50 protein-coding genes and 1 tRNA gene (1 of these 51 cut by a window edge) are annotated in these 57,208 nt (G+C 65.8%); 27 read left to right on the top strand and 24 right to left on the bottom strand.

Annotation, left to right across the window (positions count from 1 at the left end; genetic code table 11):
* The 4 genes in view from ACR9ZH_RS03845 to pilV are tightly spaced (at most 19 nt apart) and all read right to left on the bottom strand, a layout consistent with a single transcriptional unit that may run on beyond the window.
* A protein-coding gene (locus ACR9ZH_RS03845; protein WP_481289431.1) for a pilus assembly protein crosses the window boundary here: on the bottom strand, positions 1-2,686 show its 5' portion. 2,843 nt of this gene lie to the left of the window's left edge; only the first 2,686 of its 5,529 coding nucleotides appear in the window; the start codon lies at positions 2,684-2,686; the stop codon falls past the left edge of the window.
* A 19-nt stretch (positions 2,687-2,705) separates the two neighbouring features.
* Positions 2,706-3,389 carry a pilus assembly PilX family protein gene (locus ACR9ZH_RS03840; RefSeq protein ID WP_481289430.1) on the bottom strand — a complete coding sequence of 228 codons (684 nt, stop codon included), beginning with the start codon at positions 3,387-3,389 and terminating at the stop codon, positions 2,706-2,708.
* A gap of 2 nt (positions 3,390-3,391) precedes the next feature.
* Positions 3,392-4,519 (bottom strand): PilW family protein, encoded by a 1,128-nt coding sequence (locus ACR9ZH_RS03835; RefSeq protein WP_481289429.1) that lies wholly within the window; start codon positions 4,517-4,519, stop codon positions 3,392-3,394.
* An 11-nt stretch (positions 4,520-4,530) separates the two neighbouring features.
* Positions 4,531-5,034 carry a type IV pilus modification protein PilV gene (gene pilV / locus ACR9ZH_RS03830; RefSeq protein ID WP_481289428.1) on the bottom strand — a complete coding sequence of 168 codons (504 nt, stop codon included), beginning with the start codon at positions 5,032-5,034 and terminating at the stop codon, positions 4,531-4,533.
* A 183-nt stretch (positions 5,035-5,217) separates the two neighbouring features.
* On the opposite strand from pilV, the gene ACR9ZH_RS03825 reads away from it, so the two are divergent.
* A complete protein-coding gene (locus ACR9ZH_RS03825) occupies positions 5,218-5,400 on the top strand; it encodes a hypothetical protein (RefSeq protein ID WP_481289483.1) in 183 nt (60 codons plus the stop codon).
* Positions 5,401-5,518: 118 nt separating this feature from the next.
* On the top strand, positions 5,519-5,779 hold the full coding sequence (locus ACR9ZH_RS03820) for a hypothetical protein (RefSeq protein WP_481289427.1): 261 nt from the start codon (positions 5,519-5,521) through the stop codon (positions 5,777-5,779).
* A 7-nt stretch (positions 5,780-5,786) separates the two neighbouring features.
* Here ACR9ZH_RS03820 and ACR9ZH_RS03815 read toward each other — a convergent pair whose 3' ends face one another.
* Entirely contained in the window at positions 5,787-6,344 is a 558-nt protein-coding gene (locus ACR9ZH_RS03815; protein ID WP_481289426.1) for a GNAT family N-acetyltransferase, read from the bottom strand.
* A gap of 51 nt (positions 6,345-6,395) precedes the next feature.
* Here ACR9ZH_RS03815 and ACR9ZH_RS03810 point away from each other — a divergent pair, with 51 nt between their 5' ends.
* Positions 6,396-6,836 carry a GFA family protein gene (locus ACR9ZH_RS03810; protein WP_481289425.1) on the top strand — a complete coding sequence of 147 codons (441 nt, stop codon included), beginning with the start codon at positions 6,396-6,398 and terminating at the stop codon, positions 6,834-6,836.
* 302 nt (positions 6,837-7,138) lie between these two features.
* Positions 7,139-7,537, top strand: a complete 399-nt coding sequence (locus ACR9ZH_RS03805; RefSeq protein ID WP_481289424.1) for a Rap1a/Tai family immunity protein — start codon at positions 7,139-7,141, stop codon at positions 7,535-7,537.
* Between the two features lie 292 nt (positions 7,538-7,829).
* Here the strand turns inward: ACR9ZH_RS03805 and ACR9ZH_RS03800 are convergent, their stop codons facing one another.
* Positions 7,830-8,588 carry a DUF3800 domain-containing protein gene (locus ACR9ZH_RS03800; protein WP_481289423.1) on the bottom strand — a complete coding sequence of 253 codons (759 nt, stop codon included), beginning with the start codon at positions 8,586-8,588 and terminating at the stop codon, positions 7,830-7,832.
* Positions 8,589-9,032: 444 nt separating this feature from the next.
* Positions 9,033-9,108, bottom strand: a tRNA-Thr gene (locus ACR9ZH_RS03795).
* A 282-nt stretch (positions 9,109-9,390) separates the two neighbouring features.
* Between ACR9ZH_RS03795 and ACR9ZH_RS03790 the strand changes: the two genes are divergently transcribed.
* On the top strand, positions 9,391-10,827 hold the full coding sequence (locus tag ACR9ZH_RS03790) for a catalase (RefSeq protein ID WP_481289422.1): 1,437 nt from the start codon (positions 9,391-9,393) through the stop codon (positions 10,825-10,827).
* An 86-nt stretch (positions 10,828-10,913) separates the two neighbouring features.
* Here ACR9ZH_RS03790 and ispH read toward each other — a convergent pair whose 3' ends face one another.
* From ispH to murJ, 5 genes are all read right to left on the bottom strand, one after another.
* A complete protein-coding gene (ispH, locus tag ACR9ZH_RS03785; RefSeq protein WP_481289421.1) occupies positions 10,914-11,855 on the bottom strand; it encodes a 4-hydroxy-3-methylbut-2-enyl diphosphate reductase in 942 nt (313 codons plus the stop codon).
* Positions 11,856-12,038: 183 nt separating this feature from the next.
* Positions 12,039-12,545, bottom strand: a complete 507-nt coding sequence (lspA, locus tag ACR9ZH_RS03780) for a signal peptidase II (protein WP_481289420.1) — start codon at positions 12,543-12,545, stop codon at positions 12,039-12,041.
* Positions 12,546-12,611: 66 nt separating this feature from the next.
* Positions 12,612-15,470 carry an isoleucine--tRNA ligase gene (gene ileS / locus ACR9ZH_RS03775; RefSeq protein ID WP_481289419.1) on the bottom strand — a complete coding sequence of 953 codons (2,859 nt, stop codon included), beginning with the start codon at positions 15,468-15,470 and terminating at the stop codon, positions 12,612-12,614.
* Positions 15,467-16,444: a bifunctional riboflavin kinase/FAD synthetase gene (locus ACR9ZH_RS03770; protein ID WP_481289418.1), complete on the bottom strand. Its 978-nt coding sequence runs from the start codon at positions 16,442-16,444 to the stop codon at positions 15,467-15,469. Before ACR9ZH_RS03770 ends, ileS begins: the two co-directional genes overlap by 4 nt.
* Positions 16,445-16,530: 86 nt before the next feature.
* On the bottom strand, positions 16,531-18,138 hold the full coding sequence (gene murJ, locus ACR9ZH_RS03765; protein ID WP_481289417.1) for a murein biosynthesis integral membrane protein MurJ: 1,608 nt from the start codon (positions 18,136-18,138) through the stop codon (positions 16,531-16,533).
* 231 nt (positions 18,139-18,369) lie between these two features.
* On the opposite strand from murJ, the gene rpsT reads away from it, so the two are divergent.
* Positions 18,370-18,633 carry a 30S ribosomal protein S20 gene (gene rpsT, locus ACR9ZH_RS03760; protein WP_072321609.1) on the top strand — a complete coding sequence of 88 codons (264 nt, stop codon included), beginning with the start codon at positions 18,370-18,372 and terminating at the stop codon, positions 18,631-18,633.
* 266 nt (positions 18,634-18,899) lie between these two features.
* Here rpsT and cgtA read toward each other — a convergent pair whose 3' ends face one another.
* The 4 genes from cgtA to ACR9ZH_RS03740 form a co-directional block, all read right to left on the bottom strand.
* Positions 18,900-19,967, bottom strand: a complete 1,068-nt coding sequence (gene cgtA / locus ACR9ZH_RS03755; protein WP_481289416.1) for an Obg family GTPase CgtA — start codon at positions 19,965-19,967, stop codon at positions 18,900-18,902.
* 85 nt (positions 19,968-20,052) lie between these two features.
* A complete protein-coding gene (gene rpmA, locus ACR9ZH_RS03750; RefSeq protein ID WP_072321611.1) occupies positions 20,053-20,310 on the bottom strand; it encodes a 50S ribosomal protein L27 in 258 nt (85 codons plus the stop codon).
* A gap of 20 nt (positions 20,311-20,330) precedes the next feature.
* Positions 20,331-20,645 (bottom strand): 50S ribosomal protein L21, encoded by a 315-nt coding sequence (gene rplU, locus ACR9ZH_RS03745; protein WP_166699220.1) that lies wholly within the window; start codon positions 20,643-20,645, stop codon positions 20,331-20,333.
* Between the two features lie 293 nt (positions 20,646-20,938).
* Positions 20,939-21,451 (bottom strand): DUF2059 domain-containing protein, encoded by a 513-nt coding sequence (locus tag ACR9ZH_RS03740; protein WP_481289415.1) that lies wholly within the window; start codon positions 21,449-21,451, stop codon positions 20,939-20,941.
* 180 nt (positions 21,452-21,631) lie between these two features.
* Here ACR9ZH_RS03740 and uvrA point away from each other — a divergent pair, with 180 nt between their 5' ends.
* From uvrA to ACR9ZH_RS03720, 4 genes are all read left to right on the top strand, one after another.
* A complete protein-coding gene (gene uvrA / locus ACR9ZH_RS03735; protein WP_481289414.1) occupies positions 21,632-24,550 on the top strand; it encodes an excinuclease ABC subunit UvrA in 2,919 nt (972 codons plus the stop codon).
* Positions 24,547-24,987, top strand: coding sequence for an acyl-CoA thioesterase (locus tag ACR9ZH_RS03730; RefSeq protein ID WP_481289413.1), 441 nt, complete (start codon positions 24,547-24,549; stop codon positions 24,985-24,987). The genes uvrA and ACR9ZH_RS03730 overlap by 4 nt, the downstream gene beginning before the upstream one ends.
* 227 nt (positions 24,988-25,214) lie before the next feature.
* Positions 25,215-26,675, top strand: a complete 1,461-nt coding sequence (locus ACR9ZH_RS03725; protein ID WP_481289412.1) for a DUF4139 domain-containing protein — start codon at positions 25,215-25,217, stop codon at positions 26,673-26,675.
* A gap of 45 nt (positions 26,676-26,720) precedes the next feature.
* Positions 26,721-27,485 (top strand): enoyl-CoA hydratase/isomerase family protein, encoded by a 765-nt coding sequence (locus ACR9ZH_RS03720; RefSeq protein ID WP_481289411.1) that lies wholly within the window; start codon positions 26,721-26,723, stop codon positions 27,483-27,485.
* On the opposite strand, the gene ACR9ZH_RS03715 is transcribed toward ACR9ZH_RS03720, so the two are convergent.
* The 3 genes from ACR9ZH_RS03715 to ACR9ZH_RS03705 all read right to left on the bottom strand — a co-directional run bounded on the left by ACR9ZH_RS03715 (position 27,482) and on the right by ACR9ZH_RS03705 (position 29,583).
* Positions 27,482-28,408, bottom strand: coding sequence for a Nudix family hydrolase (locus tag ACR9ZH_RS03715; protein ID WP_481289410.1), 927 nt, complete (start codon positions 28,406-28,408; stop codon positions 27,482-27,484). The genes ACR9ZH_RS03720 and ACR9ZH_RS03715 overlap by 4 nt on opposite strands.
* Positions 28,408-28,932 (bottom strand): dihydrofolate reductase, encoded by a 525-nt coding sequence (locus ACR9ZH_RS03710; RefSeq protein ID WP_481289409.1) that lies wholly within the window; start codon positions 28,930-28,932, stop codon positions 28,408-28,410. Before ACR9ZH_RS03710 ends, ACR9ZH_RS03715 begins: the two co-directional genes overlap by 1 nt.
* A 150-nt stretch (positions 28,933-29,082) precedes the next feature.
* Positions 29,083-29,583, bottom strand: coding sequence for a cupin (locus ACR9ZH_RS03705; RefSeq protein WP_481289408.1), 501 nt, complete (start codon positions 29,581-29,583; stop codon positions 29,083-29,085).
* A gap of 200 nt (positions 29,584-29,783) precedes the next feature.
* Between ACR9ZH_RS03705 and ACR9ZH_RS03700 the strand changes: the two genes are divergently transcribed.
* Positions 29,784-31,103 carry an epoxide hydrolase family protein gene (locus ACR9ZH_RS03700; protein WP_481289407.1) on the top strand — a complete coding sequence of 440 codons (1,320 nt, stop codon included), beginning with the start codon at positions 29,784-29,786 and terminating at the stop codon, positions 31,101-31,103.
* Positions 31,104-31,115: 12 nt separating this feature from the next.
* On the opposite strand, the gene ACR9ZH_RS03695 is transcribed toward ACR9ZH_RS03700, so the two are convergent.
* Together ACR9ZH_RS03695 and fdhF are read right to left on the bottom strand one after the other, a co-directional pair.
* Positions 31,116-31,598, bottom strand: a complete 483-nt coding sequence (locus tag ACR9ZH_RS03695; protein WP_481289406.1) for a helical membrane plugin domain-containing protein — start codon at positions 31,596-31,598, stop codon at positions 31,116-31,118.
* Positions 31,598-34,570, bottom strand: a complete 2,973-nt coding sequence (gene fdhF / locus ACR9ZH_RS03690; RefSeq protein WP_481289405.1) for a formate dehydrogenase subunit alpha — start codon at positions 34,568-34,570, stop codon at positions 31,598-31,600. Before fdhF ends, ACR9ZH_RS03695 begins: the two co-directional genes overlap by 1 nt.
* Before the next feature lie 119 nt (positions 34,571-34,689).
* Here fdhF and ACR9ZH_RS03685 point away from each other — a divergent pair, with 119 nt between their 5' ends.
* From ACR9ZH_RS03685 to ACR9ZH_RS03625, 13 genes are all read left to right on the top strand, one after another.
* The gene (locus ACR9ZH_RS03685) at positions 34,690-35,340 is read left to right on the top strand and encodes a cytochrome c3 family protein (RefSeq protein ID WP_481289404.1); all 651 of its coding nucleotides are present in this window, start codon (positions 34,690-34,692) and stop codon (positions 35,338-35,340) included.
* A complete protein-coding gene (locus ACR9ZH_RS03680; RefSeq protein ID WP_481289403.1) occupies positions 35,328-38,210 on the top strand; it encodes a TAT-variant-translocated molybdopterin oxidoreductase in 2,883 nt (960 codons plus the stop codon). The genes ACR9ZH_RS03685 and ACR9ZH_RS03680 overlap by 13 nt, the downstream gene beginning before the upstream one ends.
* Complete coding sequence (nrfD, locus tag ACR9ZH_RS03675; protein WP_481289402.1) at positions 38,207-39,550, top strand: NrfD/PsrC family molybdoenzyme membrane anchor subunit; 1,344 nt, start codon at positions 38,207-38,209, stop codon at positions 39,548-39,550. Before ACR9ZH_RS03680 ends, nrfD begins: the two co-directional genes overlap by 4 nt.
* Entirely contained in the window at positions 39,547-40,074 is a 528-nt protein-coding gene (locus ACR9ZH_RS03670; RefSeq protein WP_481289401.1) for a DUF3341 domain-containing protein, read from the top strand. Before nrfD ends, ACR9ZH_RS03670 begins: the two co-directional genes overlap by 4 nt.
* A complete protein-coding gene (locus ACR9ZH_RS03665; protein ID WP_481289400.1) occupies positions 40,071-40,622 on the top strand; it encodes a c-type cytochrome in 552 nt (183 codons plus the stop codon). Before ACR9ZH_RS03670 ends, ACR9ZH_RS03665 begins: the two co-directional genes overlap by 4 nt.
* On the top strand, positions 40,619-41,431 hold the full coding sequence (locus ACR9ZH_RS03660) for a hypothetical protein (RefSeq protein WP_481289399.1): 813 nt from the start codon (positions 40,619-40,621) through the stop codon (positions 41,429-41,431). The genes ACR9ZH_RS03665 and ACR9ZH_RS03660 overlap by 4 nt, the downstream gene beginning before the upstream one ends.
* Positions 41,428-41,739 (top strand): hypothetical protein, encoded by a 312-nt coding sequence (locus ACR9ZH_RS03655; protein WP_481289398.1) that lies wholly within the window; start codon positions 41,428-41,430, stop codon positions 41,737-41,739. Before ACR9ZH_RS03660 ends, ACR9ZH_RS03655 begins: the two co-directional genes overlap by 4 nt.
* Positions 41,736-42,515: an SCO family protein gene (locus ACR9ZH_RS03650; protein WP_481289397.1), complete on the top strand. Its 780-nt coding sequence runs from the start codon at positions 41,736-41,738 to the stop codon at positions 42,513-42,515. Before ACR9ZH_RS03655 ends, ACR9ZH_RS03650 begins: the two co-directional genes overlap by 4 nt.
* Positions 42,512-43,450, top strand: a complete 939-nt coding sequence (gene coxB, locus ACR9ZH_RS03645; RefSeq protein ID WP_481289396.1) for a cytochrome c oxidase subunit II — start codon at positions 42,512-42,514, stop codon at positions 43,448-43,450. Before ACR9ZH_RS03650 ends, coxB begins: the two co-directional genes overlap by 4 nt.
* Positions 43,437-45,035, top strand: coding sequence for a cytochrome c oxidase subunit I (gene ctaD, locus ACR9ZH_RS03640; RefSeq protein WP_481289395.1), 1,599 nt, complete (start codon positions 43,437-43,439; stop codon positions 45,033-45,035). Before coxB ends, ctaD begins: the two co-directional genes overlap by 14 nt.
* A complete protein-coding gene (locus tag ACR9ZH_RS03635; protein ID WP_481289394.1) occupies positions 45,032-45,676 on the top strand; it encodes a cytochrome c oxidase subunit 3 family protein in 645 nt (214 codons plus the stop codon). The genes ctaD and ACR9ZH_RS03635 overlap by 4 nt, the downstream gene beginning before the upstream one ends.
* Positions 45,673-45,966, top strand: a complete 294-nt coding sequence (locus tag ACR9ZH_RS03630) for a cytochrome C oxidase subunit IV family protein (protein WP_481289393.1) — start codon at positions 45,673-45,675, stop codon at positions 45,964-45,966. Before ACR9ZH_RS03635 ends, ACR9ZH_RS03630 begins: the two co-directional genes overlap by 4 nt.
* Before the next feature lie 89 nt (positions 45,967-46,055).
* The gene (locus ACR9ZH_RS03625; protein ID WP_481289392.1) at positions 46,056-46,598 is read left to right on the top strand and encodes a DUF4142 domain-containing protein; all 543 of its coding nucleotides are present in this window, start codon (positions 46,056-46,058) and stop codon (positions 46,596-46,598) included.
* A 3-nt stretch (positions 46,599-46,601) separates the two neighbouring features.
* On the opposite strand, the gene ACR9ZH_RS03620 is transcribed toward ACR9ZH_RS03625, so the two are convergent.
* Positions 46,602-47,396: a thymidylate synthase gene (locus ACR9ZH_RS03620; RefSeq protein ID WP_481289391.1), complete on the bottom strand. Its 795-nt coding sequence runs from the start codon at positions 47,394-47,396 to the stop codon at positions 46,602-46,604.
* Between the two features lie 13 nt (positions 47,397-47,409).
* Positions 47,410-48,237: a prolipoprotein diacylglyceryl transferase gene (lgt, locus tag ACR9ZH_RS03615; RefSeq protein WP_481289390.1), complete on the bottom strand. Its 828-nt coding sequence runs from the start codon at positions 48,235-48,237 to the stop codon at positions 47,410-47,412.
* A 149-nt stretch (positions 48,238-48,386) separates the two neighbouring features.
* Here lgt and ACR9ZH_RS03610 point away from each other — a divergent pair, with 149 nt between their 5' ends.
* The 3 genes from ACR9ZH_RS03610 (at position 48,387) to ACR9ZH_RS03600 (ending at position 56,576) form a co-directional block, all read left to right on the top strand.
* Entirely contained in the window at positions 48,387-50,363 is a 1,977-nt protein-coding gene (locus ACR9ZH_RS03610) for an alpha/beta hydrolase family protein (protein WP_481289389.1), read from the top strand.
* A gap of 136 nt (positions 50,364-50,499) precedes the next feature.
* Positions 50,500-53,373, top strand: a complete 2,874-nt coding sequence (locus ACR9ZH_RS03605) for a TonB-dependent receptor domain-containing protein (RefSeq protein WP_481289388.1) — start codon at positions 50,500-50,502, stop codon at positions 53,371-53,373.
* A gap of 224 nt (positions 53,374-53,597) precedes the next feature.
* Entirely contained in the window at positions 53,598-56,576 is a 2,979-nt protein-coding gene (locus tag ACR9ZH_RS03600; RefSeq protein WP_481289387.1) for a TonB-dependent receptor, read from the top strand.
* Between the two features lie 79 nt (positions 56,577-56,655).
* On the opposite strand, the gene ACR9ZH_RS03595 is transcribed toward ACR9ZH_RS03600, so the two are convergent.
* Positions 56,656-57,141: a TPM domain-containing protein gene (locus ACR9ZH_RS03595; RefSeq protein ID WP_481289386.1), complete on the bottom strand. Its 486-nt coding sequence runs from the start codon at positions 57,139-57,141 to the stop codon at positions 56,656-56,658.
* Between the last annotated feature and the right edge of the window lie 67 nt (positions 57,142-57,208).

The raw sequence follows: 57,208 nt of genomic DNA, 5'->3' as shown, positions 1-57,208 counted from the left end.
GAGACGTCGGGTCGGTGTAGTTGAAGTTGTAAATGCCGGAATGGAAGTGAGGGCCATCCTTGGTCGTACCCGAGACGATGTAACCGAAGCCCTGGCCGTTGTTCGTCGACGCCGCCACCGGCTTGGTCGTGATCCTTACCGAATCGCTCGTGATCGCGTAGCTGATGATGCCCCACATGTCCTGGTCGTAGTCGCCGCCGGCGAAGCTGTCTTCCCAGTCGGCGTAGAAACTGCCGGTGGCGGTCGCCACTCCGTTGATCGTCGTGACCCGCTGGTCGAGTACCTTGAAGTCGACCAGCGCGCCACCGCCAACGCCCGTGCCCAGGGTGAGACGATAGGCCGGAATGATCGTGACGAACTTGCCGCCGCCACCCGGAACCGGGACGCGGATCTGTGGCGTATTGGTGGCGAGCTGCACACCGAAGGTCGTGACCTTCAGCGAGGTGCGATCTTCCACCGGAACGATGGGATCGCCTGTCTTCGGATCGTTGCCGAGGTCACGAATACGATTGATATGCGCGCCATACGCCGCACCCGCCATGAGGTAACCGCCCTTCAGTGCCGGGCTTTCCGGGCAGATGCCCTGCACTCCCGAGAGATCGCCGATGACCTTGGCGGAGCAGAGATCGGCACCCGTCGTGGCATCCGGTGCGTTACCGACGAACCAGCTCTTGCCGGTGATGCCCTCGCCCGTCGCCACCAGATTGGTCCAGGCACCCACCGACTTCTTCGTGTTGAGGTCGTCGAACCCCGAGACCTGGTCGGTATCGTAGGAGAGCGAACTCGCATTGAAATTGATGACGTTCAGCGCCGCGCAGAAGTTGGCTTCCGTGATCGGGCTGGTCCAGTTCGTGACCGCCGTCAGGCCGAGCGTCGCATCTTCCGTCGTTCCCGTAGAGGTCGGCACGAAGGACGGATTGGGCGACTTGCCACCGGACAGGTAACGCAGCGTTTCGATATAACTCTCAGCCATGGGATTGCCCCACGACGAACAGTTGCCCTCCGCCACGAGGCCGTTCTTGCCCGCCTGCGTCGAGTCGGAGGTAATGCCTACCTGCTGATAAGTACAGCCGTTACCGTTGCCGTAATTGTCGCCAGAACCGTACTGGTAGCCATAGATGCGCAAGGCATTGATGTTCGAAATGATGCCCTTGGCATCTGTCGTCGTCTTGAAGACGCCGGTCGACGCGTCGATTTCGTTGTCGATGAAGTCTCCGGAATTCCGGTCGGGGCCCGGCAGGGCCGCGCGCACCACACCGCCTGACGCATTCTTGTCGAAGCTAGGCGTGACAAGGCCGAACTTGATGTTGCCTGACTCCCCGTACTTCTGCAGGAGGCCGATGGGCTTGTAGATCGGATTGGTCGCCTGGTCGTCCGGATACTTTTTGCAGTTTTCGTTGCCGATCAGGCCGGCGACGCAGACCTGGACGCGTACGTTCAGCTCGGCCCAGTCAGTACCGCTCACGCCGTTGGCCTGCCGGGGATTCTCGGCGGAAGCGCCGAGGCCGGAGAAGGCCGCGCGGTTGCCGTTGCTCAGGAATCCGTCGTCGAAGCCGCTCTGCGAATTGGCTTTATCTTCCGCCCACTGGCATTGCAGACTTTCATTCGAACCCCAGAGCGACATGTCGCCAGTCTGCATGCGCAGCCTCGGCGTCGCGTCGTCGCCCTGAGACAGATTGTTCTGGCTACCCTTCGGAGTGGTGTTGCAGAAAGTGATGCCGGTCCTGGTAAGGTTTGTCAGGTTCCACTTCGAGGTGCTGGTGAGCGTAGCCATGCAGGTCGCGACGCTATTGCACGCCGAAGTGCCCAGGCTAGAGCCGCTGAACATGCCGTCCTGCACGCGGAGCTCCACGCGATTGGCCGCCACCTTCGCGTAGTTCTTGTCTGCTCCGTCATTGATGAAGCGGACGGGCGCGTCGAGGACCAGGGTACCCGACGACGTCGAGGTCGAGATCCTTATCTGGTCACCAACCTGCAGCTTCAGCGTCCCGTCTATGCCCTTCAGACGGAGAACGGTATATGTCTTATTGTTTTCGGAGAGCGTACCCGTGCTGCTGTAGACGAAGTTCGAACTGGAGTTCAACGTCTGGGTCGGCCGGGTGGTCGAGGGATTGTAGGGCGTAAGCTTGGCTATATCCGTGCCGTTGTAGAACTTGGAGAACGAGTGCGCGTCCATCGGCAGATGCGCGCGCTCGAGCACCGTGGTACTGCTGGTATCGGTGGAACGAAGGCCGCCATAGAGAATCTTGCGCACCTCGTCCATGCGCGTCATGGTGACCCAGTTGAGGAAGTTACCCGACCACTGGCTCGTGCAGTAGTGATTAGCCGTAATGCTTTTCGGCACGAATATGTTGTTTGTGTATGCATAGCATTTCGTGGAGTCGAAGTAACCGGCATACGTCAGGTTATTGTTGTAAGTGGTGTCGAGTGCACCGTCGCCGTTCAGATCGGAGAAGTCGTTGTACGCCTTGTAGAACAACTGGTGATCGCGGGACAGGTTCAGCATGACCAGCGGCGCCGCGCCGGCGACGCCAAGCGGCGGATCGACGGCATAAGCGCCTGCTTGTTGCAGCGAGCTCGAGATGGCCGTGGCGCTCGCCATAGGGGCCGCGCCGAAGCTTGCGCCCAGGAATGCGACGAGTGCGCCTAGCAGGAGTCCGTGGCGGTTTAAGCGGAAGGTGATCATCGGGCTGTCCTGGACGCGATCAGTTGCGGATTGTCTGCTGGTATTGCGTATGCGTCGTCGCCTCGCCATTGCCTGGCGCGGTAGCGACGCTCTTCACTTCGAAATACATTTCGGCACCACCCGCAGCAGCGCCGATGCCCAATCCGCGGTAACCCGCGGCCTGCGCCCCACCTGCGCCTTCCTTCATCACGGTGCCATCGGGGACCACCGCCACTTTCGCGCCCACGTCAGCGCTACAGGATTCGCTCGATGTGTCGCAAATGCCGATTACCATGTCGGGGTGCCAGGTAGTGGCGTCGTACAGCGTTTCCTTCGGCAAATTGCCGCAGGCTGGCTGGAGCGTGCCGAAGAAGAGCGACGCCTTGCCCGAACAGTCGTTCTGCAGGGCGGCCTTCACCTTGGCGAGCATCCCCGCGGGAATATCGGACGAGTAGGTGAATTCTGAGTCCGGCACGTCGCCGTTGAACGACGACGGCCAGCCGCGCGCGAACACATGCTCGTCGAACAGCGCGATCGGTACAGCCCGCAAGGCCTCCGATGCCTCGAACGCCGCTTCGTGGCGAGCGGAATTCGTGACCATGCGCATTTCCACCAACGTGCCCTTCATGGCCATGACGGCCACTATGGAGAGCACCAAAAGGAAGATGAGCCCTACGAAGAGCGCAATACCGCGCTGCGCACTCGGTGCGGAATGGATACGCATGTTCATCCCCTTACCCGGTTACGTAGCAGCACGACCTGGGAGCTCAAGGTGCGCGTGTACTGCTGAGGGTTGTCGCCATACGTGCCTTCCGGCTGGTCCTTGCAGAGATTGGTATCCGTGGTTTCCGGATACGTGACCGCTCCATCGTTCGCGATGGTATACGCGCAATGCGGCGAAACGACGAACGTGTCGCCATGAGGAACGCGGGTGTCTCGCGTAGTCGACCTGGCGACGAAGCTGGCGCGGACTTGCGTCACCGTTGGCCATTGGGTGTCGGAAGCCTTTGCGAAAGGCACTGGGTGGAGATGCTCCTGGTCCGGGCCGGCCAGCCAGGAATATTCGAACGACAGTTCCTCGATGCCGTCTACAACGACCTCGGAAAGCGGCTTGCCCGTGGCATCCAGCCGCATGCGCACCAGGGAAGGCGACGGTGTGCCGCCATCATCGCTCGAATCGCAGATGCCGTTGGCACCCGGATCGGCGCAGGGCCGGAGGTAATACATCTCTAACTGGAACGGATAGACATACCGGCCCGTGGCCGTCGTCAACGTGGACTTGGGAACCGCGTCGCCGCGACGGAAGAGCGCGGCCTGTTGTCCCACGCCAGAGACCACGAAGATGCTCGTCTGGTTGGGCACCACGTTGGGATCGGTGGAATCGAACGCCGGTGTATCTGCGCCCTTGTCGGGATCATAGCCCGTGGTATCGGCGTACCTGACCACCACGACATCAGAGCCCTTGACATAATTGGCGTCGTCGACGCAGTTGGGAATAGGGAAAGTGTCGCCACCGTCGTATCCGAAAATCCCGTTCTGCTTTCCGGGCCCCACATTCAGGACCCACGCCGCGTCGCAACCGTCGCCACCAATGCCTGCGAGGTTGGTAGTGGGGCTGATGATGTCCGGCTTCACGCCGCCCCAGAAATCCGCCATGCGCAGGGACCACGCCAGCCGCGAGGCGGCGAACCGCACGTTTTCCTGATTGAAATTATTGCTCTGCTGGAGCGTGAACGCCTGCCGATTCGCCATGAGCACGCTGATGAGCCCGGCGACGACGATCAGGCCAATAACCAGGGAAACCATGAGTTCAACCAGCGAGAATCCACGGTTGGACCGACCGGAAAGCGGCATTCGATCGCTCCTCATTGCAGGTAACTGAAGCTATAGGTCTGGGTGGCGTCGCTGCTTTCGTCATCGGCGACGCCCGCCCAAGACACCTTGATGACAAGCGTCCCGAGATTCGCGTCCCGCGTGACGGTCGCCACGCTATGGCCCGCAGCGGGTGCCGGCAGGCTTTTCGCCAGTGCCCGCTGCCAGCAGGCCAGATCTCGCTTGGCGACCGCTATCGGCGTGTCCAGGGTCGTGGATGCGCAGTCGGCGTCGGTGTACGTGGTCTTACCGTCGTAGAGATAGGCACTGTCTCCGGACTCAGGGATCGCTCCCTTAGGATTCGCCCGCATCGATTCAGCGAGGCTGCGCGCGAGGATGATCGCGCTGGTCCTGGAACCGGACTCCTTGGTGAACTGCGCTCCGCGCATCTGCAGCATTGCAATGCCCAGCAACCCGATGCTGAACACCAGGACCGCGACCATAACTTCGATGAGCGAGACGCCGCCGGCGCGCCCGCGCGATATCCGATGAACCACCCTGTACCCCCGTCGCCGGACCCTATCCGACACGCTGGAGGATCGACCCGGGAGCGGGCCTGGGCAAGCCAAAGCCGACTAGCGGTCAGAAAATGCCGACGGACGGCATCCACCCGCCCGCGACCCGGATTTCACAGTCTTCGTTGCTCCATGGTCCCGCACCCATTCAAAGGAGAATTCACCATGACCCACGACCGCCAGGACGTGAACCACCCCGACCACGGCCAACCGAAACATGAGGAAACCGAGGCCGAAAAGAAGAACCGCAAGCACCACGCCGACGAGAACCAGGACCAGGCGCTGGAAGAAACCTTCCCGGCCAGTGACCCGGTTTCGCCCTTCGTGCCAGCGAAAGCACCAGACTGAACCGTCATCGACCGACGCGACGCCGCGTGCTTGGAAGACACGACGGCGTCGCCTCCGCATAACGCAGCGGTCACGAAAGCGCGGGAACAATATGCGGGCTAAACAGGGAGTTCGTTCCGTGCTCGCGCAGTATATCTTTTCGTCACCCGAAGCCCCATTCCGCATCGTCCGCCACGGCCACCGCTGGCGCGCCCTGCGCAACGACGTAGAGGTCGGCCGCTACGACTTGCCCGAAGAGGCCGTTCGCGACCTCCGCGACCGACATCCCTCGGCGCGCCTGCCGCGCCGTCTCGGCGACTGGCGCTTCATCCCCGATGCGCCATTGCGACATCTGCCACCGCCCACGGCCGCGGCCATGGCGCGGCTGTCGATGGCCTAGCGGCGTCTCACCGCTGCGGCCACTCGCGCGCCAGCAGGGCGAAGATCACGTCGTCCGTCCATTCGCCCCGCACGAGGCAGCTTTCCACGTGGTGCGCTTCCTGACGGAATCCCAGTGAACGCAGCAGGGCCATGCTGGCTACGTTGCGCGGGTCCACGGAGCCTGTCGCACGGCGATAACCCCAGCTACCGAAGGCAAGATCCAGGACGGCGCTCAAGGCTTCGCGGGCATATCCCCTGCCCTGCCGCTTCGGCTTCAACGTGACGCCGAATTCCACGGCATCGATAGGGCTGCGCGGGAAGTGGATGCCGAGGTCGCCGACCAGTTCGCCCGATGGCTCTTCGCGGATGGCGAGCTGGAACCAGCTGTCCGGCACCGCGAACGCCTGCCGCTCTTGCTTCGCAATGAAGGCTTCGGCCTCCGCCGGCTCGGCGGGTTTCCAGCCCTGGAATCGCGCGACGGCGTCGTCGCCACGGTAGGCATACAGGATCGGTGCGTCGGCCGGCACGAGCTTGTCCAGACGCAGGCGGGGTGTGGCGATAGGCGTGAATTCAGGAATTTCCATTGCGGTATCCTCGGCGGACTCGGACCGTCCCTGCAACCCCAGGAGTTCCCATTGGACACGATTACCGGCGGCTGCCGCTGCGGTCAGGTGAGATATGAGCTCGCCATGGATACATTGCCGCCCAGCTATGCCTGCCACTGCCTGGATTGCCAGACCTGGACCGGCGTCGCCTTCAGCCAGAGCTGCGTGCTGCCCGAAAATGTGCTGACGGTGACCGGCGAGGTGACGATCTTCGAACTCGAGGGTTCGCAGGGCCGCGTGTCGCGCCAGCGCATCTGCCCCACCTGCCACACCAGGGTCTACAACACGAACACGGGCCACGGCTTCGCCGTGCTGCGGGCGGGCACGCTGGATCGCAGCAACGAACTGGACTGCGTCGCCCACATGTGGACGCGCCGCAAGCAGGCCTGGATCGCGCTCCCTCCCGGCGTACCCACGTGGCCCGAGGCACCGGCGATGAACGAGCTCGCGGTGGCGCTTGGAATTCTCTGAACCGGTTCCGAAGGCACAAAAAAACCCGCGAGAGCGGGTTTCTTTGCTTTCTCCGGGACCGCGCAGCGGCAGTTCGGGAGGCAATCGGTGGTGCCTGGGGTGGGAAACGAAGCCGATCCCACAGCCATTGAGCGCCCAGGACGGCGATTATAGCAGCGTGAAACGGGCAGACAATGCCGTTCTAAGCGCAAACGCTGATGAATGTCTCCCTGGGTGGGCTTGGAGGTGGGCGCACGGCGCTTATCCTCAAGGAAGTTTCACGGAGGCCGCTAAAGCGGGATCGACCTGCCAGGAAAGCGACCATGAAGATAGTTTGCCGGGCATTGATCTTGACTGCCGTAGTCTCATTAGCGTCGGCGCCCGTGCGGGCGTCCAACGACACCGGCGATGACCTCTACATATCGCTCAAGCGCTTCGTCGATTCCGTCGAGGGACATCCGCCGGCCCCGGATGAGGCCAAGGATTTCGCGATGGCGCAGAGCCTGGGTTATGTCCTGGGCGTATGGGACGGGATCATGATCCAGCGGGTCATCGACAAGAAGGACACGAGCTGCATGCCCGCAAACTTGTCGAACGTCGCACTATCCCGAACGATCCTCAAGCACATCGACGCCAAGCCCGGCGACAGATCCATCGCCGCCACCTACGTCGTTGCAAACGCGCTCCTCGAAGCCTATCCGTGCCTCAAAACCCCGAAGTAACCCGTCCCTGATCGGACGCCCGTTGGGCGCACAGCGGCGAGCAGCCCACGGGCCGACGGAGGTGCGTGGGAGTGGTCCGGACGCGCCTGACTCGCGTAGCGCCATGGCCGTCCAATGGCGCCGAAGCCGCATTGAATCGTCCGATTCGCATATAAGTCTTTGAAAGTAGGCGTAGACATCGGGGCGCCGAACTTGACGTTACGCGCGTAAAGAGTACTATCACCCTTGGGTCTGAGGCGCAGCCAGTCTGCGTAGTAGGACCCACCCGGGACGCCCTTGTGGCGTCCCTTTTTTATAGTCGAACGACGCCTTGCGCATCGTTTCGCGCAGCGAGCTTGTTGAGAATGGGTTCGAGGCGTCCGAAGTAAGCCTTTCCGCCTGACTTGCGCATATAGGCGTTTGGCGATTCCTGCTGATAGAGGAAATAGGCGGCCACGTCAGCCGCCTGGATCAGCATAGAGTGCCTGCTGTCCCTGAATACAGGATCTTCGATAACTGAGCGGGTGGGAAGATTCCTCGCTGGTCCGTAGTTGCTCGGCACATAATTAAAGTGCCGCATTTTACGGACCAGTTTGACAAGTCGCCCCGACTGGTCGCCGTCTACGACGATCATCCCGCGCTCATCCCGCGCCGCTGGGCCGGGAAAATTTCGGTGCGATAGGGTGTTGTCGAATCTCTGTAGAAGCGCCTGCCAAGCCTTCTCGTGGGCGTCGTAGCCTTCTGGCTTTCCGGCCTTATCAACGATCACACTGGTGAGAGAAATGTCCGGCAACTTGGCGATGGTATCGACGAAATGGCGAAGTATCGCCAGGCGATCGTTCCGGGCAATACGAACTAACTCGCCCGGCTTGTTGATGAAGGGCGAAGAGTGGATTTCCTCGCGGATCTTTAGCCCGAACTTATCTCGCATCTTTCGCCTGAACTCCGCGATCTCCGACATGGCGTCACGCCATCGAAGCTCATGAATCGCCAGTCCAGTCAGGACAAAAATTGGCGTAGGCGAGTCCACTAATCCAGGGTCGCCGCTTTCGTCCACATACATAAGGTACATCGAGGATTCCCTTCAGATGAGCCCGTGCATTCCATCGTTCTCCCCGTGGCGAGGGTCTCATAGCTCCGGCGAACATTTTGGATTTCGCTTGGGGTAACGTCTGTAGGCTTCCCCCTCACACCGCTTGGCCTACTCGCACGAATATCAGCGAGCGTATCTCGGCACCGACTACGACCGGTCCTTGTACCCCTTGGGTTTCCATATCCGCCACGCGATAGACCGCCGGCCGGGGTTTCTGCGATCGGAGTTTGGTGTCAGTCAGCGCGGGCATTGTGAGTACAGAGTCCTGGCGAGGTCGGTTTCGCGGACTGTACTCACATCGGTACTCACACGCTGAGATGGATGCAGGTGGACGGCCTTGGACGTCTTGGCACAAAAAAACCAGCGTTTCCGCTGGTTTAGTTGCCGCCGATGGACTCGTGTGGACGCCCTTGGACATGTTCGTGGTGCCGGAAATAGGAATCGAACCTACGACCTCATCATTACGAATGACGCGCTCTACCAACTGAGCTATTCCGGCGAGAAGCGGAATTCTAGGGGACCGCGCGACGGTGCGCAAGAAGGGAGCGCTCCGATTCGGCGACCGCAGCTCGAGGTGCCGCCGTCCGGCGCTTCACGCGGACGGAGGATCTTCCAAGCCTTCCGTCGTTCCCGACGGGATCATCGCCCGCGTAGAGACGGACCGATCATCCATAGCCGACCCCTATCGACTCGTTCGTAAGAATGAATTTCCTAAATAGCCGGCCCGCGCTTACCGTTCCGTCACCCGCGCATCCGCGCCCCCCCCCTGCAAGGTACGAGCATGAGCAAGCTGACCACCGCCTTCGGCGCACCCGTCGTCGACGACAACAACACCATGACCGCGGGGCCGCGCGGGCCCGCCCTCCTCCAGGACGTGTGGTTCCTGGAAAAGCTCGCCCACTTCGACCGCGAGGTGATCCCCGAGCGGCGCATGCATGCCAAGGGCGCGGGTGCGTTCGGCACGTTCACCGTCACCAACGACATCACCCGCTACACACGCGCGAAGATCTTCTCCGAGGTCGGCAAGCGCACGGAGATGGTGGCCCGCTTTTCCACGGTGGCAGGAGAGCGCGGCGCGGCGGATGCGGAGCGCGACATCCGCGGCTTCGCGCTGAAGTTCTACACCGAGGAAGGCAACTGGGACCTCGTCGGCAACAACACCCCGGTGTTCTTCATCCGCGATCCGCTCAAGTTCCCGGACCTCAACCACGCGATCAAGCGCGATCCTCGTACCGGCCTGCGCAGCGCCAACAACAACTGGGACTACTGGACCCTGCTCCCCGAGGCGCTGCACCAGGTCACCATCGTGATGAGCGAGCGCGGCGTGCCGAAGTCCTACCGGCATATGCATGGTTTCGGCAGCCATACCTACAGCTTCATCAATTCCCACAATGAGCGGTTCTGGGTCAAGTTCACCCTGAAGACCCAGCAGGGCATCCAGAACCTCAGCGACGACGAGGCGGCCGCCGTGGTGGCGCACGATCGCGAGAGCCATCACCGCGACCTCTACGAGGCCATCGAACGCAACGAGTTCCCGCGGTGGACGATGTATGTCCAGGTGATGCCGGAGGCGGAAGCCGCGAACACGCCCTACAACCCGTTCGACCTCACGAAGGTGTGGCCGCATGCAGACTACCCGCTGATCGAAGTGGGCGTGATGGAGCTCAACCGCAATCCGGAAAACTACTTCCAGGACATCGAGCAGGCGGCGTTCGCACCCGCGGTGATCGTGCCGGGCATCGGCTTCTCGCCCGACAAGATGCTGCAGGGGCGGCTGTTCTCCTATGGCGATACGCAGCGCTACCGCCTGGGTGTGAACTACGCGCAAATCCCGGTCAATGCCCCGCGCTGCCCGGTCCATAGCTACCATCGCGATGGCGCGATGCGCGTCGACGGCAACGGCGGCGGGTCCACCAGCTACGAGCCGAACAGCTATGGCGCCCTCCAGGCGCAGCCGGATTATTCCGAGCCGCCGCTGGACCTGGGCGAGGCCGTGGCGAAGCGCTGGAACCACCGCGAGGACACGGACTACTTCTCCCAGCCACGCAAGCTCTTCGAGATGATGACGCCTGCCCAGCGCGAGGCGCTGTTCGGCAATACCGCTAGGGCGATCAAGGGTGCATCCGCGCAGGTGGTGCAGCGGCACATCGCCAACTGCACGGCCTGTCATCCGGACTACGGCCGCGGCGTGGCGGAAGCGATCGCTAAATTGGGCTGACCGGGAAGCGCGCGCACCGCGTGCGCATTGCCTGTCGATGCAGGGGCGGCGTCCCGCGGACGCCGCCTGGGCGATGCGGGCCGGCCTCAGCCGGCCATCCGCAGTTCCTTCGGAAGCGCGAAGGTGATGTTCTCGGCCTCGCCGTCCAGTTCGCGGACGGTGCCTGAGCCCCAGGACTGCAGGCGGGCGATGACTTCCTGCACCAGCTTCTCGGGCGCCGATGCGCCGGCCGTGACGCCGATGCGCGACTTGCCCTCCAGCCAGCTGCGCTCGATGTGCTCCGCGCCGTCGATGAGGTAGGAGGTGACGCCCTGCTTCTCGGCCAGTTCCTTAAGGCGGTTCGAGTTCGAGCTGTTGACCGAGCCGACGACGAGCACCAGCTCCACGGCGTCGGCCAGGCGGCGCACGGCGTCCTGGCGGTTCTGCGTGGCGTAGCAGATGTCGTCCTTGCGCGGCCCTTCGATGGTCGCGAACTTCGCGCGCAGCGCGCCGATGATGGCGATGGTGTCGTCCACCGACAGCGTGGTCTGGGTGACGAAGGCGAGCTTGTCCGGCTGGCGGGGCTGCAACGCCTCGACATCTTCCACCGATTCGACGAGGTAGATGCTGCCGCTGTTGGTCGGGTTCCACTGGCCCATGGTGCCTTCCACCTCAGGATGGCCGGCATGGCCGATCAGCACCACGTCGTGACCGGCGCGGCCGAGCCGCGCGACTTCCATGTGCACCTTGGTCACCAGCGGGCAGGTGGCATCGAACACGTTGAGGCGGCGGCGGTCGGCTTCCTCGCGCACGGACTTCGGCACGCCGTGGGCGCTGAAGATCACCGTGGAGCCATCCGGCACTTCATCCAGCTCCTCGACGAACACCGCGCCGTCGGCGCGCAGGCGCTCCACGACATAGCGGTTGTGGACGACCTCATGGCGCACGTAGATGGGCGCGCCATAGGACTCGAGGGCGCGCTCGACGATGGCGATGGCGCGATCGACGCCGGCGCAGAAACCGCGGGGATTGGCGAGGAGGATGTCCAAGGGGACCTCGGAGGGCCACTGGGGCCTCAGCATGGGGGCGTTGTCTGACGCCGGAACCGCCCCATTATCGCATGAGCGCCTGTGGGAAGCGCGCTGGCGCGCAAACGGAGCCATGCCGCAAGCCCCGTTCGCGGCCAAGGCCGCTTCCCGCACAAGATCCGGATTTCCAGGAGTTGCCGGGTTTCAGGGCGAAACCGGCTTCGGGTTCCCGCCGAACATGCTGAACACGACCAAGGCCACCGCGCCGACGCTGATGGCCGAATCGGCGACGTTGAACACGGGAAAGGGGTAGCTGCCGAGGAATACCTGAATGAAATCGGTGACCTTGGCGGCGTGCAGGCGGTCGATCACGTTGCCCAGGGCACCGCCGAGGATCAGGGCCAGGGGCGCGGCCGTGCGCCAGTCGCCGCGCGGCGTGCGGGACAGCCAGACACCCAGGGTCGCGCTGACCCCCACGGCCAGCAGGACGAAGAACCAGCGCTGCCAGCCGGCGCTGTCCGCCAGGAAGCTGAATGCGGCGCCCGTGTTGAAGGTGAGGGTCCAGTTGAGGATGCCGGGGATCACCGGATGCGGCGTCTCTGCCGGCTGCAAGGCCGTGAGCGCCCACCACTTGGTCAACTGGTCGAGCGCGATCATGGCGGCGGCGAGCCACAGCCAGGACAGCGCGTTGGGTTTGGGGCGTACGGTCATTCAGGAAGCCATTTGCTGCGGAAACCCGCGCCGCCGGGCGACGCGGGGTATTGCGGATAGCGCCAGTCAGAACCAGCGGCGGTCCTCGCCCTGCCCCGTCACGTTGGTCACGCAACGGCCGCAGATCTCGGGATGTGCCGGGTCGGCGCCGACATCCGCCCTATGCTGCCAGCAACGGATGCACTTGGCCGCATCGCTGACCGCAGCCGACACGTAAACCTCCGCCCCGTCGAGCTCCACGCGCTCGGCCGCGGCCGGGCGGCCGTCCAGCGGAGCAAGCGTCACGTCCGACGTGATGAAGAAAAACCGTAGTTCAGGGGCCGACTCGGCCAAGGCCGACTGCGTGGCCAGATCGGCATGGATCGTGACCGTGGCGTCGAGCGACGCGCCGATCTGTCCGGCCTTGCGCATGCCCTCGAGCACGCGCGACGCGGTCTCGCGAAGCGCGAGCAGCGTGGCCCACCAGCCGCGCGCGTCGCCGTCCTGGCGCACGTCCAGACCATCGTAGAAGGTCTCGAACAACACCGACTCGTCGCGCCTGCCCGGCATGTGCGCCCAGGCTTCCTCGGCGGTGAAGCTGACGATCGGCGCCAGCCAGCGGAGCATCGCCTCGAGGATCCGGTACATCGCGCTCTGCGCGCTGCGCCGGCCGAGGCTGTCCGTCGGCATCGTGTAGAGCCGGTCCTTGGTGATGTCGAGGTACAGCGCGCCGAGTTCGTTGGTGCAGAAGTTCTGCACGCGCTGGACGATCTCGGGGAAGTCGTAACGCTCGTACGCCGCGACGATGGCAGCCTGCGCATCGGCCGCCTGCTGCACGGCCCAGCGATCCAGCGCGAGGCAGGCATCGGTGGCGAGCAGGTGCTTGTCCGGGTCGAAGCCGTCCAGGTTGCCGAGCAGGAATCGCGTGGTATTGCGGATGCGCCGGTAGGTATCGGCCACACGCTTCAGGATCTCGTCCGAAAGCGACATCTCGTTGCGGTAGTCGGTGGAGCAGATCCACAGGCGCAGGATGTCCGCGCCCAGGTTCTTCATGATGTCCTGCGGCTCGATGCCGTTGCCGAGCGACTTCGACATCTTCCGGCCCTGCGCGTCCACGGTGAACCCGTGGGTGAGCACATGGTCGTAGGGGGCACGGCCATGGATGGCCGCCGAAGTCAGCAGCGAGGACTGGAACCAGCCGCGATGCTGGTCGGAACCCTCCAGGTACATCACCTTGTACTCGCTGGCGTCGCCGGCCTGTAGCTCAGGGCGCGCACCTATGACGGCGAAGTGGCTCACGCCGGAGTCGAACCAGACGTCGAGGACGTCGGTCACCTTTTCGTACCTGTCCGCGTCGTCGCCAAGCAGTTCGCGCGGATCGAGCGTGAACCAGCTGTCGATGCCTTCGAGCGCGACTTTCTGCGCCACCTTCTCCATCAGGGAGACGCTGTCGGGATGCGGGTCGTGCGTATCCTTGTCGATGAACAGCGTGATCGGCACGCCCCACGTGCGCTGGCGCGAGATGCACCAGTCGGGCCGGCCCTCGACCATGCCGGCGATGCGCTCCTCGCCCCAGCCCGGAACCCAGCGCACGGCCTTGATCGAGGTGAGCGCCGTGCGGCGCAGGTCGGCCTGCTCCATGCCGATGAACCACTGCGGCGTGGCGCGGAAGATCACCGGAGTCTTGTGCCGCCAGCAATGCGGGTAGCTGTGCGTGAGTTTCGCCGACGCGAGCAGCACGCCGCGGTCGCGCAGCAGGTCCACGATCTGGTCGTTGGCTTTCCAGATGTGCATACCGGCGAAGGACACGTCGCCCGCCAGGGGGAGGTCGGCGCGATAGACACCGCGGCCGTCCACGTAGTTGAGCGTGCCGATGCCGTAGTTCTGGCCCACGGCGAAGTCTTCCGCGCCGTGGTCGGGCGAGGTGTGCACCGCGCCGGTACCGTCCTCGTCGGACACGTGGTCGCCGAGGATGATCGGCAGCTGCTTGTCGTAGAACGGATGACGCAGCGGCTGGTTCTCGAGCACGGCGCCCTGCACGCGGCCGAGCACGTTCACCGTCTCCACGCCGTAGCGCGCCAGCGCCTTCTCGACGAGCGCGGAGGCGATCACCAGCAGCAGCGGCTTGCCGTTGCGCGAGGGGCCTTCCACGAGCGCGTATTCGATCTCCCCGCCGAGGGACACGGCCTGGCTGGACGGCAGCGTCCATGGCGTGGTCGTCCAGATCGGCACGGCGATGTTCGCGTCGCCGGTGGCGATGCCGAACAGCGCGCCGAACGACACCGGATCGACGGCGTCGTAAGCCACGTCGACCGCGGGCGAGGTCTTGTCGGCGTACTCGATCTCGGCTTCGGCGAGCGCCGAGCCGCAGTCGAAGCACCAGTACACCGGCTTGGCGCCACGCACCACGTGCCCGTTGGCGACGATGCGCGCCAGCGCGCGGATCATGTCCGCCTCATAGGTGAAATCGAGCGTGCGATAGGGCTTTTCCCAGTCGCCGAGGACGCCGAGCCGCTTGAAGTCCACGCGCTGCAGGTCGATCTGCGCCATCGCGTACTCGCGGCACTTCTGCCGGAATTCCGCGGCATTGAGCTTGTCGCCGGCCTTGCCGAACTTCTTCTCGATCGCGATCTCGATGGGCAGGCCGTGACAGTCCCAGCCCGGCACGTACGGTGCGCGATAGCCGGCCATCAGCTTCGACTTCACCACCACGTCCTTGAGCACCTTGTTGACCGCGTGGCCCAGGTGGATCGCGCCGTTCGCGTACGGCGGGCCGTCGTGCAGCACGAAGACCTTGTCGCGCCCTGCGGTGCGCTCCTGGATCTGCGCATAGCGGCCCACGCGTTCCCAGCTGGCCAGCCAGCCCGGCTCGCGCTTGGGCAGGTCGCCGCGCATCGGGAACTCCGTCTGCGGCAGGTTGATGGTGTTCTTGTAATCCTGGGTCATCGCTGGGAACCGTGGAAAGGGTCATCGACAAGTATGGGGTTCATCCCAAGGGCCTGCCGCGCGGCGATCTCGTCCTGGCGCATCTGTGCGGTCAGGGCGTCGAGACCGTCGAATTTTTCTTCGTCGCGCAGTTTCCGCACGAACTCCACGCCAATGCGCTGGCCGTAGAGATCGCCGGAGAAGTCGAACAGGTGGGCTTCGAGCAGCGGCTCGCGCACTTCGTTCACCGTGGGGCGGAAGCCGAGACTGGCCACGCCGGGCCAGCTGCACGGGCCGTCGCCCACGCCGATACGCACGGCGAAGATACCGAGTACCGGACTGACGCGGTCGCCGAGGTGCACGTTGGCCGTGGGATAACCGAGAGTGCGGCCGAGCTGCTTGCCGCGTTCCACATGGCCGTCGATCACGAACGGACGCCCGAGCAGGCGCGTGGCGGCGGCAAAGTCGCCTTCGGCCAGCAGCGTGCGCACGCGGGAGGAGGACACCCGCTCGCCGTCGACGACGACCGGCGGCACCGCGTGGGCGGTAAAGCCGAGCTCGGCGCCCATGGACTGCAGGAGGGCGAAGTCGCCACCGCGGCGGTGGCCGAAGCGGAAATCCTCGCCCACCCAGACCTCACGGGCGGCCATGCGCCCGACGATGACCTTGCGGACGAAATCCTCGGCGGACATCTCCGAAAGCGCGCGGTCGAAGCGCAACGACAGCAATTCGCGGATGCCGGCGGCGGTCATGCCTTCGGCCTTCTCGCGCACGCCGGAAAGACGCGGCACCGGCTCCTGCGAGAAGTAGGCACGCGGCAACGGATCGAAGGTGATCACGGCCGGCAGCAGGCCCGCGGCATCGGCACGCCGGCGCACCTCGATGAGGATCGCCTGGTGACCCAGGTGCAGCCCGTCGAAAGCGCCGATCGCCACGATGCTGCCGCCGGGCGCGAGGCAGGGTCCGTCGACGTCGCGATGGAGTCGCAGCGTCATGTCGGGGCGCCCTGGAATCGATGCGGAATGAAAGACATCGGGCCAGTATAGCGGGCCCTGCCAACTGTTGTGGGGAGCGGGTACGCCTAATGGGCGCGCAACTCGCGCAGGCGAAAACCCAGAGCGAACAGGGTAGCGAGATAGGCGCCGCCGCCCGCGCCGACGAGCACGGCCAGCCGCCATACCCTCTCCCACTTCTCGACGCCGCTCCAGTCCGGCCACACGTACAGACCGGCCAGCAGAACCGCCACCATCACGCCGCACGACACCGCAAGGCGGACGAGGTGGCGTGCCCAGCCCGGCTGCCGCGTATAGACACCGGCTTTGCCGAGCCATCGCCAGAGCAGGTAGAGGTTGAGGTAGCTGGCCACCGCACTCGCCATGCCGAGGGCCATGTGCAGGCCCGGGATCGTCGCGAGCGCTTCCATCCACGAACCGGCCTTCTGCGCGGGACTGGCCCAGAGGAAGAACAGCAGGGCCAGGAAGGCCACATTGAAGACCATGTTCGCCACCAGCGACGCCACGCCCGCGCGCACCGGGGTTTTCGTGTCCTTGCGCGAGTAGAAGGCCGGCAGGACCACCTTCACCAGCGCGAAGGCCGGCAGGCCGAAACTGAGGGCCGAGATGGAAAGCGAGGCCATCTTCGTGTCAAAGGCGGTGAAGCGGCCATGCTGGAAGATCGTCGCCACGAGCGGCACCGACAGGATCATCAGCGCGAACATCGCCGGCACGGCGATCAGCAGGGTGGTGCGCAGGCCCCAATCGAGGGCGCGGGAGAAGCCTTCCCTGTCCGTGGCCACGTGGTGGCGCGACAGCGACGGCAGGATCACCGTGCCGAGGGCCACGCCAAACACGCCCAGCGGCAGCTCGAGGAAACGGTCGGCCTGCGACAGCCAGCTCTGCGAGCCCGCGATCAGCAACGAGGCGATCACCGTGTCCAGCAGCAGGTTGATCTGGGCCACCGAGGAGCCGAACAGGGTCGGCACCATGAGGGTCATGATCCGGCGCACGTCCGGCGAGCTCCAGCCCCAGCGCGGCAAGGCCAGCAGGTCCAGACTGCGCAGCGTGGGCAGCTGGAAAGCGAGCTGCAGCACGCCGGCGAGGAGGATCGCCCAGCCCATCGCCATGATCGGCGTATGCAGACGCGGCGCCAGCCACAGCGCACCGGCGATCATGCACAGGTTGAGGATCACCGGCGTGAGCGCCGGAAGGCCGAAACGGTGGAAGCTGTTGAGCGCGCCCCCGCACAGGGCGGTGAGCGACACGAACAGCAGGAACGGGAAGGTCAGCCGCAGCAGGTCCACGGTGAGCCCGAACTTGTCCGGCGTCTCGATGGCGCCCGGCGAGAACAACGCCGTGACCTGCGGCGCGAAGATCACGCCCAGCGCCACCACCACCGTGAGGACCCCGCCCAGGGTGCCGGACGTGAGCGACATCAGCCGTTTCAGGTCGGCGTGCGGCCGGGTTTCCTTGACCTCGGTGAAGACGGGCACGAAGGCGGTGGAGAACGAGCCCTCGGCGAACAGCCGGCGCATGAAGTTCGGGATGCGGAACGCCACCCAGAACGCGTCGGTGGCGGCATTGGCGCCGAAGGAAGCGTTGATCGCCATGTCCCGTACCAGCCCGAGCACGCGCGAAACCATGGTCATGCCGCTGAAGCTGAGCACGCCGCGAAGGAGACTGGGGGTTTTCATCCGGTGGAGGGCTGCCTTGGGACGGTCCGAACGGCCCCGGGGGCCGCCGCAAACCCCTAGTTTGACAGCCGGGCCCGGGCGGAGGACAGTCCATCCCCTGGAAATCTGCGGGCGATGCCGCCCTCCCCCGCCCCGGACCCGCTCGCGCGGGGCCTAAGCTATTGACGCGACCCGTCTTTGGCTCCAAAATGGGCGTCTTTTTTAAAACCAACCGAACTCTGGAGCTTTACCTTGGCCAACATCAAGTCCGCGAAGAAGCGTGCGCGTCAGTCGGAGCAGCGCCGTCTGCGCAACGTCAGCGCGCGTTCCATGGTGCGTTCCGCACTGAAGAAGGTCGTCAAGGCGATCGACGCCAAGGATAAGGCCGGCGCCGTCAGCGCCTACGCCGTCGCCGTGCCGGTGATGGACCGTTACGCTGCCCGTGGCCTCATCCACAAGAACAAGGCCGCTCGTCACAAGAGCCGCCTGAACGCGAAGATCCGCGACCTGGCATAAGCCTGCGCGACATCGCCGTTCACGAAAAAGCCGGCTTACGCCGGCTTTTTTGTTACCTTCCAAAATCCGGCTGGCTCACACCGGCTTTTTTGTTACCTTCCAAAATCCGGCTGGCTCACACCGGCTTTTTTTGTTGCCTTGTAGGAGCGCGCCTTGCGCGCGACATCTTTTCGCGAAGAGCTACAGGCCCTGTTGCTCCCGGCCCCAAAAGCTGTCGCGCGCAGGGCGCGCTCCTACAGGTCCCGCCAGCCGGTCCAAGCCGAGGCTTATTCGCCGCGCATGCGCACGTCGTCCACCGCTTCGGCATGCTCGCGCCGCGCCGCGCGCTCCGCGTCGAAGAACTGCTGCACCTTGAGGCAGACGTCCCAGGTACCGACCTGGCCCGCGGCAGAGACGAGGAACCACGGGCCCGTCCATTCCAGACGGGCCACGATATCGTCCACCACCCGCTTCAGCTCGTCCTCGTCATCGATGACGTCGGACTTGTTGATCACCAGCCAGCGCGGGCGGTCGACCAGCTCGGTGTCGAACTGCTGCAGCTCGTGCTCGATGGCACGCACCTGCTCCACCGGGTCGGACCCGTCGATGGGCCGGATGTCGACCACGTGCAGCAGCAGGCTGGTGCGCGAGACATGGCGAAGGAACTGGATGCCCAGGCCCGCGCCCTCGGCAGCACCCTCGATGATGCCGGGGATGTCGGCGATCACGAAGCTCTGGTCGGTACCGATGCGGACCACGCCCAGGTTTGGATGCAGCGTGGTGAAGGGGTAATCCGCCACACGCGGCGTCGCCGCCGACACGGCACGGATGAAGGTGCTCTTGCCGGCATTCGGGAAGCCGAGCAAGCCCACGTCGGCCAGCAGGCGCAGTTCGAGCTTCAGGTCGCGCACTTCGCCCGGCGTACCCGGCGTGGACTTGCGTGGCGCGCGGTTCACCGAGCTCTTGAAATGGATGTTGCCGAGCCCCCCGCGCCCACCCTGCGCCACCTTCAGGCGCTGGCCGTGCGCGGTCAGGTCGCCGATCACCTCGTCGGTATCGACATTGGTGACCACCGTGCCCACGGGCACGCGGACCTCGATGTCCTCACCGCCCTTGCCGTACATCTGGCTGCCCATGCCGCCTTGCCCGCGCGGCGCCTTGAACGAGCGCATGTGGCGGAAGTCGACCAGCGTATTGAGGCCTTCGTCCGCCACCAGCCACACGGAACCGCCGCTGCCACCGTCACCGCCGTCGGGGCCGCCGAACGGGATGAACTTCTCGCGGCGGAAGCTCACGCAGCCATTGCCGCCGTCACCGGCCGAGACTCTGATTTGCGCTTCGTCGACGAATTTCATGGGATAGAACCTGGATGGAAGAGACGGCCTTACAAACGAAAAGCCCCGCCTATGGCGGGGCCTTCGCTATCGCGTCGAGTGAGGCTTACGCCTGGACGACGTCGACGAACTTGCGCCCCTTGTCGCCGCGGGTCTTGAACGACACGGTGCCGTCGACCAGCGCGAACAGGGTGTGGTCGCGGCCGAGGCCGACGCCCACGCCGGCGTGGAACTTGGTGCCACGCTGGCGAACGATGATGTTACCGGCTTCGACAGCCTGGCCACCGTAGATCTTCACGCCGAGGTACTTCGGGTTCGAATCGCGGCCGTTGCGGCTGGAACCTACGCCTTTTTTATGTGCCATGACTTATATCCTCCGGCGACTCAGGCGTTGATGCCCGTGATCTCGATTTCGGTGTAATGCTGACGGTGTCCCTGCGTGCGCTTGTAGTGCTTGCGACGACGGAACTTGACGATGCGAATCTTATCGGCGCGGCCGTGGGCGCGGACCTTCGCGCTGACGGTGGCACCGGCGACCAGCGGGGCGCCAACGGTGATCGACTCACCTTCGCCGACGAGGAGGACCTGGTCGAACTGGACGGTGGAATCGACTTCGGCGTTGAGCAGCTCGACGCGCAGGACTTCGCCTGCCATCACGCGATACTGCTTGCCACCGGTCTTGATGACTGCGTAGCTCATGGGAATTTCCTGTTGCTGATTATGTAGTTCTTTTTGGGTGTTGCGGGTGTTGCGGGTGTTGCGAATCGCGAATTATAGCGGGGCGCAAAAGGCAAGGTCAATCAGGCGGTTAAGTGAGAAGCGGGGCGGTTGGGGACGTTCCGGCCGACGGCATAATTTCGTTCTTTGACAATGACTTGTAGGAGCGCGCCTTGCGCGCGACATGTTTTGAGGCCGTGGCTCCAGGCTGGCGCGCCAGGTTGGGAACCTGGGCGAAAAGATGTCGCGCGCGGGGCGCGCTCCTACAGGTGGGCCTATTTCTTCGGCGTCGGAGCCGGGGCGGGCTTGGCGGTGGCCGGGGCCGTCGCCGGGCACTGGCCCTGCTGGTTCAGCGTGCCCTGGCTCTGCAGCTGGGAGATCATCTGCTTGCCGCGCTCCTGGCCCCATTGCTTGCCGATCTGCATGCCCTCGGCCATCGTGGCGGGCATCTGCGTGATCACCTTCTGGCCCAGGGGCGAGCGGTAGAACTTGAGCAGGCCGTCGATGTCCTCGGCGGTGAAATGCTTCTGGTAGACCGGGACCATGCGGCCGATCAGCTGGTTGGTGGCGTTCGCGTCCACGAAGCCCTGCCAGTAGCTGGCCGGCACGCAAGGCAGCGCGTTCTGCATCACGCCCGCCATCTGGCTGTTCATCTGGCTGAGCATGCGGCCCATGCCCACGGCATCCATCAGCTGGCGCACCTGCTGCTCGGACGGCACGGCCGCCAGGGCCTGCCCCGCACAACCCGCCAGCACGAGGCCGGCGGCGATCCCTGTCCACTTACGCATGCGTGTCTTCCTCTTCGGATGATTGGCTGTGATCCCCCCTGGGGAGCCGGGCCATGGTAGCGCCGCCGGAGCCCTTGTCGTAACCCTCATAACAAATGTGATGAACCGTCAAAAGTCGACGCCAAATGAAGGCTCAAAACCCTTGGTATAGTCAGCGGCTTCCCCCACTTACGTCGGCACATGGACAGCATTCGCATCCGCGGCGCCCGCACGCACAATCTCAAGAATATCGACCTCGACCTGCCCCGCGATCGCCTGATCGTGATCACGGGACTGTCCGGGTCCGGTAAATCCTCGTTGGCTTTCGACACCATCTATGCCGAAGGCCAGCGTCGCTACGTCGAGTCCTTGTCGGCCTACGCCCGGCAATTCCTCTCGATGATGGAAAAGCCGGACGTGGACACGATCGAAGGCCTCTCGCCGGCCATCTCGATCGAACAGAAGTCGACGTCGCATAACCCCCGCTCCACCGTCGGTACGATCACCGAGGTGTACGACTACCTGCGCCTGCTCTATGCGCGCGTCGGCACGCCCCGCTGTCCGAACCACGGCATCGCGCTCGAGGCCCAGACGGTCAGCCAGATGGTGGACACCGCGCTGGCCCTGGATGCCGACAAGCGCTGGATGCTCCTGGCTCCGGTGATCCGCGAGCGCAAGGGCGAGCATGTGCAGGTCTTCGACCAGCTGCGCGCCCAGGGCTTCGTCCGCGCCCGCGTGGATGGCGAGGTGTACGACCTCGACGCCGTGCCGCCGCTCACGCTGCGCCAGAAACACACCATCGAAGCGGTGATCGACCGCTTCCGTCCGCGCGAGGACATCAAGCAGCGGCTCGCCGAATCCTTTGAGACGGCATTGCGCCTCGGCGACGGCATTGTGATCCTGGTCGACATGGACGATGCCAAGGCGCAGGAACAGCTGTTCTCCTCGCGCTATTCCTGCCCGATGTGCGACTACTCGCTGCCGGAGCTGGAACCGCGCCTGTTCTCGTTCAATTCCCCGGTGGGCGCCTGCCCCACCTGCGACGGCCTGGGCATCACCCAGGTATTCGATCCCGCGCGCGTCGTGGGCCATCCCGAGCTCAGCCTCGCGGGCGGCGCGATTCGCGGCTGGGACCGTCGCAATCCGTACTACTACCAGATGGTGGTTTCGCTGGCGAAGCACTATGGCTTCGATCCGGAGACGCCCTGGCGTGAGCTCCCGAAGTCCGTGCAGAACGCGGTCCTCAACGGCTCCGGCCGTGAACTGATTCCGTTCCGCTACATCACGGAGCGCGGCGGCAAGGTCACCCGCGAGCACAAGTTCGAAGGCATCCTGCCGAACCTGGAACGCCGTTATCGCGAGACCGAATCCGCCGCCGTGCGCGAAGAGCTGTCCCGCTACATCGCGGACCATCCCTGCCCGGAGTGCGGAGGCCAGCGCCTGAACCCGTCGGCGCGCAACGTCTTCGTGGCCGACCGGGCCATCCCGGAGATCACCTCGCTCGCGATCGACAATGCCCTCGCGTTCTTCGAAAAGCTGAAGCTTCCGGGCTGGCGCGGCGAGATCGCGGTGAAGATCGTGAAGGAGATCCGCGAACGGCTCACCTTCTTGAACGACGTAGGCCTCAACTACCTCACGCTCGACCGCCAGGCGGATTCGCTGTCCGGCGGCGAGGCGCAGCGCATCCGCCTGGCCAGCCAGATCGGCGCGGGCCTCGTGGGCGTGATGTACGTGCTCGACGAGCCGTCGATCGGCCTGCACCAGCGCGACAACGAACGCCTGCTCGGCACGCTCACCCGCCTGCGCGACCTAGGCAATACGGTCATCGTGGTGGAACACGACGAGGACGCCATCCGCGCGGCGGACCACATCCTGGACATCGGCCCCGGCGCGGGCGTGCACGGCGGCCACATCGTCGCCGAGGGCACGCTCGAGCAGGTGCTGGCGTCGCCGGCATCGGTCACGGCCAAGTACCTCAGCGGCGAGCGCGGCATCCAGGTGCCGGAGAAGCGCCGCCAGGCCCGCGACGACCAGTGGATCGAACTCAAGGGCGCCAGCGGCAACAACCTCAAGGACGTGGACGTGCGCATCCCGGTGGGCACCTTCACCTGCGTGACCGGCGTTTCCGGTTCCGGCAAGTCCACCCTCATCAACGACACGTTCTACCGCCTGGCCGCGATGGAGCTCAATGGCGCGGGCGAGCAGCCGGCGCCGTACGAATCGATTGAAGGCCTGGAGCTGTTCGACAAGGTCGTGGACATCGACCAGTCGCCCATCGGCCGCACGCCGCGCTCGAATCCGGCCACGTATACCGGCCTGTTCACGCCGTTGCGCGAGCTGTACGCGCAGGTGCCCGAATCGCGCCAGCGCGGCTACACGCCGGGCCGCTTCAGCTTCAACGTGCGTGGCGGACGCTGCGAGGCCTGCGAAGGCGACGGCATGATCAAGGTGGAGATGCACTTCCTCCCGGACGTGTACGTGCCCTGTGACGTCTGCCACGGCAAGCGCTACAACCGCGAAACGCTCGAAGTGATGTACAAGGGCCACACCATCGCCGACGTGCTCGACATGACGGTGGAAGACGCGTTCAAGCTGTTCGAGAACGTGCCGGTGATCGCGCGCAAGCTCGAAACGCTGCGTGCGGTGGGCCTGGATTACATCAAGCTGGGCCAGAGCGCCACCACGCTCTCGGGCGGCGAGGCGCAGCGCGTCAAGCTCTCCAAGGAGCTTTCCAAGCGCGACACGGGCAGCACGCTGTACATCCTCGACGAGCCCACCACCGGCCTGCATTTCCACGACATCGAGCAGCTGCTCGACGTGCTTCACCAGCTGGTGGACCACGGCAACACCGTGGTCGTGATCGAGCACAACCTGGACGTGATCAAGACGGCCGACTGGCTGATCGACCTCGGTCCCGAGGGCGGCGCCGGCGGTGGACGCATCCTCGTCAGCGGCACGCCGGAAACGGTGGCCGCGACCAAGACCTCGCATACCGGCCGTTTCCTGCTGCCCCACCTGAAGCCCGCCAGACCTGTCGCGAAGGCCGCGCCGGCCAAGGCGGCTCCGAAGAAAGCGGCCGCGAAGAAGGCCGCGCCAGCAAAGAAGAAGAAAACCGCATGAGCACCGAAGCTTCGCTGACGCCGTCCCCTGTTCCGCTGTTCATCACGCCGATGGACGTGCGCTGGCAGGACCTCGACGCGTACAACCACGTCAACAACGCCAACTACCTCGTCTATCTGCAGGAAGCGCGGTTGCAGTGGCTGAAGGACGTCCCGGGCGACTGGTACACCCCGGAGGCGGCGCCGGTGATGGCGCATAGCGAACTGAATTACCGGCTGCCCATCGAATGGCCGGCCGATATCCAGATCGAGCTGTTCGTCAACCGCATCGGCAACAGCTCGATGACCATCGGCCATCGCATCCTCGACAGCAACGATCCCACGCGGATCCACTGCGACGGCAGCATCACGATGGTATGGATCGACACCCGCAGCGGCCGCCCGGTGCCGCTGCCGCAGGCGATACGCGACGCGGTGGCGGAAGCCGAACGCGCCTGAGCGGCCCTGGCGCGCCTGAGGGGCCCTGGTAGGAGCGCGCCTCGCGCGCGACAGCCTTTCGCGCCGGTTCCCAGGCTGGCGCGCCAGCTCCAGGGCACGGCCTCAAAAGATGTCGCGCGCAAGGCGCGCTCCTACAGAAAAGCGAACGGCGTCGCACGACGTCGCAAAAGATCGCGAACGTTCAGTCCGCCCCGGTATGATCCGCGAGGGTCACCACGGAGAGCACCATGCTGCAACGTTCACTCGTCCTCGCGATCGCCTGCGCCGTCGCCCTCCCCGCCTTCGCCGACGGTGAGCGCCCTGCGCTCACGCTGTATCGCGCCGACGGCGACCAGTTGTTCTCCACCGGCGGCGATGCCGTCTCCGGCGACGGCTATGCCGTCGTCCACGAACGCCGGGCCTTCGACCTCAAGGGCGGCACCCAGGACCTCTCCATCGACGGACTGCCCGCCGCGCTCGACAGCGAGGCGCTCTCCCTGCGTTTTCCCGGCAAGGAAACCCGCGTGGTCTCGCAGCGCCTCCTGCTCGGCCAGGGCTTCGACGGCGCCGTGGCGGGCCTGGTAGGTCACGACGTCAGCGTGATCGGCGAGAACGGCCAGGCCTTCGTCAGCGGCACCCTGGTACGCGGCGGCGACGCGCTCGTCGTCCGCGACGCGAACGGCCAGGCCACCCTCGTGCGCCAGTACGCCGCGCTGCGTGCCAAGGACAGCGCGGACTTCGCCCGCGGCTCCACCTTGCAGGTGCGCGTCGCCGGCAAGGACGCCGGGCATGCGAACGCCCAGCTCGACTACCCCACCTCCGGCCTTGGCTGGCGTGGCGCCTATGTCGCCACCCTCCAGCCCGGCAACGCCTGCCGTATGAGCTTCGATGCCGCCGCCAGCGTCGCCAACCGCAGCGGTCGCGACTGGAAGGACGTGACCCTGAAGCTGGTGGCCGGCGAAGCGCGCCGCGCCAAGATGCCGCCGCAGCCGAAGATGTTCGATCGCGGCATGGTGGCCATGGCCGCCGCGGCGCCGCCGCCGATTCCCGCCCAGGCCACGCTGGGCGACCTTCGCACCTACACCTTGCCCGCCGCCGTCGATTTGCCGGACGGCAGCGTCACGCAAACACCGCTGTACGATCGGCGCATGCTCGACTGCGAGCGCGAGGCCTTGTACGACTCGCAGGCCGGTGGCTGGTTCCCGCCGCGCCCGAACCTGGAACGGCAGACGATTCCTCCTGCCAACGGCGTGCCGATCGTCTCGAACCTGCGCTTCAAGGCCTTCGACAGCCTGCCCGCGGGCTACGTGCGCGTGCTCACCACCGACCGTGACGGCAATGCCGAACTGCTCGGTGAAGGCCGCATCGAAGATACGCCGAAGAACCAGGACAGCATGGTATCGCTCGGCAACGCCTTCGACCTCACTGCGGCACGCGAGCAGACGGCCTTCACCGCGGACGCCGATGCGCACCGTATCGATGAAGCATTCCGCATCGTGCTCTCGAATGCTGGTGACACCGCCCGCACGATCACCGTGCACGAACACCCGAACCGCTGGCGCGCCTGGAAGGTGACGTCGTCTTCGGTGAAACCGTCGAAGGTCTCGCCGGAGCTGCTGGAGTTCAAGGTGGCGGTTCCCGCCAACGGCAGCGCCACGCTGGACTACGCGGTGCAGTACACCTGGGTGGACGCGGACCTGCCGAGGTAGAAAACAAGCGCCATAATCGGTCAAACCACAGACGGATCCACGACCATGCTCGATATCCTCCCGCACGACGGCGGCATCCATGAAATCCGCATGGCGCGGGCGCCGGTGAACGCGTTCGACATCGGCCTGCTGCAGGCACTGCGCGAAGCCATCGTGGGCGCACCGTCGAACGGTGCCCGCGGCATTGTGATTTCCGGCGCGCAGGGCATGTTCTCTGCCGGCGTCGACGTGCCGGCCCTTATCCAGCGCGACCGCGACGGCGTAAAGGAATTCTGGGACGAATTCTTCGCCCTTTGTGGCGCCATCGCCACCTCGAGCGTACCGACCGTCGCCGCCATCACCGGCCACAGTCCGGCCGGCGGCGCCGTGGTGTCGCTGTTCTGCGACTACCGGATCATGGCCCACGGCGTGTACAAGATCGGGCTCAACGAAGTGCAGGTCGGACTTTCGGTGCCGGAGCCGATCCAGTTCGCCATGCGCCGCATTGTCGGCGCCTACCGCGCCGAGCGCCTGCTCGTGGCGGGCGCGATGGTCGATGCGGAACAGGCGCACGCGATCGGGCTGGTCGACGAACTGGCCACGGTCGAGCAGGTGGTGACGCGCGCGGTGCTATGGCTCGAGGACCTGCTGAAACTGCCGCCGAAGGCCATGCTGCGCACGCGCGCCATCGCCCGCGCCGACCTCGTCGCGGTCTGGGGCGACACCACCAACCTGCTCGATCCCGGGTTCATCGACGACTTCTTCGCCGAGGAAACCCAGACGGTGCTGAAAGCCCTCGTCGCCCGGCTGAAGTCGAAGCAGGCAGGCTAAGCGAATCCGCGGATGCCTGCGACGCCCTGCGCCGCGTGCATCCGCGCTTCCGCGACGTCCTGCGGGCCCAGCCCGCCCAGCGCGTAGACCGGCAAAGACGCGGCCTCGGCCAGCCGGGCGAAGCGCGGCCAGCCAAGCGGTTCCGCATCCGGATGGCTCGCCGTCGCGAGCACCGGCGAAAGCGTGGCGACATCGCATCCGAGGCGACAGGCACGCTCGAGCTCGCCGGCATCGTGACAGGACGCGGCGACCGTGACGGAAAGCGGCAGCGGCCGTTGCGCCAGTTCGCCCAGTTGCGCCGCAGCCAGATGCACCCCCGTCCCCAGCGTCAGCGCACCCTCGATATCGCGGCTGAGCAGGAGCTGGCCACCGCAGCGGCGAACCTCGGGGAGCACCTGCGCGGCCAGCGCACGGACCGTCTCGACCGGCAAGCCTGGGAGACGCAGCTGCAGCAAGCGCTCGCCCCGCGCCAGCGCCGCCACGACCCAGGCCGCGGCCTCGTCGGGGGAAGCCCCCGGCGGGGAGATCGCGTAATGGCTCGGCAAACGCAACGCCGCGAGAATCGGCCGGTCGGCCGGTGCCAGCAGGGCCGGATCGATGCCGTCCGGTTCATGCCAGGCGATTGCCGCCGCATCGAGCGCCGCGGGCTCGCCGGTCCACGCACGCACGAGCATGGCTTCCAGCAACATGTCGCGCTCGGCGTATCGCCAGGGCACCCGGATCAGCGGCTCGAAGGAAGCCGGATCGACCACGATGCCAAGCTCCTCGTCCAGCTCGCGCTCCAGCGCGGCGACACCTGTTTCGCCCGGCTCGCGTTTCCCGCCCGGGAATTCCCACATGCCCGCCAGGTGCTTGCCTGGCGGGCGCTGCGCGATGAGGATCCGTCCGTTGCCGTCGACGAGGACGCCGGCGACCACGTGCATCAGCGGGCCGGGCGGTTGTGGTGTTCGCGTTCCACGGCATGGTTACGCACGTATTCGACCATGTCGAACGCGTACGGGTGCTCCTTGTCTGCCTTGTGGCGCACGCGCGAGACCTCGGTCCAGTCCTTGAAGTCGATGCCCGGGAAGAACACGTCGGCGCCTTCCACGGCCGCGTAGACCCAGGTCAGATAAAGCGTGCTGGCAAGCGGCAAGGCCTCGCGGAAGACTTCGCCCCCGCCGATCACCATGAGGCCGGTATGCCCGCAGCTGGCCTGTGCCTCCTGGATCGAGCGGACGGTGATCTGCCCGGCATACGGCGCCTCGCCCTTTCGGGTCAGCACGTAGTTGTCGCGATCCGGCAACGGCTTGCCGATCGACTCCGCCGTCTTCCGGCCCATCAGCACGGCCCTGTCCTTGGTGAGCTTCTTGAAATATTTCAGGTCGTCCGGAAGATGCCAGGGCAGGCCGCCCTTTTTGCCTATGGCAAAGTTTTCGTCGAGCGCGGCAACCAGGTGAACAGCCATGGAACTTCCTTCGCGTGAGTTGTAACGGTCGGGCACGCACGGCCCTGCGGGGCAAATAGTAGTCCTCTGCGTGTGAGGACGGAACCGAACGCATGTTCCTGAGGACACCCCTCATGGGTGCCGCGGGAGACGCGCAGGGTTTCCGCCGGCCTAAGGACGCTGCCAGAACCGGGTCAACGGTGGCTGCAAACCCGTCACCGGATCCGTGTCCGGGAACGGCAGGGTCCTGATGCGTTCCCGCATCGCGGCGTCCGGCGCCTCGCGGCATATGTCCCATTCCTGGCCGTCCGGATAGGCGCCCACCATCAGGAAATCCTTCGATGCCGCGAGGCAGCGGTGCCCGGTCCCGGCGGGAAGCAGGAGGACGTCGCCGCGGGCGACCGTCACTTCCTCGCCGCCGGGACCGCCGAGGACCAGCGTGGCCGAGCCTCCGCTGCATCCCAGGACCTCGTGTGCAGTCGAATGGTAATGGTGATAGTCGTACACGCCGTCGCGCCAGCGCGGCATCCATCCGTGGCCGGCGAACAGTTCCTCGAACGCCGAAGCCACGTCGCCCTCCACCACCGGCACGCCGCGATAGTGCAACACCGGCAGGCGTGGATGGTTCGGTACCCAGTCGTGAGGCGGCAGGAGCAGGCTTTCAGGGGTCATTCGTTCGTCTCCGGTGCGGCGTCGGAGCGATGGTGCGTCCGGCGGCGTGGATGCGGAGTCATCGGCCGGGATCGTATCCTCCAAGACGCGCCCGCGGTTTGCCTGTGTCATCCACGAACGGACGAGCGGTCTTACCCATCCAGGAACGATGCATTCTCACTGCTCCGCCCGACGGCGGGAGCCGGCCGAGGGGCAATGTCATGTCGTCAGATTCCGCGGCCAGTCGCTGGCCATGCCTGGCCGCCATCGCACTGGCAGCCGCGTTTCAATTCATGCTCCCGCCGCCTGCAAGCGGCGCGGCCCTTCCGGCGCCCGCCGCCGCGGCACCGGCGAAAGAAGACGAGTCGATAAGGCCGTTTCCCAAGATCCACGTATCCGACGAGGCCCTCAACGAACTGCGCCGCCGGATCGCCGCCACGAAGTGGCCTTCCAGGGAGACCGTGGGCGACACGTCGCAAGGCGTGCAACTGGCGACCATGCGCAAGCTGGCGGACTACTGGCAGTCCGATTACGACTGGCGGAAGCTCGAGGCCAGGTTGAACGCGCTGCCGCAGTTCGTGACCCGCATCGATGGCGTTGATATCCATTTCATCCATGTCCGCTCGAAGAACAGGAACGCGCTGCCCATCATCATCACCCACGGCTGGCCCGGCTCGATCGTCGAACAGTTGAAGGTGATCGAGCCGCTCGCCGATCCGGCAGCGCACGGCGGCACGGCAGCGGACGCTTTCGACGTCGTGATCCCGTCCCTGCCGGGGTATGGCTATTCCGGCAAGCCCACCGCCACCGGATGGGACCCCCAGCACATCGCGCGCGCGTGGATCGTGTTGATGAAGCGGCTTGGCTACAAGCATTTCGTCGCCCAGGGCGGCGACTGGGGCGATGCCGTATCGGAGCAGATGGCAGTCATCGCGCCGCCGGAGCTCCTGGCGATCCATACGAACATGCCCGCGACCGTTCCCGACGACATCGCCAAGGCACTGTCCGCCGGCGGCCCGCCACCGGAGGGCCTGTCTGCCGACGAGCGCAAGGCTTACGAACAACTCGATTTCTTCTACAAGCACGGGCTCGGTTACGCCCAGGAAATGACCCATAAGCCGCAGACGCTCTACGCACTCGAGGACTCGCCGATCGGGCTGGCCGCGTGGATGCTGGATCACGACATCCGAAGCTACGAACTCATTGCGCGTGTATTCGACGGGAAACAGGAAGGACTGTCCCGCGACGACATCCTGGACAACGTGACGCTGTACTGGCTGACGAACACGGCGGTGTCTTCCGCGCGCCTCTATTGGGAGAACAAGCTGGCGTTCTTCGAACCGAAGCACCTCACGATTCCGGTAGCGGTGAGCGTCTTTCCGGACGAGATCTACGCCGCGCCCAGGAGCTGGACCGAAAAGGCGTTCCCCAAGCTCATCCACTACAACCGCCTTCCGAAAGGCGGGCATTTCGCGGCATGGGAACAGCCGGATGCGTTCGTCGACGAACTGCGCACCTCGTTCAGGTCCGTACGCCCGTAGCAAGGGGTGTGGCTACGCGTCGCTCTCCTTCCCGCTATGTGCGGTGATCGGCTTCTCCGGCGTCGGTCGCCCCATGGCACGGCCGAAGACCGCGATCGCGCGTGCGAGGGGCGTCAGGGTCTGCCATAACTCGTCGTCATGGAGCAGGCGATAGACGCCGCGCACACCGGGTGCCGCATCGTCGGGCTGCTGCCGCGCCGATTCGAGGGCCTGCGCCGCTTCGCGCAGGCCTTCCGCGAACTTGTACATCGCGCCCGGCGGCACCTGCCCCAACACCATCGCCAGCGCCGACAGATTCTGCATGACGTTGCGTGCGCCCTCGGTTTCCAGTCCCTTGACCACGATGGCGGCGATGTCCTGGTTGGCCGCGACGATGTCGTTGGCAAGACGCAGGACGCCGTGCTCGTGGAGGGTCTCCACCAGCCTGTCCAGTTCCTCCCGCGCAGTCACATGTGTGCGGGCCGGCGTGGGTTTGAAATCGAGGGGCTCGGCCATCACAGCGTCTCCGGATGCTCGATGTGCTGCGGCGGCTGTTCGTACTCGGGGCGCTCCCACTTTGCGCCGGCGTCCGGACCCCCGTTAGGGGTGCGCCTGCCGTAGCGGAAATTATGGTACGGCAAGGCCGGTTCGCCCTTCGGCCGCGGCAACTTCTCGATGCGGACCGCCAGCTCCTTGTATCCGGGCGTATTGACGTCGGGATCGTGGTGCTCACCGGTAAGCGCGTTCACCCCCGGCTTGGAATGGTGGATCGGCAGGAACAAGGTATTGCCTTGCACGCGATCCGTCACCACGGCGCGAATCTCCACGCTGGCCCGGCGCGAGGTCACCCTGAGCCAGGTGCCGTCCTCGATGCCGCGCTCGCTCGCGAGTTCGGGGCTGATCTCGACGAACCAGTCGGGCGACAGGTGGTCGATCCGCCCGCCGCGCCCCGTCTGGTTCCTCGACTGGAAATGTTCGAGCAGGCGCCCGTTGTCCAGCATGAGGCCATATGCCTCGTCGGCTTCCTCGCCCGGCGGCTTCCATTCCACGGGATGCAGCTTCGCCTTCCCGTCGGGAAACTTGAATTTTTCGGTATAGAGGAGGGGCGTGTCGGTACCGTCGGCGGCCACCGGCCACTGCAACGACTTCCATCCCGCGAGCCTCTCGTAGGTCACCCCGGCGAACATCCCGGCGATACGCGCGCATTCGTGCATCACGTCCGCCGGACCGGTATAGCCCCAGTCGTAGCCGAGGCGCTTCGCGACCTCATTGAGTATCCACCAGTCCGGCCGGCTCTCGCCCAGCGGCGGCATTACCTGGTGGAAGCGCTGGATGCGCCGCTCGGTGTTGGTGAAGGTGCCTTCCTTCTCCACGCTGGGACACGCCGGCAGCACCACATCGGCGAACTGCGCGGTCCGGCTGAGGAACATGTCCTGCACCACGAAGAACTCCAGGCCGGCAAAAGCCTTTTCCACGTTCGCCGTGTCCGCGTCGGAAACGGCGGTTTCCTCGCCGATGACCCACATCGCCTTGACCTTGCCTTTGCCGGCTTCCACGACCATGGCGAAGTTGTCGAGGCCCGGTTCGTTCGACAGGCGCTCCACGGGCACGCCCCAGGCTTCGGCCCAATGCGCGCGCACGGTTTCGTCCGTCACTTTCTCGTAGCCGGGGTACACATCCTTCAGGCAGCCGAAATCGCTGGCGCCCTGCACATTGTTGTGGCCCCGCATCGGATACCCACCCGTCCCGGGCCGGCCATAGTTGCCGGTGACCAGGAGGAGATTGGACAACGCGGTACTGGTATCGGAGCCATGGGTGTGCTGGGTGATGCCCATCGCCCACAGCAGGCACACGCTCCCGGCGCCGGCGATCATGCGCGCGGCTTCCTCGAGCCGTGCGCGCGGAATGCCCGTCATGGCTTCCGCGAATTCCATGGTGAAGGGCTCGAGCGAACGGCGGTATTCGTCGAGGCCGTTCACGCGGCGCTCCAGGAAATCCATGTCGGCGAGGCCTTCGTCCAGGATGTAGCGCGCGGTCGCGCTGGCCCAGATGAGGTCGGTACTCGGCGTTACCGCAAGGTGGATGTCCGCCCGCTCGGCCATCTCGTGACGGCGCGGATCCACGACCAGCAGCTTTTGCCCGCGCAGCTTGTGCGCGCGCTTGATCCTTGACGCGATCACCGGATGGCATTCGGCCGTGTTGGAACCGACCAGAACCACGAGGTCGGCCTTCTCGATGTCCTTGATCGAGCCGGCGTCGCCGCCGTAGCCGACGGTGCGGAACAATCCCATGGTCGCCGGGTTCTGGCAGTAGCGCGACGAGTTGTCGACGCTGTTGGTGCCGAAGATCAGCCGCGCGATCTTCTGGGTGAGGTAGGCCTCCTCGTTGCTGGCCTTGCTCGAACCGATGAAGCCCATGGCCTTTGGTCCATGCTGCGCATGTACCTCGCGCAGCCGGCTCGCCACGAGGTCCAGCGCCTCGTCCCAGCCGGCCTCGCGGAAGGCGCCGTTCTCGCGGATCAGCGGCCGGGTAAGACGGTCGGGGCTGTTCACGAAGTCCCAGCCGAACTTGCCCTTTACACAGGTGGAGATGCCATTCGCGGGCGCCTCCACCACGGGCTGTACCTTCAGGATGTGGCGGTCGCGCGTGACCACCTCGAAGGCGCAACCGACGCCGCAATATGTGCATACCGTCTTCGTCCGGCGCACCTCGGCCTGGCGCATCGCCGCGTCGATCTCGGACAACGCGGTGACCGGCCGCGCGCCCGTGGTGTCCTCGAGCGACTTGACCAAGTCGATGAGCGGCCGCTTCACGCGTTCCTCCATCGCGGTGAAAGGCCCGGCGTCGGGCTGCATGGTTTTTTCCAGCAGGGCGTTGCACGGGCAGACCGTGACGCAATGACCGCAGGACACGCAACTGGAGCGATCGATGGACCGGCCCCCGTCCCATAGCACGCGCGGATGTTCCGACGTGTAATCGATGCTGAGCGTCTCGTTGACCTCGACGTTCTGGCAAGCCTCGACGCAGCGGCCGCAGAGAATGCATTGGTCCGGATCGTAGGTGTAGAACGGATTGCTGCTGTCCTTCGCATACGGCTTGCGCACGAAGGGGTAGCGCTGGATCGGCATGTCCATTGCCGCGACCGTGTTGTGCAGAGTGCAATCGCCGAGGTTGTGCTCGCAGACCGTGCAGTAGAGCTCGTGCTTCGCGAGGAGGCGGTCCATGCCTTCCTCGCGCGCCGCGCGCGCCCTCTCGCCGCCGGTTTCCACGCGGCTGCCGGGCCGCGCCACGTGGTCGCAACTGCGCACGAGTTCGCCGTCCACTTCGACCCAGCACGTGTCGCACGTCTTCAGCGGGCCGAGTGCCTCGTTGTAGCAGACGCGCGGCACCTCGATGCCGTGGCGGATGAACAGGTCAACCAGCCGCTCGCCCTCCTGGACAACGCGCGGGAGACCGTCGATGACGATGGTGGCTGCGGTGACGGACATGCGCCTAGCGTGAGCCGGAAACCGGCCACGTCAGGTGTACGCCGCGCGTTCCATGGCTTCACGAATCGCGCACGGGGCCGCCACTAGCGTGAATGCGTCAGGCCCGGGCGACGAGGGAGATGGCACAGATATTCCACCCGCGTTCCGGTCTCTACGCGAAGCTGATCATCCTGGCCCTGCTGGTAGCCGTTGTGGCCGCCGTCGTCGCCTGGCGCAGCCTTACCGCGGAACCGGACAGCGAAAACGAGGCCGTGGAACAACCGGTACCTTTCAGTCACCAGCACCATGTGGGCGAGGTCGGCATCGATTGCCGCTACTGCCATGCGGGCGTGGAGACCGGAGCGTTCGCCGGCATGCCGCCGATATCGACCTGCATGACCTGTCATTCGCAACTTTTTACGGATCAGCTGCCCCTCGCGCCGTTGATCGAGAGCTGGCGGACCGGCGTGCCGTTGCACTGGAACCGGGTCAACGATCTTCCGGACTTCGTCTACTTCGACCACTCCATCCACGTGGCGAAAGGGGTCGGATGCGTTTCCTGCCATGGCCGCGTGGACCGCATGCCGCTCATGCGCCGCGTCGCTTCGCTTTCGATGAAGTGGTGCCTGGATTGCCACCGCCATCCGGAGCGCTTCGTCCGGCCCCGCGAGGAAGCGTTCGCCATGGACGAACGCCGGCCCGGAGACGACGACGCGCTCGGGATGCATCTCGTGGACGCGTATCGGATCGACCGGCGCCGCCTGACGGACTGTTCGGTATGCCACCGGTGAGCGCCCTCGATGCCTTGCGCGCGGCGCTGCCTCCACCCGGTTCGCCACGCTTCTGGCGCGCCCTGGACGAACTTGCGGACGACCCTTCGCAGCGCGCCCTGGCGATCGCGGCGTGGCCCGCGCTGGCGGAGCTCGAACCTGCACTTGACCGGCGCGGGTTCCTGCGTCTGCTGGGCGCATCCCTGGCCTTCGCGGGCCTCGCCGCCTGTTCGGGTCCACCGCCCGAGCGCATCGTGCCGCAACTCGGTCGCGATGGCCGCTCCGTCCCTGGCTCCTCTCGCTATGCCACCGCGCTGGACACAGGCGGCGACGTGGTCGGTGTCCTGGTCGAACTGCGCGATGGCCGCCCGATCAAGGTGGAGGGCAACCCGCGCCATCCGGCAAGCCTGGGCGGCAGCGACCCGCGCATGCAGGCGGCGGTGCTCGACCTGTGGGATCCCGCCCGCTCCGATGCGCCGCGCCGGCAGGGCGTACCGTCGAGCTGGGCCGGCTTCGAAGGCGAAGCGGCGGCCTGGCGCGTGCGCTTCGGGACACGTGGCGATGGACTGCGCATCCTCTCAGGCACGATCGCGTCGCCGACACTGGCGCGGCAACGCGATGCCTTGCTGGCGCGCTATCCGGGCGCGCGCTGGCATATGCACGAACCTGCGGCCGGACAGCCGGCCAACGTATGGCCGGACTTTTCCAAGGCACGCACGATCGTCGCCTTCGATGCGGATCCGCTCGGCACCTTTCCGGGACATGTGCGCCATGCGAGGGCCTTCGCCGGGACCCGCGGCGTCGCGGCCATGTCCCGCCTCTATGCGATCGAACCCACGCCTTCGCTCACCGGCCGCAATGCGGACCATCCGTGGCCCGTGGCCGCAGCCGATATTCCGGGACTCGCCGCTGCGCTGGCCGCGGCCCTGGGCGTGGACGTCGACGCGCCCCGCCTCGACCCGTCCGCCCAGGGGCGCATCGCAACCATCGCGGCGGACCTGCGTGCGAATGCGGGAGCGTCCGTGATACTCGCAGGCCCCTGGCAGCCTGCCACGGTCCACGAGCTAGTACGGGACATGAACCGGCTTCTGGCCAACGACAAGAGCGTGCTGCGCGACGTCGCCCCCGGAAGCGGTGGCGAACCGCTCGCCGACCTCGTCGCCGACATGCGCACGGGCCGCGTGGACACGCTCGTGCTCCTGGAAACGAATCCGGTGCATACGGCACCCGGCTTCGCGGAAGCGCTGCGACACGTCGCGCACACCGCCCACCTCGGCCGTTACCGTGACGAGACGGCCGAGGCCGTGCAGTGGCACCTGCCGGCCCTGCATCCCTTCGAGACCTGGTCCGACCTGCGCACGCTGGAGGGCACGGCGAGCATCGTGCAGCCGGTACTCGCGCCGTTGTCCGACGCGCGCTCGGCGCATGACGTGGTGGACCTGTTGCTGGGCGGAGTGGCAAACGATGCACGCGAGCGCGTGCGCGCAACATGGCCGGAGCTGGATGAAGAGGCGTGGACCCAGGCATTGCGCGACGGCACATTCCAACCGGCACAAACTACTGTAGGAGCGCGCCCCGCGCGCGACAGCTCTTCGCGTGACGCTACAGGATCCGATAGCTCCCCGCCAAAAGCTGTCGCGCGCGAGGCGCGCTCCTACATTCCGGGGGCGCTGGAACTGCTTTTTCGCCCGGACGAACATCTCTGGGATGGGCGCCATGCGCACAACGCCTGGCTGCACGAGCTGCCCCGGCCCGTCACCTCGCTCACCTGGGGCAACGCGGCCTGGATATCCCCGGCACTCGCGGCGGGACGTGGCCTGCGCGACGGCGATCTCGTCCGCCTCGAGGTGAATGGGCGACACGTGGAGGCGCCGGTACTCGTCGTGCCGGGACAGGCGGCGAACAGCGTCACCGTCACGCTCGGCTACGGCAGGCGCAGCGGCATCGCCGAGGGCCTCGGCTACGACGCGTACGCCTTGCGCGATGGCGACGACATCTGGCAAATCGAAGGCCTCGTGCTGACGAAGCTCGATCGCCGCGTCACGCTCGCCTCCACGCAGGCACAGCAGGACATGGGCCGTCGCGACATCGTCCGCGCGGGTACCCCGGCGCACCCGCCCGCAGGCGGAGATACGTCGCCGCCTCGCAGTCTTTATCCGGAAGTGCCGCCCGGCGAGTACCGCTGGGGCATGAGCATCGACCTGAACGCCTGTATCGGCTGCAACGCCTGCACGATCGCCTGCCAGGCGGAGAACAACATCCCCGTGGTCGGCAAAGAGGAAGTGGCGCGAGGACGACGCATGCACTGGATCCGGGTGGACCGGTACCACGAGGGCACCGCGGGTGCTCCGCGGACTTACCACCAGCCGGTGCCTTGCATGCACTGCGAGCATGCACCCTGCGAGGTGGTCTGCCCCGTCGAAGCCACCGTGCACGACAGCGAAGGGCTCAACCTGCAGGTGTACAACCGCTGCGTCGGCACGCGATTCTGCTCGAACAACTGCCCTTACAAAGTGCGCCGCTTCAACTTCCTGCAGTACGCGGACCTGGCGAGCGAAAGCCTCAAGGCGATGCGCAATCCGGAGGTCACCGTGCGCTCTCGCGGCGTCATGGAGAAATGCACCTACTGCGTGCAGCGCATCGAGCACGCGCATATCGCCGCCGATCGGGAGGGGCGGCGCATCGCGGAGGGCGAAGTGACGACGGCCTGCCAGGACGCCTGTCCCACCCGGGCGATCGTCTTCGGCGACCTTGGCGACGCCGCCAGCGCGGTCGCGCAAGCGCATGCATCCCCACGCCGATACGTCCTGCTCGGGGAGCTCAACACGCGTCCGCGCACCGCCTACCTGGGCGCGCTGCGCAACCCGAACCCGGCATGGAGGGACGCATGAGCGACCGCGAGCCTGCCCATACCGCCACGCCCGCCGAACTCACGGACGTCGTGACCGGCCTCGTGCTGGCCCATCGCGCCGGTCCCGGATGGAAGCTGGCCTTCGGCGCGGCGGCCCTGCTCACCGCCGTGCTGGCCGCCGCCATCCTCGTGCTGCTGGCGCGCGGCGTGGGCATCTGGGGCGTGAGCATGCCGGTGGCCTGGGGCTTCGCCATCGCGAACTACGTCTGGTGGATCGGCATCGGCATGGCGGGCACCTTCATCTCCGCGGCGCTCTACCTTACGCGGCAGGGCTGGCGCTCCGCATTGAACCGGTTCGCCGAAGCGATGACCGTGTTCGCGCTGGCCGTCTCGGCGCTCTTCCCCATCTTCCATCTCGGGCGCCCGTGGTTTTCCTATTGGCTGGCGCCCTACCCCGACCGCATGGGTCTGTGGCCGCAGTGGCGCAGTGCGCTGGTCTGGGATTTCTTCGCGATCGGTGCCTACGTGATCGTGTCGGTGATCTATTTCTACGTGGGGCTCATTCCGGACCTGGCGGCGGTGCGCGATCGCGCGGCCTCGCGCGGCCGGCAGGTGTTCTACGGCCTCCTGGCGCTCGGCTGGCGTGGCGAGGCGCGCGAATGGGAACGGCATGCGACGCTCACGAAGATCCTCGCGGGCCTCGCCGTGCCGCTCGTGTTCTCGGTACACAGCATGGTGGCGCTGGACTTTTCCGAGGGACTCCTGCCGGGCTGGCACTCGACGATTTTCCCGCCGTTCTTCGTGGCGGGCGCGCTGTTTTCCGGCGCGGCGATGGTCATCGTGCTGGCCGTGCCGCTGCGCAACGCTTATGCGCTGGAGGAGTTCATCACGGACAAGCACCTCGACAAGCTCGCCAAGCTGCTGTTCGCTGCGGGCTGGGTGGTGACCTACGGTTATGCCGCCGAGATCTTCACCGCGTACTACGGCGGCGACGCCTACGACCTGGCCTTGCAGCGCCATCGCATGCAAGGCGCGTATGCATGGCTGTTCTGGGCCACCATCGCCTGCAACAGTCTCTCCATCCAGGCCTTGTGGTGGCCGCGAGTGCGCAACTGCCCTGCCGCCCTGGTGACCATCGCCCTGCTGGTGCTCGCCGGCATGTGGATGGAACGCTTCATGCTGATCGTCACCAGCCTGTACCGCGACTTCCTGCCGTCGAGCTGGGGCATGTTCCATCCCACCGTGTGGGATGTGGCCTTCCTCGCCGGATCAATGGGCCTCTTCGCATTGCTCTTCCTCGTCTTCGTCCGCCTCGTTCCGGTGCTCTCGATCGCCGAACTCCGCCGGCACGCGGCCGAACGCGTGGACACGCGGCCATGAGCGTGCACGGCCGCCTACTGCAGTTGCATGACGCGCACGAACTGGCCGCGGCGGTCGACGCGCTGCGCGCACTCGGCTACAGCCGGTTCGAGGCATTCTCCCCGTATGCCGTCGACGGACTGATGGAGAAGCTCGGCCCCCCGCCGAAACGCATTCCGCCCGCGATGCTCGCTGGCGGTCTGGCAGGCGGCATCGGCATGCTCTGGCTGCAGTACCACGCTGCCGTGGTGGATTATCCGCTCGACGTCGGCGGGCGCCCCACGGCAAGCTGGCCCGCATTCCTGCCTTCGGCCCTGGAGGTCGTCATCCTCTTCGCCGTCGTGGCCGGGTTCGCGGCCTTCCTGCTGGGCTGCCGCCTGCCCAGCCTCTACCGGCCGGAGTTCAACGTCGCGTGGTTTGAAGAAGCAAGCCGGGACGGATTCCTCCTGTTGGTACGCGCGGACGATCCGCGCTGGGATGCCCACCAGGTAGCGCTGGATGTCGCCGCGCTTTCGCCACTGCGCCACGCGGAGGTGCCGTCATGAAGCGCATGGTCCTCCTGGCGCTGGTGCTCGTATGGACGTCCGGCTGCGAGCGCGGCATGCACCAGATGTACGACCAGCCGCGTTACGAACGCGGCGGGGAGGCGCCGCTCTTCGCCGATGGCGTCGCTTCGCGGACGCCGCCTCCCGGTGCGGTACCGGTCACCGGTCCGGAAACGATGCCGCCGGCAGCGCCTGTCACCGAAAGCCTGCTCGAGCGCGGACGCGATCGTTACACCATCTACTGTACGCCTTGCCACGGCGCGGGCGGCGACGGTGACGGCATGGTGGCAAGACGCGGCTTTCCGCGGCCGCCGAGTTATCACGAGCAACGGTTGCGCGACGCCGACGACCGGCACCTTTACGACGTGATCACGCATGGCTGGGGCGTGATGTATCCCTATGCGGATCGCATTGCGCCGGCCGACCGGCAAGCCATCGTCGCCTATATCCGCGCACTGCAGTTCAGCCGCCATGCGCCCGTGGACCGTCTGGAACCGGAGGACCTGTCGCGACTCCGCGACCTGCCCCAGGAAGGAACCCGCCGATGATCCTGCACGCATGTCTGGCGACCTGGTTGCTGTTCACCGGCGCGAGCGCCGGGGCCATCGCGTGGCAGGCGATCCACCGGCTCACCGGCGGCGCGTGGGGCGATGCACTGGCGACGCGCTGGCGCACGCTGCGCATGCTGTTGCCTCTCGCGGCCCTCGCGGGCGTGCCCCTGTTGATCGCCGCGCCGCATCTCTTCCCGTGGATACGCGGTCCGGTCGAGGAAGCGCGGCGCTGGTACCTGGATTATCCGTTCCTGGTCTGGCGAACTGCCGGCAGCTTCGTCGCGTGGGCGATCGCATGGCGTCTGGCCTCGCGCGCTCCCGCCGCAAGCCTCATCGTGTGGCTGTTCGCCTGCGGCGTGTTCGCCAACGACTGGATCGTTTCGCTCTCGCCCGAGTGGCGATCTTCGGCGATCGGACTGGTGCTTGCGCTGGGCCAGTTGCTGGTGGCCCTTGCCGTGGCCGTGCTCCTGCGCGCGCCCGCGGAAGCTTCCGCCGTGCCGCCCATCGTCCGTGGCGACCAGGCTTCGTTGCTCTTTGCCGCCTGCCTCGGCTGGGCTTACCTCACGGGCATCGACTACCTCACCGCGTGGATGGCGGATCTGCCGTATGAAACCGCCTGGTACCTGCCGCGCACGCAGGAGCCCTGGGCGGCGCTGGCGATCGCCGCGCTCGTCCTCCAGCTGGTCTTGCCCTGCGTGATGCTTCTCTCGCGCGCGGCGAAGGCCAACGTCCACGTGCTGCGCACGGCCGCCGCATCGGTGCTGCTTGGCCAGGCCTGCCACATCGGCTGGATGGTGATGCCATGAGCCACGAACCGCAGGGCCTCGCCTCTCGTCGCCTCGCACGCCTTGCGGCGATGCTTGCCGGGTCCACCGTGGTCGTGCTGGTGACCTGCTTTTTCCTTTGGCGCAGTTGGGCGATCGCTCCCGTGCCGTCGCCACGCCCCGCCGGGCCGGCACTCCAGGCGGAGCCGCGTCGCGACCTCGAGATGTTCCGTCGACAGCAGCGCAATGCGAACGAGTGGGGCTGGGTGGATCGCGAACACGGCATCGCGCGGATTCCCGTGCAACGCGCGATGCAGCTGATGGCGAAGGAAGGGGAGCGGAAGCCATGATCCGGCTCATGGCCTCGCTCGTCGTGCTGCTCTTCCTGGCGCCCGCGTTCGCGGCGGTCCCCCCGCCGCGCGATCTCGACCGCCTCGCCGGATTCGATCAGCACGTGGGGGCCCGCTTGCCCATGGATGTGCCGCTGGTCGACGCGGATGGCCGCACGGAGACGCTCGCGACGATCGCGGAGGGCAAACCCCTGCTGCTGGCCTTCGGCTACTACCGCTGCCCCAACCTCTGCGACCTCACCTTGCGCGGCATCGCCTCGGCGGTCGCGCGGATGCCGCTGGGCGCCGGCGAGGATTACCAGGTGGTCTTCCTGAGCATCGCCCCCGACGAAACCGCAGCCGATGCCCGGGAGGGGCGCGACATGCTCGCCCGCATGGACCCGGGGAGCCAGCCGGGGCGCTGGACCTGGGCCACCGCGGCGGCATCGTCCGTCGCCGCGCTCACCCGCGCCGCCGGCTTCCGCTATTTCAAGGACCCGCGCGACGGGCAGTACGCCCACCCTGCCGGATTCGTCGTGGTGGCGCCTGACGGACGCGTGGCGCAGTACTTCTTCGGCGTGGACTACGACGCACACGCCCTGCGCCTCGCACTCGTCGGCGCATCGCAGGGACGGCTGGGCGACGTCATCGACCGCCTCGTGCTGCTCTGCTGCGGCTACGACCCGGCCACCGGCCGCTACAGCCTGCTGGTATCCCGCCTCATGATCGCGCTTGGCTGCGCCTTTCTGCTCGCCATGGCCGCCAGCGCCCTTTGGCTGCAACGGAGGGCGCGATGAACTTCCTCCCCGAGGCATCGAGCTTCGCCGGCCGCGTGGACGGATTGTTCTACGCGATGCTCGGCCTCTCGACGATCGTGGTGCTGGCCGTGTTCACGACGATGCTGGTGTTCGCCGTGCGCTTCCGGCGCGGCCGGGACGTGAACCGCAGTGGCGAATCGCACCGCGAGCTGGGCATCGAGATGGTATGGACGCTGGTGCCCTTCGCGATGTTCCTCGGCATCTTCATCTGGAGCATCCGCCTGTGGATCGACATGCGCACACCGCCGGTGGATGCCACGACGATCCACGTCGTGGGCAAGCAATGGATGTGGGAGTTCGAACATCCGGATGGCCAGCGCGAGATCGACACGCTGCATGTGGCCACGGGCCAGCCGGTGCGCCTGGTGATGATTTCCCAGGACGTGATCCACGATGTATATATTCCGGCCTTCCGGGTGAAGCAGGACGTGTTGCCCGGCCGCTATACGCAACTCTGGTTCACACCCACGCGCACGGGTACTTACGACCTCTTCTGCGCGGAGTATTGCGGCACCGACCATTCGCGCATGGGCGGCAGCGTCGTCGTGCAGACGCCCGCCGGCCACGCCCGCTGGCTTGCCAGCCATGCGAGCGGCTCGCTCGCCGACCGGGGACGCGTGCTGTTCACCCGCTTCGGGTGCGCCGGTTGCCACGACGCGGGTTCTTCCGTCCACGCACCACGCCTGGACGGACTCTACGGCAGCACGGTGCCGCTCGCCGATGGGCGCCAGGTGCTGGCCGACGAGCGTTACCTGCACGACTCGATCACCTTGCCGGGCAGCGAGGTGGCCGCGGGCTACGCGCCGCTGATGCCCAGCTACAAGGACCGCATCGACGAGGCGGACATCCTCGCCCTCGTCGCCTACCTGAAGGTCCGCGGCACCGACCGGGAGACACCGCATGCTGCGCGCTGAACACGCCCGCCCCAGCTATCTCACGGACGGCAATACGCTGCGGTCCTGGCTGGCAACGCACGACCACAAGCGGATCGCGATCCTCTACGCGGTGTCGATCACGTTCTTTTTCTTCCTGGGCGGCATAGCGGCAGCGCTCATGCGCCTGGAGCTCGCCACGCCGGCGGGCGACGTGATGAGCGCGGAAACGTACAACAAGACCTTCACCTTCCACGGTGTGGTCATGGTGTGGTTCTTCCTCATACCGTCCATCCCGGCCACCCTCGGCAACTTCCTCCTGCCGATCATGATCGGAGCGCGCGACGTGGCCTTTCCGCGGCTCAATCTCTTCAGCTGGTACCTCTACGTGGCCGGCGGCGTCTTCACCGTCGCCTGCCTGCTGCTGGGCGGTGTGGACACCGGCTGGACGTTCTATACGCCCTTCTCCACGATGTTCTCGAATTCGAACGTGATGCTGACCGTCGTCGGCGTGTTCATCGTCGGTTTCTCGTCCATCCTCACCGGGCTCAACTTCATCGTCACCATCCATACGATGCGCACGCAGGGCATGACCTGGTTCCGCCTGCCGCTCTTCGTGTGGTCGATGTACGGCGTCTCCCTGGTGATGATGCTGGCGACGCCGGTGCTGGCGATGACGCTGGCCCTCATCGCCGCGGAACGCCTGCTCGGCGTCGGGATCTTCGATCCGGCGCTCGGGGGCGATCCGCTGCTTTTCCAGCACTTCTTCTGGTTCTACTCCCACCCGGCCGTGTACATCATGGTGCTGCCGGCGATGGGCGTGGTGAGCGAACTCATCACCGCCAGCGTGCGGCGGAAGATCTTCGGCTACCACTTCATGGTGTATTCGATCATCGGCATCGCGGTGATCGGCTTCCTGGTCTGGGGGCACCACATGTTCGTGGCCGGCCAGTCGATGTACGCGAGCATCGTCTTCTCCATCCTGAGCTTCATCATCGCCGTGCCGTCGGCGATCAAGGTATTCAACTGGACGGCCACGCTGTACAAGGGCGACATCGCCTTCGGCGCGCCCATGATCTACGCGCTCGGCTTCGTCGGCCTGTTCATGGTCGGCGGACTCACCGGCCTGTTCCTCGCCGCCACGGCGCTGGACGTCAACCTGACGGATACCTATTTCGTGGTCGCCCACTTCCATTACATCATGGTGGGGGGAGCGGTCATGGCCTACCTCGGTGGCATCCACTTCTGGTGGCCGAAGGTGACCGGACGCATGTATTCGGAGGCTTGGGCGCGGTTCGCCGCCATCCTCATGTTCCTCGGCTTCAACCTCACCTTCTTTCCGCAGTTCCTCGCCGGTGCGGAGGGCATGCCGCGCCGCTACCACCAGTATCCCGCGGAGTACGGGCTGTTGAACGTGCTGTCGTCCGCCGGCGCGGTGCTGCTCGCGGCCTCGTACCTGCTGCCGATCGGCTACTTCCTCTGGTCGCTGCGCTTCGGCGCACGTGCACCGGACGACCCCTGGGGCGCCGAAGGACTCGAGTGGACGACGTCGTCGCCGCCGCCCACGCACAATTTCGAAGAAGCCCCGGTCGTCGTCGACGGCCCCTACGCCTATAAGCATCCATGAGCACGTCAGCGCCGCGTACAGCCGTGCAGTTCGACGATCCCTCGCAGCAGCGCGAGGCGGCGACGCTGGGCATGTGGGCGTTCCTCGCGACGGAGGTGCTGTTCTTCGGCGTGCTGTTCGCCGCCTACACCGTGTGCCGGATGCTCTGGCCCGATGCCTTCGCCTCGGCCAGCCGGCATACCGACCTGACCCTGGGCGGCATCGAGACCGGCGTGCTCCTCACCAGCAGCTTCACCGCGGCCCTGGCGATCCGCGACGTCCAGCTCGGTGGCAGGAAGGTGGCAACGGCACTGCTGTATGCCACCGCCGTGCTGGGCCTGGCCTTCCTCGCCATCCATGGCCTGGAGTATTACGACGACTACAAGGCCGCCGTGATTCCCGGCATCCGTTACGAGGAAGTGGGAGGGCTTGCCGCCCAGCAGCGGCTGTTCTTCTTCCTCTACTACGTCACGACCGCCTTCCATGGCCTGCACGTGGCCATCGGAGTGGTCCTGCTCGCCGTCATGGCCCTGCGCACGCGGCGGGGCGATTTCTCTCCGGGATCGCATACGGCGCTGGAAGTCTCGGCGCTCTACTGGCACCTCGTGGACATCGTCTGGATCTTCGTCTTTCCCCTTTACTACCAGGTGGGACGGGCATGAACGAGCGGCCGCCCTCTTTCGTTGCGCACGTCGCCGCGCTGGCCGCGCTGGCGGTCCTCCTGCTGCTCAGCATCGCCGTGGCGCGCATCCACCTGGGCGCGTGGAACACCTTCGCGGGTCCCGCCATCGCCGCGGCCAAGGCGGCCATCGTCCTGTTCTTCTTCATGAAGCTGCGCAAAAGCACTCCCGCGGTGCATTTCGCGGCCTGCTTCGGCTTCGCCTGGCTTGCCATCATGATCGCACTGACCCTGGGGGACTTCCTTACCCGGTTGCCCCTGGTCGTTCGATAGGCTTGATCCAGGCTGCACGTGCCTTTCATCGTACTGGTGCGAAACCTTGGGCTACTTCCGCCCCAGCGCGGACACCACGGAGCCCAACCATGAACCGCATGCCCCGCCGTCTCCTCGTAGCCGCCCTCGCGGCGGCCGTCGCCCTGCCCGCTGCCGTCGTGGCGCAGGACCGCCCCGCATCGTCCAATGTGGCGGCCGCGCCCGACGCCGCCTTCGTGCAGAAGGCCAGCGCCTCCGGACTGGCCGAAGTGGCGCTTGGCCAGCTCGGCTCGTCGCAAGGCAACTCCGCCGACACGAAGGCCTTCGGCGCGCAGATGGTCAAGGATCACACCGCCGCCAATAACGAACTCAAGAGCATCGCCGGCGGCAAGAACATGAGCATGGCCACCACGCCCACGCCCGCCGACGAGAAGGCCGCGACGGCCATGAGCAAGAAGACCGGCGACGACTTCGACAAGGCCTTCGCGAAGAAGATGGTGGCCGATCACCAGAAGGCCGTGGCGCTCTTTACCAAGGAGTCGACCAGCGGCAAGGATCCGGAACTGAAGGCCTTCGCCACGAAGACCCTGCCGACGCTCAAGGAGCACCTGGAAATGGCGAAGAAGCTTCCCGGCGGATCGGGCGGCATGTAACGGTCAGACGGCGACGGGGGCCTTGATCGCAGGATGCGGATCGTAGTCCACGATGGCGACGTCTTCGAAACGGAAGGCGAAGATGTCGCGCACGTCGGGATTCAGCACCAGCTTCGGCAACGGACGCGGCTCACGCGAGAGCTGCGTCTTCGCCTGCTCCAGGTGGTTCGCATAGAGGTGCGCGTCGCCCAGCGTATGCACGAAATCGCCCGGTTCCAGGCCGGTGACCTGCGCCACCATGTGGGTCAGCAGCGCGTAGCTCGCGATATTGAACGGAATACCGAGGAAGATGTCGCCGGATCGCTGGTACAACTGGCAGGATAACCTGCCGTTCGCCACGTAGAACTGGAACATCGTATGGCAGGGCATCAGCGCCATCTTCGGCAGTTCGCCCACGTTCCACGCCGAGACGATCAGGCGGCGCGAGTCCGGGTTACGCTTGATCTCATCCACCACCCACGCGATCTGGTCGACCGCCCTGCCGTCGGCCGTAGGCCATGCACGCCACTGGCGGCCGTAAACCGGGCCGAGGTCGCCCTTCGCGTCGGCCCATTCGTCCCAGATGCTGACGCCGTGTTCCTTCAGGTAGGCGATGTTCGTATCGCCCTGCAGGAACCAGATCAGCTCGTGCACGATCGACTTGAGGTGGAGCTTTTTCGTCGTGACGAGGGGGAAGCCCTTCGACAGGTCGTAGCGCATCTGCCAACCGAACACGCTGCGTGTGCCGGTGCCGGTGCGATCCGATTTCTCGGCGCCATGATCAAGGACGTGACGGAGGAGTTCGAGGTAGGGCTGCATGGGACGGACGATATCAGGTGGCGGTCGCCGCCGAGGGCGCGACGGGGGCATACGGCGCGCGGCGCGACATGGCCAGCAACAGGATGCCCACCGCGATCAGCGGCAGGGACAGGACCTGGCCCATGGTGACCCAGCCAAAGGCCAGGTAACCGAGCTGCGCGTCCGGCACGCGGACGAATTCGATGGTGAAGCGGAAGATGCCGTAGAGCAGCCCGAACAGCCCGGAAACGGCGTAACGCGGGCGCGGCTTCATCGAGAAGACCCACAGCACCACGAACAGCACCACGCCTTCGAGGGCGAACTCATAAAGCGGGTTCGGATGTCGCGGCAACGCATCGGGGGCATGCGGGAAGATCATGCCGATGGGCAGATCGGTCGGCTTGCCCCATAGCTCCCCGTTGATGAAGTTGCCCAGGCGGCCGAGGCCCAGGCCGAGAGGTACGAGCGGCGCCACGAAGTCCACCGTGTCGAAGAATTTCACGCCGTTGCGCCGCGACCACCAGAGGCCGGCCACCAGTACGCCGAGCAGGCCGCCATGGAAGGACATGCCGCCGTCCCAGACCCGGAAAATCGCCAGCGGATCCGTCCAGATCCAGTCGATGGCCGTGTAGAACAGCATGTAGCCCACGCGGCCGCCGACGACCACGCCCATCATCGCGTAGAACATGAGGTCGCCGAAGCGCTCGGCGTTGACCGGCAGGCGGCCCTGGCGTCGGCGATACTCGCCCAGCGCCCATCCGCCGAGGAAACCGCCGAGGTACATCAGGCCGTACCAGTGGACCTGGATGGGGCCGAGGGAGAATGCGACGGGGTCGATATCGACGACGAACGGAGTGGCCATGGAATGCCCGGATGGAAAGCAGATGCCAAGTGTAGCGCCCGCCTGGCCGGAAGGCCGCCTTGTGACGGCGGCCCGGATGGGATATATCGGCGCTCGGGGACCGTCAGGGGGACGGTGCAGAAACGGATCATCGATCCAGGGGAGAGTCCATGTCGTTCCGCTGCGTGCGGCCCATGCTGGCCGTGCTGTGCCTTGCTGCCTCGACTGCCGCCGTGGCAGCCGATCTCATCCCGACCGCCGATTTCGCCCGCCGCATGCCGTTGACCGAACCGAGGCTTTCGCCGGACGGCCAGTACGTGTCGATGGCCTACCACGATCCCGACGGCAAGAACCACGGCCTGGCGATCTACCGCGTCGGCGACATGAGCAAGCCGGTGACGCTGATCAAGATGCCGCCCTACGAAATGCCGGCCGATATGGTCTGGGCCAGTGCCACCCGCCTGGTCGTCGCCCGCGGCAAGGTCGACGGGTCGATCGGCCGGGCCACCTATACCGGCGAACTGATGGCCATCGACGTCGACGGCAAGAATCCCGATTACCTCTACGGCTTCGAAGGCTACGGCAAGCGCGCCGCCACCCGTGCGCTGGACCGCGGCTGGGGCACCATCGAGGGCAGGCCCGTGCAGAGCAATGGGCACTTCTACATGCGCGCCACCGACTGGCACGACCAGGACAAGAGCACGCTGTACGACGTGGATGCGAAAACCAGTGCGCGCAAGCAGATGGCCGACATCGGCCTGGGCGGCATGAATTTCATGATCGCGCCCGACGGCAGCCCGCGCTTCGCTTTCGGCACGGACGACAACTACGAATGGGTGGTGTTCCGCCGCGAAGGGAATGGCTGGACCAAGGTGCCGCACAACCGCGAACGGCAGACCTTCGTGCCGGTGGCGAGCGTCGCGGGCAGCAACCGCATCTATGCACGCTTCAGCCCTGACGGCAAGGGCGGCGAGTTCGTCGAGCAGGACGAAGACGGCAGCAACATGAAGGTGATCCGCCAGGACGATTTCAGCCTGGTCGAATCCTCGGGCCTGTGGACGCCGGCGCCACTCCGCCCGTTCGGCACCGTGTCGGCCACGGGTATTCCCAAGGCGACCTACATCGATCCGCAGGCGCCGATTTCCAGGCTGCACCTGGCCCTGTCGCAGAAATTCCCCGGCAACTTCGTCAGTTTCGTGGACTTCAGTGAGGACGGCGGGCAGCTGATGTTCGAGGTCGCCGGCGACCGCGAACCGGGCCGCTACATGCTGATCGACACCAAGACCTATAAGGTCACCAAGCTGTTCGACAAGGAGCCCTGGATCGATCCGGCGAAGATGGCGGAGCGCCGCCCGCTGCGCTTCAAGGCCAGCGACGGCCTGGAGCTCGAGGCCATCCTCACGTTCCCCAAGGGCAAGCCGGAGGCCAACCTGCCCATGGTGCTCATGCCGCACGGCGGCCCGCACGGGATCTCCGATAACTGGTTCTTCGACGACGACGCGCAATTCCTCGCGAGCCGCGGCTACCTGGTCCTGCAGGTGAACTACCGCGGGTCGGGCGGACGCGGGAGCGATTTCGAACGGGCCGGCTATCTCAAGTGGGGCACGCGCATCCAGGAAGACCTGATCGACGGCGTCAAATGGGCGGTCGCCGAACACTTCGCGGACGCGAACCGGGTCTGCGTCTTCGGGGCGAGCTTCGGAGGCTATTCGGCCTTGATGTCCACCATCCGCGCCCCCGGGGTGTTCAAGTGTGCCGTGGGCTACGACGGCATCTACGATCTCGACATGATGTACAACAAGGGCGACATCAAGGATCGCAAGTTGGGCCGCAGCTACCTCACCAAGGTGATCGGCAAGGACGAAGCCGATCTGGCGGCGAACTCGCCCGCCCGGCTCGCCGACAAGATCGACGTGCCGGTGTTCCTCGTCCACGGTGAGGACGACCAGCGTGCGCCTTTTGCCCAGTTCAAGGCCATGCGTGCCGCGCTCGATGCCGCCCACAAGCCCTACGAGACGCTGACCAAGCCGGACGAACGCCACGGGTTCGTGAAGCCGGAGAACATCGAGGAGTTCTTCAACCGCCTGCAGGCGTTCCTGGACAAGCACATCGGCGACGGGAAGGCTTCCATGGCCGCCGCCCCATGACCGGGCATCCCTGACGCTCCCACGTCCCGCATCTACCTAGGATTCGTGGTGGTTGCGCCTCTCGGGTCACAGGCGTTATGGTCCCGGGATCGTCGGGCCCGGGTGGGGTATGGCGGGGCTTGGGAGGCTTCAGGGTATGCACGTCAGTTCGGGGCATAGACGCCACGTCGCGCGGCGACGCGTGGCGCTGGCGACCGCGCTCATCGCCGCCCTCTCAGGTTCCGCGGTCCACGCACAGCAGGCGGCGCCTTCCGCCCAGATGCTCGCGCCGGTCAACGTCACCGTCACCGGATCGCGCATCCGCGGCACCGACGTCGAAACGGCGCAGCCCGTGTTCACCATGGACCGCCAGGCCATCCGCGCCACCGGCCTCACCGACCTGGGCGACATCGTCGCCCGCATGCCGTCGGCCTCCACCCCCGAGGTGACGCCGCAGGACACGCTCTCCTCCAGCAACGATGCCGGCGGCCGCTACGCCAACCTGCGCAATCTCGGCGCCGTGCGCACGCTCGTGCTGGTCAATGGACGCCGCTGGACCACCAGCCTGGGCGGCCTGACCGACCTCTCGACCATTCCCGTGTCGATCGTGGAGCGGATCGAGGTGCTGAAGGACGGCGCCTCGTCCATCTACGGCTCCGATGCCATCGGCGGCGTCGTCAACATCATCACCACCGATCGGTTCGAGGGCGCGTCCGCGGATGCCTTCTACGGCGTGAACGGCCGCGGCGACGGCACGCAGAAGAATGGCAGTTTCACCTGGGGCCGCAGCACCGAGAAGGCTTCGATCATCCTCGGCGCCGGCTACCAGGACGGCGATGAACTGAGCGACGCCAAACGCGCGCTGACCCGTTCGGCGTACGGACCGCGCCATCCCGATGCCGGCTTCGGCATGGGGCCTTACGGCGGCGTGATCGACCCGCTGACCGGCGGCCGCTACGTGGTTAACCACCCTGGCGGCGTCGTGGGCGATGCCTCGGACTTCGCCAACTACCATCCGTATGACGCCGACAGCAACGCGGACAAGTATTCGACGCAGCAAGACATGACCTTCCGCGCGGGCACGAAGCTGCGCGACCTGTTCGGCACCGGGCGCTACAACCTTACCGACGACATCGCCCTGCGCGGCATGGCCAGCTATGGCGTGCGCGATACGCGCAGCCAGAGCGCCGGCTACCCGCTGCAGAGCGGTTCGGACCGCGCGGGCGGCCTGTTCATCGCCCCTGACAACGCGTACAACCCGTTCCCCGGCTACGCGACTTCGTTCTTCCGGCGTACCACGGAAATGCCGCGCATCGTCTGGGCCAAGAGCAAGGCGATGCATGTCGACGCGGGAGCCGAAGGCAGCTTCCCCTGGGCGGGCCATACCTGGAACTGGGACGTCACCTACGCGTACTCCGAGACGCGGGCCAGCCGCAGCACCAGCGGCAACATCGACCTCGTCAACGCACGCAAGGCACTGGGGCCGACCACGCTCGTGGACGGCCAGACGGTGTGTGCAGACCCCGCCGACCGCGCCGCAGGCTGCGTACCCTGGAACATCCTCGCCGGTCCTGGCGGCACGCCCGATGCCGTCTGGAATTACGTCGGATCCACCGCGACCGCGCGGCAGACCACGCGCACCAACGACTTCGTCGCGAACCTGACCGGCGGCCTGCTCGACCTCCCAGCGGGAACGCTGCGCGCCGCAGGCGGTTTCGAGCACCGCCGCGAACACGGCCGCTACGTGCCCGATCCGGCGGATTCCGCCGGGCTCACCACGCAGCTCGCCAGCGATCCCACCGACGGCGGCTACATCGCCAACGAGGCTTACCTGGAGTTCGACGTGCCCCTGCTCGCGGAACGGCCGCTGGCGAGGGAGCTGGCGGTCAACGCCTCCTCGCGCTATTCGCATTACACGGCCTTCGGCGGACGGACCAACAACAAGTACAGCCTCCGCTGGAAGCCCTTCGACGACCTCCTGCTGCGTGCCACCTATGCGGAAGGCTTCCGCGCGCCGACGGTGGCCGACCTGTACGCCGGTTCCGCCGAGAGCTTCGAAAGCTTCCTCGATCCCTGCGACAGCGCCTTCGGCGCGGCGGCGAGCGACGCCGCCGTGCGCGCACGCTGCGCCGCGGCAGGCGTACCCGCGAACTACCGGCAGACCGATCAGTCGGGCGCGCAGATCGGCTCGGCCACCGGCGGGCAGAATCCCGTCGCCTTCCGCACCGGGGCCAACCCGGCGCTGAAGCCGGAGTCCTCGATCACGCGCACGGCCGGGCTCGTCTACAGCCCGTACTTCGTCGACGGTCTCGACCTCACGCTCGATTACTACAAGGTCGACATCAGCGACATCATCACGCCGATCCTCGCCGGCGACATCCTCAACTTCTGCTATGTGCGCAACGATCCGACCTGGTGCGGCCGCTTCGTTCGCGGTGCCGACGGCCAGATCGCCGCGCTCGACGAAAGCCTCGCCAACCTCGGCTCGCTGCGCACCGAGGGCTATGACCTCGGCGTGCACTATCGCTTCCCCGAAACGCGCTACGGCGAATTCACTTTGCTTTCGGACAGTACTTATCTCAAGGACTATACGCAGGTGAGCGCGCCTGGCGCGGCACCGCGTCACCTCGCCGGCTACATGAACGGCGTGCAGGGGCTTTACCGCGTTCGTTCCAACCTCTCGCTCGACTGGTCGTGGCGCCGATTCGGCGCGACGTGGACCACGCGCTATTTCTCGGGACTGAAGGATTCCTGCTGGGCGCCCGACGTCGAGTGCAATCGTCCCGACCAGTTGAACGCGCTCACCGGCGTCACCGGCGTGAGCCGCAAGGGTGGCGTCGCGTTCCACGACCTGCAGGTGCGCTGGCAGGCGCCGTGGAACGGCAGCGTCCGTTTCGGCATCAACAACCTGTTCGGCCGCAGGGGCCCGCTCTACTACAACGTGTCCAGCGCCGGCGGCGGCAGCCCGCCGTACAACCCGGCTTTCGATGTCGATCGCTACTACTACGTCGGGTACCAGCAGCGGTTTTGACACGATCCGGTTGAGAAATTTCGCAAACTATATGATTTTGCTTGAATTTCTTGCTTAGTCGCAAGCATCGCGCTATGGTCGGATCACGTCGTGTTCATGCATAGGGCCTGTGCGACGCGGGTGTCCCCACACCCTGGCCCGGTACCTCCATAACGAGCGCCCATGGCGCCTCCAGGAAAGCTGTTCAGCCCTGTTGTGAAACAGGGTCAGGGAGACTTTGACTCATGAAAAGCATATTCAAGCGCACGGCGCTTGCCTCCACGTTGGCCGCCATCCTGTTTGCCGGCCCCACCCATGCGCAAAGCACCGTCGGCGAGATCTACGGCAGCGCCGCCGCTTCGGAGACGATCCAGATCCACAATCTCGATACCGGGTCCACGCGCACCGTGACGGTGGGCGAAGACGGCCGTTACCGTGCGGCGTCGCTGCCGATCGGCAGCTACCGCGTGAACGTCCAGAAGGACGGCAGGACCGTAACCAGCCGCGAGATCAACGTCATCGCGGGCCAGTCGGCCCAGGTGAACTTCTCCGGCGAGTTCGCCGATGCTTACGCGCTGGACACCGTCAGCGTCTCGGCGAACACCCTGGCTTCCATCGACGTCGCCTCGGTCGAATCGCGCACCAGCTTCACCGCCGACCAGCTCAACAAGCTGCCGGTGCCGCGCAACGTCGTCGACGTCGCCGCACTGACGCCGGGCACCGTGAAGGGCGACTCCGCCTTCGGCAACCTGCCCTCGTTCGGCGGCGCCTCGGTCGCCGAGAACAGCTACTACGTCAACGGTTTCAACGTCACCAACCTGTACAACAACCTGTCGTTCACCGAGGTGCCGTTCCAGGCCATCCAGCAGCTCGACGTGCAGACCGGCGGTTACGGTGCACAGTACGGGTTCTCCACCGGCGGCGTGACCTCGGTCATCACCAAGCGCGGCACCAACGAGTGGAAGGGTGGCGCAAGCTGGGTCTACACCCCGGCGTGGGGCCGCGAGCAGGAGCCGACCACTCACACGAAGGACGGCAACCTCTACCGTACGTACCAGAAGAACAACGAGAACAGGAACGTCTATTCGGCATGGCTCGGCGGTGCGCTGATCAAGGACAAGCTGTTCTTCTACGGCATCTTCCAGGCCGACCGGATGACCGAGACGCGCTACCCCGTCGCCACCTCGACGGCGGCCGCGCAGCGCAACACGCGGAACAATCCGTTCTACCTGGTGAAGATGGACTGGAACATCGACGACTCGAACATCCTCGAGTGGACGTCGATGAACAACACCCAGCACACGACGAACCGCTATTTCAGCTCATCCATCGACGGCGACGGCAAGCCATCGACGGACGACTACCTGGGCCGTCGCAACAAAAAGACCGGCGGTGCCACCAACATCTTCAAGTACACCGGTTACCTCACCGACGACCTGACGCTGTCCGCCCAGTGGGGCAGGATGAAGAGCAAGAACTCTTCTGAATACATCAGCGCCGACGGTACGATCACCCGTTACGATGGAAACATCGACGGCCCGAACTCCGGTTGCCCCTACATCATCGACCGTCGCGCCAGCACGCTGAACGGTACGACCAGTCCCATCCGCTCCTGCTACCTCGACAGCATGACCGACCGCTTCGACGGCGAGGACCAGCGCACGGCCTACCGCGTCGACCTCGACTGGAAGCTCGGTGACCATAACCTCACCGGCGGTTACTCGCGCGAGAAATGGACGTCCGAGGCCGGCAAGAGCTATGCCGGCGGCGTGCTGTACAACTACAACACGACCAAGGACGGCCAGGACTATGTCCAGGTCGTCAATTTCCGGACTGGCGGCTCCGTCACGGTGGACCAGAAATCCTGGTACCTGCAGGACAACTGGCAGGTCACGGACAACGTCCTTGCGTACATCGGCGTCCGCAACGACTCGTTCAACAACAAGAATGGCGACGGCCGGAACTTCGTCCGCCAGGGCAACATCTGGCAGCCACGGCTCGGCTTTTCGTGGGACGTGTTCGGCGATTCCGCCACGAAGGTGTTCGGTACCGCGGGCCGCTACTCCCTGCCCATCGCAGCCAACGTCGCCCTGCGCGCCGCCACCGCCTCGTACTACACGCAGCAGAGCTTCTCGTATACGGGCATCGACCCCGTGACGGGCGTACCCATCCTGGGCGATCCGCTGGGCGCGCCCGAGGTACTCAACGGCGAGAACGGCACGACGCCCAACCCGCGCTCCGTCGCCTCGAAGAACCTCAAGCCGTATTCGCAGGACGAGTACATCCTCGGCTTCCAGCATCGCATCAGCAGCGACAATGCCTTCCTCAACGATTGGGTGGTCGGCGCCAAGGCCACCTACCGGCGGCTCAACAATGCCATCGACGATACCTGCGACTGGCGGCCGTTCCACGAGTACGGCAAGTCGATCGGCCTGGACATGGGCAGCCCGTACGAGCCGCCCGCGGGCACGCCCGGCTGCTTCATCTACAACCCCGGCAGCAAGGTCACCCTCGCCCTCGATCTCGACGGCAGCGGCAAGCTGCACACCGTCACCCTCCCGGGCAGCGCGTTCGGCCAGAAGGCGAAACGTACCTACCAGGCGGTGACGCTGTCGGCCGAGAAGGCAAGCGAAAAGCTGTACGTCAATGCCTCGTACACCTGGTCGAAGAACCGCGGCAACACGGAAGGACTGGTCAAGTCCGACAATGGCCAGAACGATACGGGCACCACCAGCGCGTTCGATTATCCGGAACTGATGATCGGCGCGAACGGCTACCTGCCCAACGACCGCCGCCACAGCTTCAAGATCTACGGCGGTTACGCGATCACGCCGGAATGGTCGGTGGGCCTGAACGGCCTGGTCGAATCCGGCCGTCCGACCAACTGCTTCGGCGGCGGCAACGGCACGGTCGGCGGCATCCCGGGCTACAACTCCGCGTTCTTCTATTGCGAAGGGAAGATCACGCAGCGTGGCCGCGAGAAGCGCCTGCCCTGGACCTGGACACTCAGCCCGAACATCGTCTACACCCCTGCTTACGCCAAGGGCCTGACGATGCAGCTCGACGTGTTGAACGCGTTCAACAACAGCAAGCCGATCGCCATCAACGAGATCGGGGAAAGAGGCAGCGACCGGAACTACTACGGCACGACTTACCAGGTACCGACGTACTTCCAGACCCCGCGCCAACTGCGCCTGATGGTGCAGTACGACTTCACGCTGTAAGAGCTGTCGTCATTCCTGCGGAACCAGGGCCTGCCTGCGATAACTGGGGCAGGTCCTGCTTCCGCAGGACGACGCGTGTTCAGAGGACGAGTGGCCGATCCGGCAGTTCGTTCTTGCGCGGATCGCCATTCCCGGGAAAATGCCGCGCCAGCAGCGCACCCGCTTCGGCCACGCCGGTCTGCACCGCTTCGCGGAACTGCCCTTGCGCGAACTGGTCGCGCATGTGCGCCGCGATAGCTTCCCACTCGCCCGGTGCGACGACCTTGGCAATGCCACGGTCGGCGACGATTTCTATGCGGTGTTCGGCCAGCAACACGTACAACAGCACGCCGCAGTTCTCCTCCGTATCCCATACGCGAAGGTGCGAGAACAACATCGCGGCGCGATCGCGGGCCGTGACGTTCGCCGCCACCGCGGAAAACGGCAGGCGCGATTCGATCGCCACGCGCAGTTCGCCACGATGCCTGCCTTCGCCTTCCGCCACCGTCTTCGCAATGGCCTCGAGCGTCGCTGGCGGGAACTGCCTGGCCATCTGGAACCAGGCGCCGAACAGGTTGCTCGTCATTCGCGCGAAATCCATCACCAGCTCCCCGACGCGCCGCCGCCACCGAAACTGTCTCTTATACACATCT

The sequence above is a fragment of the Luteibacter sp. SVR4-7G genome (assembly GCF_056755555.1).
The sequence above is the reverse complement of the archived record's forward strand: the minus strand, read 5'-3'. Positions and strand labels throughout refer to the sequence as shown.

Bases quoted from the DNA above. Each gene is read 5' to 3' on its own strand.
- ACR9ZH_RS03720 (WP_481289411.1), top strand. From the start codon at position 26,721: ATGCTCGATATCCTCCCGCACGACGGCGGCATCCATGAAATCCGCATG.
- ACR9ZH_RS03770 (WP_481289418.1), bottom strand. From the start codon at position 16,444: ATGACGCTGCGACTCCATCGCGACGTCGACGGACCCTGCCTCGCGCCC.
- ACR9ZH_RS03725 (WP_481289412.1), top strand. From the start codon at position 25,215: ATGCTGCAACGTTCACTCGTCCTCGCGATCGCCTGCGCCGTCGCCCTC.
- ACR9ZH_RS03625 (WP_481289392.1), top strand. From the start codon at position 46,056: ATGAACCGCATGCCCCGCCGTCTCCTCGTAGCCGCCCTCGCGGCGGCC.
- lspA (WP_481289420.1), bottom strand. From the start codon at position 12,545: ATGACCGTACGCCCCAAACCCAACGCGCTGTCCTGGCTGTGGCTCGCC.
- ACR9ZH_RS03670 (WP_481289401.1), top strand. From the start codon at position 39,547: ATGAGCGTGCACGGCCGCCTACTGCAGTTGCATGACGCGCACGAACTG.
- ACR9ZH_RS03635 (WP_481289394.1), top strand. From the start codon at position 45,032: ATGAGCACGTCAGCGCCGCGTACAGCCGTGCAGTTCGACGATCCCTCG.
- ACR9ZH_RS03595 (WP_481289386.1), bottom strand. From the start codon at position 57,141: ATGACGAGCAACCTGTTCGGCGCCTGGTTCCAGATGGCCAGGCAGTTC.
- ACR9ZH_RS03825 (WP_481289483.1), top strand. From the start codon at position 5,218: ATGACCCACGACCGCCAGGACGTGAACCACCCCGACCACGGCCAACCG.
- ACR9ZH_RS03840 (WP_481289430.1), bottom strand. From the start codon at position 3,389: ATGCGTATCCATTCCGCACCGAGTGCGCAGCGCGGTATTGCGCTCTTC.
- uvrA (WP_481289414.1), top strand. From the start codon at position 21,632: ATGGACAGCATTCGCATCCGCGGCGCCCGCACGCACAATCTCAAGAAT.
- ACR9ZH_RS03705 (WP_481289408.1), bottom strand. From the start codon at position 29,583: ATGACCCCTGAAAGCCTGCTCCTGCCGCCTCACGACTGGGTACCGAAC.
- ACR9ZH_RS03660 (WP_481289399.1), top strand. From the start codon at position 40,619: ATGATCCTGCACGCATGTCTGGCGACCTGGTTGCTGTTCACCGGCGCG.
- nrfD (WP_481289402.1), top strand. From the start codon at position 38,207: ATGAGCGACCGCGAGCCTGCCCATACCGCCACGCCCGCCGAACTCACG.
- rpmA (WP_072321611.1), bottom strand. From the start codon at position 20,310: ATGGCACATAAAAAAGGCGTAGGTTCCAGCCGCAACGGCCGCGATTCG.
- ACR9ZH_RS03650 (WP_481289397.1), top strand. From the start codon at position 41,736: ATGATCCGGCTCATGGCCTCGCTCGTCGTGCTGCTCTTCCTGGCGCCC.
- ACR9ZH_RS03730 (WP_481289413.1), top strand. From the start codon at position 24,547: ATGAGCACCGAAGCTTCGCTGACGCCGTCCCCTGTTCCGCTGTTCATC.
- ACR9ZH_RS03800 (WP_481289423.1), bottom strand. From the start codon at position 8,588: ATGTACCTTATGTATGTGGACGAAAGCGGCGACCCTGGATTAGTGGAC.
- ACR9ZH_RS03680 (WP_481289403.1), top strand. From the start codon at position 35,328: ATGCCACCGGTGAGCGCCCTCGATGCCTTGCGCGCGGCGCTGCCTCCA.
- ACR9ZH_RS03710 (WP_481289409.1), bottom strand. From the start codon at position 28,932: ATGGCTGTTCACCTGGTTGCCGCGCTCGACGAAAACTTTGCCATAGGC.
- ACR9ZH_RS03605 (WP_481289388.1), top strand. From the start codon at position 50,500: ATGCACGTCAGTTCGGGGCATAGACGCCACGTCGCGCGGCGACGCGTG.
- ACR9ZH_RS03805 (WP_481289424.1), top strand. From the start codon at position 7,139: ATGAAGATAGTTTGCCGGGCATTGATCTTGACTGCCGTAGTCTCATTA.
- ACR9ZH_RS03815 (WP_481289426.1), bottom strand. From the start codon at position 6,344: ATGGAAATTCCTGAATTCACGCCTATCGCCACACCCCGCCTGCGTCTG.
- ACR9ZH_RS03630 (WP_481289393.1), top strand. From the start codon at position 45,673: ATGAACGAGCGGCCGCCCTCTTTCGTTGCGCACGTCGCCGCGCTGGCC.
- ACR9ZH_RS03685 (WP_481289404.1), top strand. From the start codon at position 34,690: ATGGCACAGATATTCCACCCGCGTTCCGGTCTCTACGCGAAGCTGATC.
- ACR9ZH_RS03665 (WP_481289400.1), top strand. From the start codon at position 40,071: ATGAAGCGCATGGTCCTCCTGGCGCTGGTGCTCGTATGGACGTCCGGC.
- ACR9ZH_RS03695 (WP_481289406.1), bottom strand. From the start codon at position 31,598: ATGGCCGAGCCCCTCGATTTCAAACCCACGCCGGCCCGCACACATGTG.
- ACR9ZH_RS03715 (WP_481289410.1), bottom strand. From the start codon at position 28,408: ATGCACGTGGTCGCCGGCGTCCTCGTCGACGGCAACGGACGGATCCTC.
- cgtA (WP_481289416.1), bottom strand. From the start codon at position 19,967: ATGAAATTCGTCGACGAAGCGCAAATCAGAGTCTCGGCCGGTGACGGC.
- ACR9ZH_RS03600 (WP_481289387.1), top strand. From the start codon at position 53,598: ATGAAAAGCATATTCAAGCGCACGGCGCTTGCCTCCACGTTGGCCGCC.
- coxB (WP_481289396.1), top strand. From the start codon at position 42,512: ATGAACTTCCTCCCCGAGGCATCGAGCTTCGCCGGCCGCGTGGACGGA.
- ACR9ZH_RS03835 (WP_481289429.1), bottom strand. From the start codon at position 4,519: ATGCCGCTTTCCGGTCGGTCCAACCGTGGATTCTCGCTGGTTGAACTC.
- murJ (WP_481289417.1), bottom strand. From the start codon at position 18,138: ATGAAAACCCCCAGTCTCCTTCGCGGCGTGCTCAGCTTCAGCGGCATG.
- ACR9ZH_RS03740 (WP_481289415.1), bottom strand. From the start codon at position 21,451: ATGCGTAAGTGGACAGGGATCGCCGCCGGCCTCGTGCTGGCGGGTTGT.
- ACR9ZH_RS03790 (WP_481289422.1), top strand. From the start codon at position 9,391: ATGAGCAAGCTGACCACCGCCTTCGGCGCACCCGTCGTCGACGACAAC.
- ACR9ZH_RS03610 (WP_481289389.1), top strand. From the start codon at position 48,387: ATGTCGTTCCGCTGCGTGCGGCCCATGCTGGCCGTGCTGTGCCTTGCT.
- rplU (WP_166699220.1), bottom strand. From the start codon at position 20,645: ATGAGCTACGCAGTCATCAAGACCGGTGGCAAGCAGTATCGCGTGATG.
- fdhF (WP_481289405.1), bottom strand. From the start codon at position 34,570: ATGTCCGTCACCGCAGCCACCATCGTCATCGACGGTCTCCCGCGCGTT.
- ACR9ZH_RS03620 (WP_481289391.1), bottom strand. From the start codon at position 47,396: ATGCAGCCCTACCTCGAACTCCTCCGTCACGTCCTTGATCATGGCGCC.
- ACR9ZH_RS03655 (WP_481289398.1), top strand. From the start codon at position 41,428: ATGAGCCACGAACCGCAGGGCCTCGCCTCTCGTCGCCTCGCACGCCTT.
- ctaD (WP_481289395.1), top strand. From the start codon at position 43,437: ATGCTGCGCGCTGAACACGCCCGCCCCAGCTATCTCACGGACGGCAAT.
- ileS (WP_481289419.1), bottom strand. From the start codon at position 15,470: ATGACCCAGGATTACAAGAACACCATCAACCTGCCGCAGACGGAGTTC.
- lgt (WP_481289390.1), bottom strand. From the start codon at position 48,237: ATGGCCACTCCGTTCGTCGTCGATATCGACCCCGTCGCATTCTCCCTC.
- ACR9ZH_RS03700 (WP_481289407.1), top strand. From the start codon at position 29,784: ATGTCGTCAGATTCCGCGGCCAGTCGCTGGCCATGCCTGGCCGCCATC.